59 protein-coding genes and 1 riboswitch (2 of these 60 running past the window's edge) are annotated in these 55,002 nt (G+C 72.7%); of the genes, 38 read left to right on the top strand and 21 right to left on the bottom strand.

The genetic code is table 11. The features are described 5' to 3' along the window. Positions 1–131, bottom strand: the 5' end (the start) of a protein-coding gene (locus tag ACJ5H2_RS17800) for a maleylpyruvate isomerase family mycothiol-dependent enzyme (RefSeq protein WP_408896772.1). The gene continues 505 nt to the left of window position 1, outside the view; only the first 131 of its 636 coding nucleotides appear in the window; the start codon lies at positions 129–131; its stop codon lies beyond the left edge, outside the window. Positions 132–214: 83 nt separating this feature from the next. On the opposite strand from ACJ5H2_RS17800, the gene ACJ5H2_RS17795 reads away from it, so the two are divergent. The 6 genes from ACJ5H2_RS17795 (at position 215) to ACJ5H2_RS17770 (ending at position 4,490) form a co-directional block, all read left to right on the top strand. Next, positions 215–655, top strand: coding sequence for a MarR family winged helix-turn-helix transcriptional regulator (locus ACJ5H2_RS17795; RefSeq protein WP_408896771.1), 441 nt, complete (start codon positions 215–217; stop codon positions 653–655). 227 nt (positions 656–882) lie between these two features. Beyond that, the gene (locus tag ACJ5H2_RS17790) at positions 883–1,533 is read left to right on the top strand and encodes a 50S ribosomal protein L25/general stress protein Ctc (RefSeq protein WP_408896770.1); all 651 of its coding nucleotides are present in this window, start codon (positions 883–885) and stop codon (positions 1,531–1,533) included. A gap of 95 nt (positions 1,534–1,628) precedes the next feature. After that, the gene (gene pth, locus ACJ5H2_RS17785) at positions 1,629–2,231 is read left to right on the top strand and encodes an aminoacyl-tRNA hydrolase (protein WP_408896769.1); all 603 of its coding nucleotides are present in this window, start codon (positions 1,629–1,631) and stop codon (positions 2,229–2,231) included. Positions 2,232–2,406: 175 nt separating this feature from the next. Further along, on the top strand, positions 2,407–3,198 hold the full coding sequence (locus ACJ5H2_RS17780; RefSeq protein WP_408896768.1) for a 3'(2'),5'-bisphosphate nucleotidase CysQ: 792 nt from the start codon (positions 2,407–2,409) through the stop codon (positions 3,196–3,198). A gap of 18 nt (positions 3,199–3,216) precedes the next feature. Then, positions 3,217–4,059, top strand: coding sequence for a hypothetical protein (locus ACJ5H2_RS17775; protein WP_408896767.1), 843 nt, complete (start codon positions 3,217–3,219; stop codon positions 4,057–4,059). Positions 4,060–4,100: 41 nt separating this feature from the next. Further along, on the top strand, positions 4,101–4,490 hold the full coding sequence (locus ACJ5H2_RS17770; RefSeq protein WP_408896766.1) for a VOC family protein: 390 nt from the start codon (positions 4,101–4,103) through the stop codon (positions 4,488–4,490). On the opposite strand, the gene ACJ5H2_RS17765 is transcribed toward ACJ5H2_RS17770, so the two are convergent. From ACJ5H2_RS17765 to ACJ5H2_RS17755, 3 genes are all read right to left on the bottom strand, one after another. Continuing rightward, complete coding sequence (locus ACJ5H2_RS17765) at positions 4,487–5,107, bottom strand: alpha-ketoglutarate-dependent dioxygenase AlkB (RefSeq protein ID WP_408896765.1); 621 nt, start codon at positions 5,105–5,107, stop codon at positions 4,487–4,489. The genes ACJ5H2_RS17770 and ACJ5H2_RS17765 overlap by 4 nt on opposite strands. 81 nt (positions 5,108–5,188) lie before the next feature. Then, positions 5,189–5,695, bottom strand: coding sequence for a hypothetical protein (locus ACJ5H2_RS17760; protein ID WP_408896764.1), 507 nt, complete (start codon positions 5,693–5,695; stop codon positions 5,189–5,191). Positions 5,696–5,771: 76 nt separating this feature from the next. Then, positions 5,772–6,137: a hypothetical protein gene (locus ACJ5H2_RS17755; protein ID WP_408896763.1), complete on the bottom strand. Its 366-nt coding sequence runs from the start codon at positions 6,135–6,137 to the stop codon at positions 5,772–5,774. A gap of 163 nt (positions 6,138–6,300) precedes the next feature. On the opposite strand from ACJ5H2_RS17755, the gene ACJ5H2_RS17750 reads away from it, so the two are divergent. Continuing rightward, positions 6,301–6,960, top strand: coding sequence for an FMN-dependent NADH-azoreductase (locus ACJ5H2_RS17750; RefSeq protein WP_408896762.1), 660 nt, complete (start codon positions 6,301–6,303; stop codon positions 6,958–6,960). Here the strand turns inward: ACJ5H2_RS17750 and ACJ5H2_RS17745 are convergent. The 3 genes from ACJ5H2_RS17745 to ACJ5H2_RS17735 all read right to left on the bottom strand — a co-directional run bounded on the left by ACJ5H2_RS17745 (position 6,957) and on the right by ACJ5H2_RS17735 (position 9,517). Further along, positions 6,957–7,580, bottom strand: a complete 624-nt coding sequence (locus tag ACJ5H2_RS17745; RefSeq protein ID WP_408896761.1) for a hypothetical protein — start codon at positions 7,578–7,580, stop codon at positions 6,957–6,959. The genes ACJ5H2_RS17750 and ACJ5H2_RS17745 overlap by 4 nt on opposite strands. Positions 7,581–7,758: 178 nt before the next feature. Beyond that, a complete protein-coding gene (locus ACJ5H2_RS17740) occupies positions 7,759–8,151 on the bottom strand; it encodes an N-acetyltransferase family protein (RefSeq protein ID WP_408896760.1) in 393 nt (130 codons plus the stop codon). Positions 8,152–8,161: 10 nt separating this feature from the next. Continuing rightward, a complete protein-coding gene (locus ACJ5H2_RS17735; RefSeq protein WP_408896759.1) occupies positions 8,162–9,517 on the bottom strand; it encodes a TrpB-like pyridoxal phosphate-dependent enzyme in 1,356 nt (451 codons plus the stop codon). Positions 9,518–9,680: 163 nt separating this feature from the next. Here ACJ5H2_RS17735 and ACJ5H2_RS17730 point away from each other — a divergent pair, with 163 nt between their 5' ends. The 3 genes from ACJ5H2_RS17730 to ACJ5H2_RS17720 all read left to right on the top strand — a co-directional run bounded on the left by ACJ5H2_RS17730 (position 9,681) and on the right by ACJ5H2_RS17720 (position 13,226). After that, positions 9,681–9,983 (top strand): chorismate mutase, encoded by a 303-nt coding sequence (locus ACJ5H2_RS17730; RefSeq protein ID WP_408896758.1) that lies wholly within the window; start codon positions 9,681–9,683, stop codon positions 9,981–9,983. 260 nt (positions 9,984–10,243) lie between these two features. Then, positions 10,244–12,583, top strand: a complete 2,340-nt coding sequence (lon, locus tag ACJ5H2_RS17725; protein ID WP_408896757.1) for an endopeptidase La — start codon at positions 10,244–10,246, stop codon at positions 12,581–12,583. A gap of 106 nt (positions 12,584–12,689) precedes the next feature. Beyond that, on the top strand, positions 12,690–13,226 hold the full coding sequence (locus ACJ5H2_RS17720; RefSeq protein ID WP_408896756.1) for a Uma2 family endonuclease: 537 nt from the start codon (positions 12,690–12,692) through the stop codon (positions 13,224–13,226). Here the strand turns inward: ACJ5H2_RS17720 and ACJ5H2_RS17715 are convergent. After that, positions 13,209–14,873 (bottom strand): DNA repair helicase XPB, encoded by a 1,665-nt coding sequence (locus tag ACJ5H2_RS17715; protein WP_408896755.1) that lies wholly within the window; start codon positions 14,871–14,873, stop codon positions 13,209–13,211. The two genes, ACJ5H2_RS17720 and ACJ5H2_RS17715, sit on opposite strands and share 18 nt — an antisense overlap. A 135-nt stretch (positions 14,874–15,008) precedes the next feature. Continuing rightward, the gene (locus ACJ5H2_RS17710) at positions 15,009–17,297 is read right to left on the bottom strand and encodes a helicase-associated domain-containing protein (protein ID WP_408896754.1); all 2,289 of its coding nucleotides are present in this window, start codon (positions 17,295–17,297) and stop codon (positions 15,009–15,011) included. A 21-nt stretch (positions 17,298–17,318) separates the two neighbouring features. On the opposite strand from ACJ5H2_RS17710, the gene ACJ5H2_RS17705 reads away from it, so the two are divergent. From ACJ5H2_RS17705 to ACJ5H2_RS17695, 3 genes are read left to right on the top strand one after another with little or no spacing between them, the layout of a single operon-like run. Then, positions 17,319–18,158 carry a PP2C family protein-serine/threonine phosphatase gene (locus tag ACJ5H2_RS17705; protein WP_408896753.1) on the top strand — a complete coding sequence of 280 codons (840 nt, stop codon included), beginning with the start codon at positions 17,319–17,321 and terminating at the stop codon, positions 18,156–18,158. Further along, entirely contained in the window at positions 18,155–19,738 is a 1,584-nt protein-coding gene (locus ACJ5H2_RS17700) for a hypothetical protein (protein ID WP_408896752.1), read from the top strand. Before ACJ5H2_RS17705 ends, ACJ5H2_RS17700 begins: the two co-directional genes overlap by 4 nt. A 43-nt stretch (positions 19,739–19,781) precedes the next feature. Beyond that, positions 19,782–20,903, top strand: a complete 1,122-nt coding sequence (locus ACJ5H2_RS17695) for an RDD family protein (protein ID WP_408896751.1) — start codon at positions 19,782–19,784, stop codon at positions 20,901–20,903. Here the strand turns inward: ACJ5H2_RS17695 and ACJ5H2_RS17690 are convergent. Next, positions 20,864–21,463, bottom strand: a complete 600-nt coding sequence (locus tag ACJ5H2_RS17690; RefSeq protein ID WP_408896750.1) for a GNAT family N-acetyltransferase — start codon at positions 21,461–21,463, stop codon at positions 20,864–20,866. The two genes, ACJ5H2_RS17695 and ACJ5H2_RS17690, sit on opposite strands and share 40 nt — an antisense overlap. 113 nt (positions 21,464–21,576) lie before the next feature. On the opposite strand from ACJ5H2_RS17690, the gene ACJ5H2_RS17685 reads away from it, so the two are divergent. Beyond that, positions 21,577–21,972, top strand: coding sequence for a cold-shock protein (locus tag ACJ5H2_RS17685; protein ID WP_408896749.1), 396 nt, complete (start codon positions 21,577–21,579; stop codon positions 21,970–21,972). Positions 21,973–21,974: 2 nt separating this feature from the next. Here the strand turns inward: ACJ5H2_RS17685 and ACJ5H2_RS17680 are convergent, their stop codons facing one another. Further along, a complete protein-coding gene (locus tag ACJ5H2_RS17680; RefSeq protein WP_408896748.1) occupies positions 21,975–23,435 on the bottom strand; it encodes an MFS transporter in 1,461 nt (486 codons plus the stop codon). 59 nt (positions 23,436–23,494) lie between these two features. On the opposite strand from ACJ5H2_RS17680, the gene ACJ5H2_RS17675 reads away from it, so the two are divergent. Further along, positions 23,495–24,271 carry a DUF3027 domain-containing protein gene (locus ACJ5H2_RS17675; protein ID WP_408896747.1) on the top strand — a complete coding sequence of 259 codons (777 nt, stop codon included), beginning with the start codon at positions 23,495–23,497 and terminating at the stop codon, positions 24,269–24,271. A 12-nt stretch (positions 24,272–24,283) separates the two neighbouring features. Here the strand turns inward: ACJ5H2_RS17675 and ACJ5H2_RS17670 are convergent, their stop codons facing one another. Together ACJ5H2_RS17670 and ACJ5H2_RS17665 are read right to left on the bottom strand one after the other, a co-directional pair. Further along, on the bottom strand, positions 24,284–24,913 hold the full coding sequence (locus ACJ5H2_RS17670) for a class I SAM-dependent methyltransferase (RefSeq protein ID WP_408896746.1): 630 nt from the start codon (positions 24,911–24,913) through the stop codon (positions 24,284–24,286). Further along, positions 24,906–25,193 carry a DUF2530 domain-containing protein gene (locus tag ACJ5H2_RS17665; protein WP_408896745.1) on the bottom strand — a complete coding sequence of 96 codons (288 nt, stop codon included), beginning with the start codon at positions 25,191–25,193 and terminating at the stop codon, positions 24,906–24,908. Before ACJ5H2_RS17665 ends, ACJ5H2_RS17670 begins: the two co-directional genes overlap by 8 nt. 70 nt (positions 25,194–25,263) lie before the next feature. On the opposite strand from ACJ5H2_RS17665, the gene ACJ5H2_RS17660 reads away from it, so the two are divergent. The 12 genes from ACJ5H2_RS17660 to ACJ5H2_RS17605 all read left to right on the top strand — a co-directional run bounded on the left by ACJ5H2_RS17660 (position 25,264) and on the right by ACJ5H2_RS17605 (position 37,196). Further along, positions 25,264–25,713, top strand: coding sequence for a MarR family transcriptional regulator (locus ACJ5H2_RS17660; RefSeq protein WP_408896744.1), 450 nt, complete (start codon positions 25,264–25,266; stop codon positions 25,711–25,713). Positions 25,714–25,777: 64 nt separating this feature from the next. Further along, positions 25,778–27,016: an MFS transporter gene (locus ACJ5H2_RS17655; RefSeq protein WP_408899647.1), complete on the top strand. Its 1,239-nt coding sequence runs from the start codon at positions 25,778–25,780 to the stop codon at positions 27,014–27,016. Beyond that, on the top strand, positions 27,013–28,470 hold the full coding sequence (locus ACJ5H2_RS17650) for an NCS2 family permease (protein ID WP_408896743.1): 1,458 nt from the start codon (positions 27,013–27,015) through the stop codon (positions 28,468–28,470). Before ACJ5H2_RS17655 ends, ACJ5H2_RS17650 begins: the two co-directional genes overlap by 4 nt. 240 nt (positions 28,471–28,710) lie before the next feature. Beyond that, positions 28,711–29,085, top strand: coding sequence for a 30S ribosomal protein S12 (rpsL, locus tag ACJ5H2_RS17645; protein ID WP_203048413.1), 375 nt, complete (start codon positions 28,711–28,713; stop codon positions 29,083–29,085). A gap of 1 nt (position 29,086) precedes the next feature. Continuing rightward, positions 29,087–29,557 carry a 30S ribosomal protein S7 gene (rpsG, locus tag ACJ5H2_RS17640; RefSeq protein WP_028654596.1) on the top strand — a complete coding sequence of 157 codons (471 nt, stop codon included), beginning with the start codon at positions 29,087–29,089 and terminating at the stop codon, positions 29,555–29,557. A gap of 111 nt (positions 29,558–29,668) precedes the next feature. After that, positions 29,669–31,792, top strand: coding sequence for an elongation factor G (fusA, locus tag ACJ5H2_RS17635; RefSeq protein WP_408896742.1), 2,124 nt, complete (start codon positions 29,669–29,671; stop codon positions 31,790–31,792). 108 nt (positions 31,793–31,900) lie between these two features. Next, positions 31,901–33,094 (top strand): elongation factor Tu, encoded by a 1,194-nt coding sequence (gene tuf, locus ACJ5H2_RS17630; protein ID WP_408896741.1) that lies wholly within the window; start codon positions 31,901–31,903, stop codon positions 33,092–33,094. A 145-nt stretch (positions 33,095–33,239) separates the two neighbouring features. Then, complete coding sequence (locus ACJ5H2_RS17625; protein WP_408896740.1) at positions 33,240–33,587, top strand: hypothetical protein; 348 nt, start codon at positions 33,240–33,242, stop codon at positions 33,585–33,587. Then, positions 33,584–34,315, top strand: a complete 732-nt coding sequence (gene trmB, locus ACJ5H2_RS17620; protein ID WP_408896739.1) for a tRNA (guanosine(46)-N7)-methyltransferase TrmB — start codon at positions 33,584–33,586, stop codon at positions 34,313–34,315. The genes ACJ5H2_RS17625 and trmB overlap by 4 nt, the downstream gene beginning before the upstream one ends. 185 nt (positions 34,316–34,500) lie before the next feature. Beyond that, a complete protein-coding gene (locus tag ACJ5H2_RS17615; RefSeq protein ID WP_408896738.1) occupies positions 34,501–35,826 on the top strand; it encodes a PhoH family protein in 1,326 nt (441 codons plus the stop codon). Positions 35,827–36,089: 263 nt separating this feature from the next. Further along, positions 36,090–36,746, top strand: a complete 657-nt coding sequence (locus ACJ5H2_RS17610) for a lytic transglycosylase domain-containing protein (RefSeq protein WP_408896737.1) — start codon at positions 36,090–36,092, stop codon at positions 36,744–36,746. Between the two features lie 138 nt (positions 36,747–36,884). After that, complete coding sequence (locus tag ACJ5H2_RS17605) at positions 36,885–37,196, top strand: GlsB/YeaQ/YmgE family stress response membrane protein (protein WP_408896736.1); 312 nt, start codon at positions 36,885–36,887, stop codon at positions 37,194–37,196. 10 nt (positions 37,197–37,206) lie between these two features. Here the strand turns inward: ACJ5H2_RS17605 and ACJ5H2_RS17600 are convergent, their stop codons facing one another. The 5 genes from ACJ5H2_RS17600 to ACJ5H2_RS17580 form a co-directional block, all read right to left on the bottom strand. Next, on the bottom strand, positions 37,207–38,595 hold the full coding sequence (locus ACJ5H2_RS17600) for a class II fumarate hydratase (protein WP_408896735.1): 1,389 nt from the start codon (positions 38,593–38,595) through the stop codon (positions 37,207–37,209). Positions 38,596–38,662: 67 nt separating this feature from the next. Then, entirely contained in the window at positions 38,663–38,920 is a 258-nt protein-coding gene (locus ACJ5H2_RS17595) for a zf-TFIIB domain-containing protein (RefSeq protein ID WP_408896734.1), read from the bottom strand. A 71-nt stretch (positions 38,921–38,991) separates the two neighbouring features. Further along, positions 38,992–39,357 carry a hypothetical protein gene (locus ACJ5H2_RS17590; protein ID WP_408896733.1) on the bottom strand — a complete coding sequence of 122 codons (366 nt, stop codon included), beginning with the start codon at positions 39,355–39,357 and terminating at the stop codon, positions 38,992–38,994. Between the two features lie 53 nt (positions 39,358–39,410). Further along, entirely contained in the window at positions 39,411–41,099 is a 1,689-nt protein-coding gene (locus ACJ5H2_RS17585; protein ID WP_408896732.1) for a fumarate hydratase, read from the bottom strand. A gap of 99 nt (positions 41,100–41,198) precedes the next feature. Beyond that, on the bottom strand, positions 41,199–42,509 hold the full coding sequence (locus ACJ5H2_RS17580; RefSeq protein ID WP_408896731.1) for a choice-of-anchor P family protein: 1,311 nt from the start codon (positions 42,507–42,509) through the stop codon (positions 41,199–41,201). A 170-nt stretch (positions 42,510–42,679) separates the two neighbouring features. Between ACJ5H2_RS17580 and ACJ5H2_RS17575 the strand changes: the two genes are divergently transcribed. From ACJ5H2_RS17575 to ACJ5H2_RS17535, 9 genes are all read left to right on the top strand, one after another. Continuing rightward, positions 42,680–43,789: an NAD(P)-binding domain-containing protein gene (locus tag ACJ5H2_RS17575; RefSeq protein ID WP_408896730.1), complete on the top strand. Its 1,110-nt coding sequence runs from the start codon at positions 42,680–42,682 to the stop codon at positions 43,787–43,789. Continuing rightward, positions 43,755–43,865: riboswitch (TPP riboswitch) on the top strand. (Overlaps the previous gene by 35 nt.) Then, the gene (gene thiE / locus ACJ5H2_RS17570; RefSeq protein WP_408896729.1) at positions 43,856–44,464 is read left to right on the top strand and encodes a thiamine phosphate synthase; all 609 of its coding nucleotides are present in this window, start codon (positions 43,856–43,858) and stop codon (positions 44,462–44,464) included. Its footprint overlaps the riboswitch before it by 10 nt. Positions 44,465–44,468: 4 nt before the next feature. Next, positions 44,469–45,479 carry an FAD-dependent oxidoreductase gene (locus ACJ5H2_RS17565; RefSeq protein WP_408896728.1) on the top strand — a complete coding sequence of 337 codons (1,011 nt, stop codon included), beginning with the start codon at positions 44,469–44,471 and terminating at the stop codon, positions 45,477–45,479. Beyond that, positions 45,476–45,676: a sulfur carrier protein ThiS gene (gene thiS / locus ACJ5H2_RS17560; RefSeq protein WP_408896727.1), complete on the top strand. Its 201-nt coding sequence runs from the start codon at positions 45,476–45,478 to the stop codon at positions 45,674–45,676. Before ACJ5H2_RS17565 ends, thiS begins: the two co-directional genes overlap by 4 nt. Further along, positions 45,673–46,464 carry a thiazole synthase gene (locus tag ACJ5H2_RS17555; protein ID WP_408896726.1) on the top strand — a complete coding sequence of 264 codons (792 nt, stop codon included), beginning with the start codon at positions 45,673–45,675 and terminating at the stop codon, positions 46,462–46,464. Before thiS ends, ACJ5H2_RS17555 begins: the two co-directional genes overlap by 4 nt. Beyond that, entirely contained in the window at positions 46,461–47,021 is a 561-nt protein-coding gene (locus ACJ5H2_RS17550) for a thiamine phosphate synthase (RefSeq protein WP_408896725.1), read from the top strand. Before ACJ5H2_RS17555 ends, ACJ5H2_RS17550 begins: the two co-directional genes overlap by 4 nt. Beyond that, on the top strand, positions 47,018–47,704 hold the full coding sequence (locus ACJ5H2_RS17545) for a bifunctional hydroxymethylpyrimidine kinase/phosphomethylpyrimidine kinase (protein ID WP_408896724.1): 687 nt from the start codon (positions 47,018–47,020) through the stop codon (positions 47,702–47,704). The genes ACJ5H2_RS17550 and ACJ5H2_RS17545 overlap by 4 nt, the downstream gene beginning before the upstream one ends. Further along, a complete protein-coding gene (gene thiC, locus ACJ5H2_RS17540) occupies positions 47,701–49,392 on the top strand; it encodes a phosphomethylpyrimidine synthase ThiC (protein ID WP_408896723.1) in 1,692 nt (563 codons plus the stop codon). Before ACJ5H2_RS17545 ends, thiC begins: the two co-directional genes overlap by 4 nt. Positions 49,393–49,740: 348 nt before the next feature. Next, positions 49,741–51,036, top strand: a complete 1,296-nt coding sequence (locus tag ACJ5H2_RS17535; RefSeq protein ID WP_408896722.1) for an HNH endonuclease — start codon at positions 49,741–49,743, stop codon at positions 51,034–51,036. A gap of 40 nt (positions 51,037–51,076) precedes the next feature. On the opposite strand, the gene ACJ5H2_RS17530 is transcribed toward ACJ5H2_RS17535, so the two are convergent. Then, positions 51,077–51,556 (bottom strand): DUF6194 family protein, encoded by a 480-nt coding sequence (locus ACJ5H2_RS17530; protein ID WP_408896721.1) that lies wholly within the window; start codon positions 51,554–51,556, stop codon positions 51,077–51,079. Between the two features lie 26 nt (positions 51,557–51,582). On the opposite strand from ACJ5H2_RS17530, the gene ACJ5H2_RS17525 reads away from it, so the two are divergent. Further along, positions 51,583–52,353 carry a MerR family transcriptional regulator gene (locus tag ACJ5H2_RS17525; protein ID WP_408896720.1) on the top strand — a complete coding sequence of 257 codons (771 nt, stop codon included), beginning with the start codon at positions 51,583–51,585 and terminating at the stop codon, positions 52,351–52,353. On the opposite strand, the gene ACJ5H2_RS17520 is transcribed toward ACJ5H2_RS17525, so the two are convergent. After that, on the bottom strand, positions 52,277–52,945 hold the full coding sequence (locus tag ACJ5H2_RS17520) for a YdeI/OmpD-associated family protein (RefSeq protein ID WP_408896719.1): 669 nt from the start codon (positions 52,943–52,945) through the stop codon (positions 52,277–52,279). The two genes, ACJ5H2_RS17525 and ACJ5H2_RS17520, sit on opposite strands and share 77 nt — an antisense overlap. A 53-nt stretch (positions 52,946–52,998) precedes the next feature. Between ACJ5H2_RS17520 and ACJ5H2_RS17515 the strand changes: the two genes are divergently transcribed. Next, positions 52,999–54,024, top strand: a complete 1,026-nt coding sequence (locus ACJ5H2_RS17515; RefSeq protein ID WP_408896718.1) for an asparaginase — start codon at positions 52,999–53,001, stop codon at positions 54,022–54,024. A gap of 8 nt (positions 54,025–54,032) precedes the next feature. On the opposite strand, the gene ACJ5H2_RS17510 is transcribed toward ACJ5H2_RS17515, so the two are convergent. Further along, positions 54,033–55,002, bottom strand: the 3' portion of a protein-coding gene (locus tag ACJ5H2_RS17510; RefSeq protein WP_408896717.1) for a DUF4032 domain-containing protein. Its footprint extends 233 nt past the window's final position; the window shows 970 of its 1,203 coding nt (coding positions 234–1,203); its start codon lies beyond the right edge, outside the window; it ends in the stop codon at positions 54,033–54,035.

Below are 55,002 nucleotides of genomic sequence, written 5' to 3'. Positions count from 1 at the left end.
GCCACGTCGTGCACCGTCCATCCCGGGCACAGGGTGTCGCGTCGCCACTCCTCCTCGTCCAGGTCGGCCAGCAGTGCAGCGAGCGCGGCGCGCTCCGCGTGGATGTGCCGCCACAGGTCCCGCTTGTCCATCGCACACCCCTTTGGTCAGTTAGACTGACTTCAATAGTCAGCCTGCCTGACTACATTCGTCAAGACGTCCCAGAAGGAGAGTCGTGGCCAAGCAGCCCGAGCCACATCCCGCTCTGCTCATGTTCATCGGCGCTCGGTACGCCGAGCAGCGGATCTCCGAGGCCGTCGTGGCCGCCGGCTTCGACGACATCACCCCGGCGATGGCCCGGGTCGCCGCGCGGCTGAGCGAGGACGGGATCCGGGTCACCGAGCTGGCCGAGCAGGCCCGCATCACCAAGCAGAGCGCGAGCGTCCTGGTCGACCAGCTCGAGCGCGCGGCGTACGTCGAGCGCGTGCCGGACCCGGCCGACGCCCGCGCCCGCCTCATCGTGATCGCGCCGCGCGGCCGCGAGGTGCAGCGGGTGGCGCGCCGGGAGGAGCGCGCGATCGAGCGTGCCTGGACCCGCCACCTCGGCGCGGACCGCATGGCGGCGCTCAAGGAGGCCCTGGCCGACCTGCGCGAGATCACCGATCCGTGGCGCTGAGCGGGGCGCGGCTCGCCGCGATCCGCGATTTCGCCCAGGCTCCCGGCCTTGGGTAATCTTCTCCGGTTGCCTCGGCGAGGGAGCTCCCGCTTCTGTGACTCCGTGATCGACTGGGCCGGCTCGTCATACGACGCCGCGCGCCCTGCCGGTCACCGGGTGAGGGAAGCGCGGCGCTTCTGGTCTCCGGGTGCAGCCGCCCACCACCACTGACGATCAGGAGAGCCCCCATGAGCAGCGAGAAGATCCAGGCCGAGGTCCGCACCGAGTTCGGCAAGGGCGCCGCCCGCCGTATCCGTCGCGAGCACAAGATCCCCGCCGTCGTCTACGGCCACGGCAACGAGCCCATCCACCTGACCCTCCCGGGTCACGACACGATGATGGCGATCAAGCACGGCGGCGCGAACGCCGTCCTCGAGCTCGAGTTCGACGGCACCTCGCAGCTGGCCCTCACCAAGCAGGTCCAGGTCGACCCGGTCCGCCGCGTCCTCGAGCACGTCGACTTCGTCGCGGTGAAGCGCGGCGAGAAGGTCACCGTCGACGTCCCGGTCCACATCGTCGGCGACGCCGCCGCCGAGACCCTCGTCGTCACCGAGAACGCCACCGTGCAGGTCGAGGCCGAGGCCACCCACATCCCCGAGCAGTTCGAGGTCAGCATCGAGGGCGCCGAGGCCGGCACCCAGGTCCTGGCGGGTCAGATCGAGCTGCCGTCCGGCATCACGCTGCTCACCGACGCCGAGACCCTCGTGGTCAACGTGACCGCCGCCCAGACCGCCGAGCAGGCCGAGGCCGAGCTCGAGCAGGCCGAGGCCGAGGCCGGCATCGAGAAGGACGAGCCCGAGGCCGCCGACGAGGCCGCCGAGGGTGGCGACAGCGAGTGATCGGACGGCTCAGGTGGTTCCTGGGCCGACTGATCTCCCCGGCGCGGAACCCCGCGCCGGGGAGCCCCGCCGTACCCGACGCCGAGGAGACGCAGGTGGCTGACGCGAGCAGCGCGGACCTCTGGCTCGTCGTCGGGCTCGGCAACCCGGGACCGGCGTACGCCGGGCACCGCCACAACATCGGCTACCTCGTCGTCGACGAGCTGGCCCGCCGGATGGGCAGCGGCTTCCGCGCCCACAAGTCCGGCCGCGCCGAGGTCGTCGAGGGGCGGCTCGGTGCCCCGGGCGCGGCGGCGCCCCGGGTCGTGCTGGCCAAGTCCCGCTCGTACATGAACGAGTCCGGCGGGCCGGTCAAGGCGCTCGCGACCTTCTACAAGGTCCCCGCCGATCGGATCATCGCGATCCACGACGAGCTCGACATCGACTTCGGCACGCTGCGCGTCAAGAAGGGCGGCGGCGACAACGGCCACAACGGCCTCAAGTCGATGCGCTCCTCGCTGGGCACCGGTGACTTCTACCGGGTGCGCGCCGGCATCGGCCGCCCACCCGGGCGCCAGGAGGTCGCCGACTTCGTGCTCTCCAACTACTCGACCACCGAGCGCAAGGAGCTGCCGTTCCAGGTCGACTCCGCCGCCGACGCCGTCGAGTCGCTCATCGTCGACGGCCTCGAGAAGACCCAGCAGCGCCACAACCGTTGAGTCGTCGGTTCCGACCCGTCGACTCGTCAGTTTCGACCCGTTGAGCCGTCAGATCCGACCGCCGAGTGGTACGGCGTGGGGACTCGACGGGTCAGAACCGACGAGTCGACGGGTCAGAACCGACGACTCAACCCGGGTTTGGGGTGCGGTCCGGGGAGATCAGTAGGGTGACGGTGTGACCTTCGAGCCCGGAACCCCCTCTGCCGAGGTCGTCGCGGACGACCATCTCCTCGCTGCCTGGCTGGCCGAGGAGGCCGGTCGCCGCCTGCTGGAGGTGCGCGCCGAGGGCCTCGAGGGCAAGGCGCTCAAGGACGCCGGCGACCGAGCGGCGCACGTGCTGCTGATGGACCTGCTGGCGACCTATCGCCCCGACGACGCGGTGCTGTCGGAGGAGGCGCTGGAGAACGCCGAGGACAAGGACGCGCGCCTGCGCGCCACCCGGGCCTGGATCGTCGACCCGCTCGACGGCACCCGGGAGTTCTCCGAGCCGCCGCGGGACGACTGGGCCGTGCACGTGGCGCTGTGGCAGGACGGCGAGCTGGTCGCGGGAGCGGTCGCCCAGCCCGCGCTCGGCGAGACCTTCAACACCGGCACGCCGCCCGTCGTGCCGCCGCGCACCTCGCAGCGACCGCGGATCGCCGTCTCCCGGACCCGGCCTCCGGCGTTCGTGGAGGCCCTCGCGGCCGAGCTGGACGCCGAGCTGGTCCCGATGGGCTCGGCCGGCGTGAAGATGATGTCCGTCGTCCGCGACGTGGCCGACGCCTACGTCCACGCCGGAGGACAGTACGAGTGGGACTCGGCCGCCCCAGTGGCCGTCGCCCGGGCCGCGGGGCTGTTCACCTCCCGCGTCGACGGCAGCGAGCTGGTCTACAACCAGGCCGACGTCTACCTCCCCGACGTCGTCGTGTGCCGCCCCGAGCTGTCGGAGAAGATCCTGTCCTTCATCGCCGCGAACGGCACCGACTGACGTCCGTGGTCCGACGCGATGGCTGAGGTGGAGCGCGAGGAGCGGAAGCCGCCGATCGACTGGCCGGCGACGGTCGCGGGTGCCGCGGCAGCGGTGACGGTCGCGGTGCTGCTCTCCACGCTCGGCGCTGCCGGCACCCTGATCGGCGCCGCGCTGGGCAGTGTCATCGCCACGGTGAGCACGGCGCTCTACAAGCAGGGCATCGAGTCCAGCCGCCGCCGGATGGCCGAGGTCCAGGCGGCGGCCCTGCAGCGGGTCAACCTCGCCGACCAGAGCGTACGGCGCGCCGCCCGCCGCTCCGACCCGGAGGCGGCTGGGCGCGAGCTGGGCCGCGCGCACCGTCATCTCGAGGCCGCGGGCGAGGACCTCGCCCCGGAGCCGACCGAGGACGGCGAGGGTGACACGGTGACCGCCGCACCCCCCTCCGAGAGCGTCGGTGCCCCGACCCCGGGCCGCTGGCGCGAGCTGCCGTGGAAGCGGATCGCGGTGGTCGCCGCGGCGATCTTCGTCCTCGCCCTCCTGGTGATCAGCGCGGTCGAGCTGATCGCGGGCAAGAGCGTCTCGACGATCACCGGCGGCACCGACGGCGACGACCGGACCTCGCTCACCGGTGTCTTCGGCGACGGCGGCAACGGCACGGACGAACGGCCCGACCGCGACGAGCGGGAGATCCCCGCGGAGGAGACCCCCACTCCGACGCCGACGCCCACCGACGCCGCGACCACGGCCCCGACCGGGAGTGCGGCCCCGAGCGAGACGCCGACGTCGACGGGTACGCCGTCGCCGACCGCGACGGTGACCGTGACCGAGACGGCCAGCCCGAGCGCCCCCACGTCGCCGACCGCCACGGCGTCGCGCTGAACCCGGTTGCCCCGGACGCGGCGTCCGGACAGGGTAGGCCCGTGACGTCGTACATCTCCCACACCACCGTCGACTGCGCCGACGCCTTCGAGCTCTCCGAGTGGTGGAAGCCGGTGCTCGGCTACACCGACCTGCCCGACGACCCGAACGAGCCCGGCCACGAGGAGTGCATGATCGTCGACCCCGAGTCCGGCCACCGCGTGCTCTTCATCGAGGTGCCGGAGCGCAAGTCCGCCAAGAACCGGGTCCACTTCGACCTCCGGCCGCGCACCGGCACCCGGGACGAGGAGGTCGACCGGCTGCTGCGGTACGGCGCGACCCAGGTCGCGGACCATCGCGGGATCCACGGTCCCGGCACCGGCTGGGTCGTGCTCGCCGACCCCGAGGGCAACGAGTTCTGCGTCCTGCGCTCGGAGGGCGAGCTGGGCTAGAAGACGTTCAGGGGCCGGAACTGGACGGAGATCCGCGGCCCGGCGGCGGCGACCTTGGGGACGGCGTGCTCCCAGGTGCGCTGGCACGACCCGCCCATCACCACCAGGTCGCCATGGCCCATCTCGACCGCGAACGCCTCCTCGCGCCGGTCCGGGTCGCGGGGGCGCAGGTGCAGCCGGCGCGGGTCGCCGACCGAGACGATCGCGACCATGGTGTCGTGGGTCGAGCCGCGGCCGATGGTGTCGCCGTGCCACGCGACGCTGTCGCGGCCGTCGCGGTAGTAGCAGCAGCCCGCGGTCCGGAAGGGCTCGCCGAGCTCCTCGGCATAGCGCGCGTTGAGCCGCTCGCGGGCCGCGGTGAGCGCAGGATGGGGGAGCTCCTCGCCGATCATGTAGGTGAAGACGAGGCGCGGTACGTCGACGACGCGGTCGTACATCGCCCGCCGCTCCGCGCGCCAGGGCACGTCGCGGACCAGGGTGGCGAAGACGTCGTCGGCGTCGGGCAGCCAGTCCCGCGCGACGTCCACCCAGGCGCCGGCGCTCAGGGGGCGGCGCTCGGTGACGACCTCGCTCGCGGGGACGGCCTCGAACAGGCTGGTCTGGAAGTCCACCGTCATGGACCGAGGATACCTCGGAATCGAACAGGTGTTCGCATGCGACTGCCGGGGACTTCCGTCCGTCTCGGGCGGTCGGTTCCGTCAGGGTGCGGCGGTGCAGGCCTCGCGCAGTGCGTCACGGGCGCGGATCTGCCCGTCGCCCGTCACGACGCGGTCGGCAGGCAGCGCGCTCAGATCCTCTGCGGCGAACGTGACCTGCTCGGCCTCGACGTCCTCCCGGGAGGAGTGCGCGGACAGGACGTAGCGCGTGGAGCCGGTCAGGTCGTCGAGCCGGAGCGGGCCCGGCGGCGACGCGGCCGACGCGACCGTCAGGGTCACGACGGTCAGCCCACCCGCATCCGTGGCGAGCGGGCCCGACGCGACGACCGGGTTCGGCTCGTCGTCGGGCAGGCCCTCACGGCCCCGGACGAGGGTGACCGTGTCGAGGTCGTGGCCGCACGTCGCGACGACAGCGACCACCGTGCCGTCCGGGTCGGTGCCGACGCCGACGGCGCCGACCACCCGGGCGGTCACGGCGTTGCCGCAGCCGGTCAGGGTCAGGAAGGAGGCGATCAGGGGGACCAGCAGAGGGAGGGGGCGCAGGCGCATGGGGCCATGCTCGCCGGAGCCGGGGCGCCGTACCTGAGTACGGGTGCGGTGATCATGCGGGTCATCAGCGCGCCGGTCAGCCGCCGAGAGCCCCCAGCGGCGCGACGACGGCACCGGACTCCTCGCACACCCAGGTCGGGTCCGGGCCGCCGAGGTCGGGCTCGATGTGGAGACTGTGCACCGGCCCACCCTCGCACCGGGTGCACACCGGCCACAGGCCCTCCTTCGCTCGGCGGCCGAACCGGTCGGCAAGGGCGTCCTGCACGTCCTGGGCGACCAGGCCGGCGATGAACGGCGCGCCCTCGGGCCACTGGCCCAGCCACCACCGGCGCTCGGCGCAGGCGTCCTCCAGCAGGGTCACGGAGTCCGGCGTCCCGAGGGCGCGGGCCTGCAGGTCGGACAGCACCAGCGCCCGGGCTCGGAAGATCACGCTGTCGTCCACGGGTCCATTGTGCGCACGGCCGGTGACCGGCGGCCGTGAGGGCCTCGGCTGGTCAATCCGGGTCATTCCGCGCCGGCCTCGCCGGGCGTAGCGTGTCGAGACGGCGTCTGGCTCTCGGCGCTGATCGCCTGACGCGTCGCCGTCGTCCCACCGGGGGAACACCATGGCCACTCGCCTCCTGCACGTCATCGCCACGCCCCGTGGCCTCGCGTCCACCACCGGGCGCGTCTCCAGTGCCTTGATCGAGGAGCTGCATCAGCATCACGACGACCTCCAGGTCACCACGCTCGACCTCTTCAGCGCCGACCTGCCCGCCGTGGCCGGCGTCAACATCAAGTCGAAGTACGCGCTGATGACGGGACAGCCGCTCGACGATGCGGCCCGCTCGTCGTGGCAGGAGATCGAGGAGACCATCGCGGACTTCCTCGCTGCCGACCTGTACGTCCTGACGGTGCCGATGTGGAACTTCAGCATCCCCTACGCCCTGAAGTACTACATCGACGCGATCGTGCAGCCCGGCTACCTCTTCGCGTACGACGAGAACGGCCGCCCGCAGGGCCTGGTCCACGGCAGGCGGATGGTCTGCGTGACGTCGCGGGGCGGCGACTACTCGCTGCCGCCGATGGCGGCCTTCGACCACATGGAGGGCTACCTCCGAGCGATCTTCGGCTTCGTCGGCATCACCGACCTGCGCTTCGTCCACGTCCAGCCGTGCGACGTGACACCGGAGCTGCGCAACGCCGCGGCGAAGGCCGCCGTCGCCGACGTCCGGGCGTGGGCGGGCAGCTGGGTCCAGGCGGCCGATGAGCCCGCGCCGGTCTAGACCGGCTCCGGTAGGCCGGCCAGCTCGCGCGCGACATTGGCGCGGGCGGCCTGCTCCCACTGCGCGCGCCCGTACGCCGTGCGGAACAGTGCGGAGGTGTCCGTGAGCGCGCGCAGGACCTCGGCGCGTCCGGCGGCGAAGACGTCGTCCTCCAGATGGGCGTACTCCGCGCGCACCGCGGCGACGTACTCGTCGTAGCGCTCCTGGGGTGCGGCCAGGATGGAGAGGTCGGCGTCGGAGAGCGCGCAGCCGTTGGCGTCGGCCGGATCGGGCCGGTGGTGCTCGGTCAGCCGCACCAACCGGGCCACCTCGGCGACGGTGGCGGCGTCGACGTGCTCGGGCAGCGCGTCCTCGGCCCACGTCGCCGAGCGCTCTTCCGCGTCGCGCTCACCGTCGTACACCGCGTCGTGGAACCATGCGGCGAGCACTACGGGGGTCCGGTCGTACGACGCGCCGGCCGCGTCCAGCTCGTCCAGGCGCTGCAGCACCTCGGCGAGGTGCCGGGTGCCGTGGTGCCCCCGGCTCGGCTCCGCGTAGGCCGCCAGCAGCTCGTCGCGCAGGGCGTCGGCGCCGGACAGGGGCCACGGCAGATCGGTCACCTTGGGATGGTCGTCCTCCATCCCGGTATTCAAACCGACGCCCGGGACCGCTGTCACCGGCACCCCCTTCGTGCCCCCTTCGTGCCCCCTTCGTGGCCGCCTCGTCCTGGTCTCCTCAGCGGGTGCGCCGCATCCAGACGCTGTCCGGGCCGCCGAGCGGGTCGGCGCTGCGGTGGGTCTCGACGAAGCCGTGCCGCTCCTAGAACGCCCGCGCCCGGTCGTTGCCGTCGAGGTGCGCCAGCCGGATCTCCCGCGCGGCCGCTCCGGGCCCCTCGACGACAGCCGTGAGGAGCGCGCTGCCGGCGCCGGTGCCCTGTGCCTGCGGCAGCACGTAGAGCTTCCACAGGTCGAGGACCTCGTCGGCGACGGAGTACGTCGCGACGCCGACGACCTGCTCGCCCGCCACCGCGACGAGCGCACGGCCGCCCCTCACGGCTTGCGCGATGTCCGCGGGATCCCACCATGCGGCGAGGCCCCGGCTGACGTAGTCCTCGCCGGCGATGGCGGTGTACGCGGCCGGCCAGGTGACCCGGCCGACGTTCACGATCGCCTCGACGTCGGCCGCCGCCGCGGGACGGACGATGACGGTCATCGGAGGTCCCTCAGACGACGGGGACGTTCGCCAGCGCCGCGCTGAGCTCCTCGTCGGACAGGGGGTCGTCCTCGAGCTCGCCGCCCAGGAAGGAGGCGTACGCGCCGAGCTCGAGCAGGCCGTGCCCGGACAGGCCGACCACGATCACGGGCGAGGCGCCCGTCTCGCTGGCTGCGAGCGCCTCACGCCGCGCCTGGGCGAGCGCATGCGACGACTCGGGAGCCGGCACGATGCCCTGGGTCCGGGCGAACTCGACGGCCGCCTCGAAGCACTCGCTCTGGTGCAGCGCGGCCGCGTCGATGAGGCCCTCGTTGACCGCGTGCGAGACGAGGGGCGCCATGCCGTGGTAGCGCAGGCCGCCCGCATGGATGGGCGAGGGCACGAAGTCGTGGCCGAGCGTGTGCATCTTCATCAGCGGCGTGAGCCCGGCGGTGTCGCCGAAGTCGTAGCGGTACTCGCCGCGGGTGAGGGTCGGGCACGAGCTCGGCTCGACCGCCAGGATCCGCGGGGCCTGGCGACCCGCCAGCTTCTCGCGCAGGAACGGGAAGGCCAGCCCGGCGAAGTTGGAGCCGCCGCCGGCGCAGCCGACGACGAGGTCGGCGCCGGGCTCGCCGGCCTTCGCGAGCTGGCGCAGCGCCTCCTCGCCGATCACCGTCTGGTGGAGCAGCACGTGGTTGAGCACCGACCCGAGCGCGTACTTCGCACCGTCGTCCTGGGCCGCCACCTCGACCGCTTCGGAGATCGCGATGCCCAGGGATCCGGGGTGGTCCTCGGCGAACGCCTTTCCGGACGCGGTGAGCCGGCTCGGCGAGCGGTGCACCGTGCCTCCGAACACCTCGATCAGGGTGCGCCGCTGCGGCTTGGTGTCGTACGACGCCCCGACCTGCCAGACCTCGCACTCGACCCCGAACAGCGCGCTGGCGTACGACAGCGCGGTGCCCCACTGGCCGGCGCCGGTCTCGGTGGTCAGGCGAGTGATGCCGTTGAGCTTGTTGTAGTAGACCTGCGGCACCGCGGTGTTGACCTTGTGCGAGCCGGCGGGGGAGACGCCCTCGTACTTGTAGTAGATCCGGGCGCTCGTGCCGAGCCGCTCCTCCCAGCGCCGCGCCCGGTAGAGCGGGCTCGGGCGGTACTGGCGGTAGACCTCGAGGACCGGCTCGGGGATCTCCACATAGCGCTCGCCGGAGACCTCCTGCGCGATCAGCTCCGGGGGGAAGAGCGGAGCGAGGTCGTCCGGCCCGACCGGCTCGTGCGTCGCCGGGTGCAGCGGCGGCGGCGGGGGCGTCGGGAGGTCGGCGACGAGGTTGTACCAGTGGGTCGGCTGCTCGTCCGGCTCGAGGGTGAACATGACCTGGTCGTCGCTCATGGGGGCGTCCTCTCGCGAAGCACTACTCGGGTGGCTCGGATACTAGGGGAGCCGCGCTCTCGGCCGGACCAGTACGAGCGACACCGTGGTCGGTGACCTCACCACGCCTCGCAGCGCGGACGCCGCCCCCACCCCGGCGATGCCGTAGGGCAGGATTCGGGGTGTGAGTGCAGACGACGCCCGGGCCGAGCTCCACCGACTCCGGTCGAGCATCGACAACCTCGACGCCGCCCTCGTGCACCTGCTGGCGGAGCGCTTCAAGTGCACCGAGACCGTGGGCCGGCTCAAGGCGCGGGCCGGCATGCCGCCCGCGGACCCCGCCCGCGAGGCGGTCCAGATCGCCCGGCTGCGCTCCATGGCGGAGAGCTCCGGCCTCGACCCGCACTTCGCCGAGAAGATCCTCAACGTGATCATCGCCGAGGTCATCCGCAACCACGAGCAGTTCGCCGAGGAGAACGACGACTGAAGCGGGCTGCCCTCCGCGGAAGCCGCCTGGCCCGGGCGCTCGAGCCTGACGCCCGTCCGGCGCGACGAGCCACGCTGCGGCAGCGGATGCTGCGAGCTGCTCTGGAGCGAGGTCTCCTGGTTCGCCGGGAGTCCGGACGCGGCCTGGCAGGAGCTGGAGATCCTCGAGGCCGACGGCCCCCGGCCGTCCTGGGCGTAGTTCCCGCGTTCGCCGCCCGCGAACAGCGGAACAGCGCAAACCCGGAACGCATTGGAAGGTGCATGACGCAACCCATCCAGCTTCCGGTGCTGTTCCTCTCCGACGTGGTGGTGCTTCCCGGGATGGTGGTCCGGGTCGAGCTCGACGAGCCCTCTCGTGCCGCCATCGACGCCGCTCAGCTGGCCGCCCGCGCGTCGGGCGACCAGGCCCAGGTGCTCGTCGCTCCGCGGCTCGAGGACCGCTACGCGTCGTACGGCGTCGTGGCGCGTGTCGAGAAGGTCGGCCGGTTCTCCGGCGGCGAGCCGGCGGCGGTCCTCAAGGCGGGCGGCCGGGCCCGGATCGGCAGCGGCGTCACCGGCCCCGGGGCCGCCCTGTGGGTCGAGGTCGAGCCGGCCGACGGGGGCGTCGTCGACGACGAGGTCCGCTCGCTCGCGGAGGACTACCGCAAGCTGGTGGTCGGGCTGCTCCAGCGCCGCGAGGCCTGGCAGGTGGCGGACCAGGTGAGCCGGATCGACGACCCCGCCGCCTTGGCCGACACGGCCGGCTACGCGCCGTACCTCTCCGACGACCGCAAGCGCCAGCTGCTCGAGACGCCCGCGGTCGGCGACCGGCTGCGCCTGCTCCTGGAGTGGACCCGCGACTTCGTCGCGGAGTCGGAGGTCAGCGACAAGATCGACGCCGACGTGCGCGAGTCCCTGGAGAAGTCGCAGCGCGAGTTCCTGCTGCGCCAGCAGCTCGCCGCCATCCGCAAGGAGCTCGGCGAGGGGGAGGCCGACGGCGGCGACGACTACCGCTCGCGGGTCGAGGCCGCCGACGTCCCCGACGCCGTGCGCGAGGCGCTGCTGCGCGAGGTCGACAAGCTCGAGCGCGCCAGCGACCAGAACCCCGAGGCCGGCTGGATCCGGACCTGGCTCGACACGGTGCTCGACCTGCCGTGGTCGGTGCGGACCGAGGACGACACCGACGTCGTGGGTGCACGCGCCGTGCTGGACGCCGACCACCACGGGCTGGACGAGGTCAAGGACCGGATCACGGAGTACCTCGCGGTCCGCGCGCGTCGGGCCGAGCGCGGTCTCGAGGTCGTCGGCGGCCGCGGCTCGGGCGCCGTCGTCCTGCTGGCCGGCCCTCCAGGCGTGGGCAAGACCTCGCTCGGGGAGTCCGTCGCGCGGGCGCTGGGGCGGACGTTCGTCCGCGTCGCCCTGGGCGGCGTCCGCGACGAGGCCGAGATCCGCGGCCACCGTCGGACGTACGTCGGCGCGCTCCCCGGGCGCATCGTGCGGGCCATCAAGGAGGCCGGGTCGATGAACCCGGTCGTGCTCCTCGACGAGGTCGACAAGGTCGGCAGCGACTACCGCGGCGACCCGGCCGCCGCGCTGCTCGAGGTCCTGGACCCCGCGCAGAACCACACCTTCCGGGACCACTATCTCGAGCTCGACCTCGACCTGTCGGACGTCCTCTTCATCGCCACCGCCAACGACGTGGGCTCCATCCCCGCCGCGCTGCTCGACCGCATGGAGCTGGTCTCCATCGACGGCTACACCGAGGAGGACAAGGTCGCCATCGCCCGGGACTTCCTCGTCCCGCGTCAGCTCGAGCGGGCCGCGCTGAGCGCCGACGAGGTGACGATCAGCGACGACGCGCTGCGCGAGATCGCGGCGAGCTACACCCGCGAGGCCGGCGTCCGGCAGGTCGAGCGACTGCTCGCCAAGGCCTTCCGCAAGGCCACCGCGCGCCTGGCGTCCGGGGAGGCGGAGCGCGTCGACATCGGCGTCGACGAGCTCGTCGGCCTCATCGGGCGGCCCCGGTTCACCCCCGACGTCGCCGAGCGGACCTCGGTCCCGGGTGTGGCCACCGGGCTCGCGGTGACCGGGATGGGCGGGGACGTGCTGTACGTCGAGACCTCGGTGGCAGACGGCGAGGCGGGCCTGACCGTGACGGGGCAGCTGGGCGACGTGATGAAGGAGTCGGCGCGGATCGCGCTCTCCTGGGTGCGCTCCCACGCGGCCGAGCTGGGCATCGCACCCGAGGCCTTCGAGCGGTCCCTCCACGTGCACTTCCCCGCGGGCGCCGTACCCAAGGACGGGCCGTCGGCGGGCGTCACGATGGTCACCGCGCTGGTCTCGCTGCTGACCGGACGCCCGGTGCGCTCGGACATCGCGATGACGGGCGAGGTCACGCTGTCCGGGCGCGTGCTGCCGATCGGCGGCGTCAAGCAGAAGCTGCTCGCGGCGCAACGTGCCGGCGTGGCCGAGGTGTTCATCCCCGAGCGCAACCGGCCCGACCTCGACGACGTGCCGGCCGAGATCCTCGACGCGCTGACCGTCACGCCGGTCGGTGCGGTCACCGAGATCCTGGAGCGGGCTCTCGTGGTGGCGCAGGAGGGCGCGACGGCCGCGGCCTGACGTTCTCCACAGGCTGGAGGTCCGTGCTCGGCGATCCCGCGGAATCCGCGGATGATCGCCGGCATGGACCTTCAGCCATCTCGGGAGGTGAGGCACGATGGTGAGCATGGCCGCGGTGGAGATGTTGACGCGCGAGGACCTCGACGCGATGCCGGACGACGGCAACCGCTACGAGCTCATCGAGGGTGAGATCGTCGTGTCGCCGTCGCCCCGTCCGCGCCACCAGTTCGTGAGCACTGAATTGCTCGTACTGCTGTACGCGGCCTGTCCCGATCACCTCCGGGTCTCGCAGGCGCCGTTCGACGTCGTGCTCGGCGAGCACGACGTCCTGATGCCCGACCTCCTTGTGGTCGACCCGGCGGGCCTCGACGACCGTGGCATGAACGGCCCGCCGGCGCTGGTGGTCGAGATCCTCTCGCCGAGCACCCGCCGTCGCGACCTGGGTCAGAAGAAGCGCATCTACGAGCGCAGCGGCGTCGCCGCCTACTGGGTCGTCGACGTCGAGGACGACGAGATCGCCCTCACCGCATGGGAGCTGAAGGACGGTCGCTTCGAGGCCGCTGCGGCCATCGCCGGCGACGAGGAGTGGACGGCAACCGTCCCGTTCGAGGTCACGGTCGTCCCCTCACAGCTGGTCCGCTGACAGGTCCTCCGCATCGATGATCCGGTACGCGTAGCCCTGCTCGGCCAGGAACCGCTGCCGGTTCTGGGCGAACTCGGCGTCCACGGTGTCGCGGGCGACGATCGTGTAGAAGTGTGCGACCTTCCGCTCCCCGTCGGGCCCGGGCTCACCCGGGCGGAGGAGCCGGCCCAGCCGCTGGGCCTCCTCCTGGCGGGACCCGAAGGACCCCGAGACCTGGATCGCCACCTCGGCCGACGGCAGGTCGATGGAGAAGTTCGCGACCTTCGAAACGACCAGCAGTCCGATCTCGCCGGAGCGGAAGCCCTCGAACAGGCGCTGGCGCTCCTTGACCGGGGTCTGGCCGGTGATCACGGGGGCGTCCAGGGTGGCGGCGAGCTCGTCGAGCTGCTCGAGATACTGACCGATCACCAGCGTCGGCTGCCCCGCGTGACGCGCCACGAGCTCCCGCACGACCGAGACCTTCTCCGGCGTGCAGGCCGCGAGGCGGTAGCGCTCCTCCGGCTCCGCGGTCGCGTAGGTCATCCGCGACGCGTCCGGCAGCGACACCCGGACCTCGATGCAGTCGGCCGGCGCGATCCACCCCTGCGCCTCGATGTCCTTCCACGGGGCGTCGTAGCGCTTCGGGCCGATCAGCGAGAACACGTCGCCCTCGCGGCCGTCCTCGCGCACCAGCGTGGCCGTCAGGCCGATCCGCCGGCGCGCCTGCAGGTCGGCGGTCATCCGGAAGATCGGGGCGGGCAGCAGGTGCACCTCGTCGTACACGATGAGGCCCCAGTCGCGGGCGTCGAAGAGCTCGAGGTGCGGGTAGACGCCCTTCCGCTTGGTCGTGACGACCTGGTACGTCGCGATGGTGACCGGGCGGATCTCCTTGACGGTGCCGGAGTACTCGCCGATCTCGTCCTCCGTCAGGGAGGTACGCCGGACCAGCTCGTCCTTCCACTGTCGGGCGCTCACGGTGTTGGTCACGAGGATCAGCGTGGTCGCCTTGGCGTGCGCCATCGCGGCCGCGCCGACCAGGGTCTTGCCCGCGCCGCAGGGGAGGACGACGACACCGGACCCGCCGTGCCAGAACGACTCGGCCGCGTCGCGCTGGTAGTCGCGCAGCGCCCACCCGTCCTCCGCGAGGTCGATCGCGTGCGCCTCGCCGTCGACGTACCCGGCGTAGTCCTCGGCCGGCCAGCCCAGCTTGAGCAGCGCCTGCTTGAGGTTGCCCCGCTCGGAGGGGTGGACGGCGACGGTGTCGTCGTCGATCCGGGCGCCGAGCATGCCGGCGACCCGCTTGGCCCGCAGCACCTCCTCCAGCACCGGACGGTCGCTGGAGGCGAGGACCAGCCCGTGGACGGGGTGCTTCTCCAGGCGGAGCCGCCCGTAGCGGGCCATCGTCTCGGCGACGTCGACCAGCAGGGCATGGGGGACCGGGTAGCGCGACCACGTCAGCAGCGTGTCGACGACCTGCTCGGCGTCGTGGCCGGCGGCGCGCGCGTTCCACAGTCCCAGCGGGGTCAGCCGGTAGGTGTGGATGTGCTCCGGCGAGCGCTCGAGCTCGGCGAAGGGAGCGATCGCCTTGCGGCACTCCGCGGCCTGCGGGTGGTCGACCTCCAGCAGCAGCGACTTGTCGGACTGCACGATCAGGGGGCCGTCGGTCACCGCACGAGTCTAGTTGGCCGGCGAAGTGTGCGTGGTGGGGCCACGAGGTGTCAGAAGAGGGTGCGGCGCCGCCCCCTCTTCTCACACGTCGCGCCACCACAACGCGCACCTCGCGCCCCCACAACCCACACCTCGTCAGGAGACCGGCAGCACCCTGCTGATCCGATGGACGGCGTAGCGGCGCTCGGCGTCGGGGTCGTCGGCGTCGGCGTCGGCGTCGCGTGCGGTGAGCTGGCCGCCCTCGACGACGAGCGGTCGCACGGTGCGCTCGGAGAGGACCCCCTGGTTGTCGGTGAACGCGATCAGTACGTCGCCGCGCCGCTCGATCGCGTCGCGCAGAGCCGAGAGGACGCCACCGCCGGCGGTCGAGGCGGACGCGGGCCGGTTGCGCGCGGCCTCGTCGCCCTCCCGCAGGGTGCTGACGGCCGCGACCACCTGGGCGGCCTGGCGGGCGGCCGACCGTGCGGAGTCGGCGGACTCCCGGGTGCGGGGGGTGCGGGCGCGCAGTGCCTCCGGCGCGCCCACCCGGACCACGCCGTCGGGCCCCTCGACCACCGGAGCGAGTCCGAGCTCGCGCAGGCGGGGGAGCAGCACGTCGATCGGCAGGCTCGACACGACGACGGTCGGGGCGATCCGCCGCAGCCCGAGGTCGGACGCCTTCGGGTGGTTGACGAGCGTCGCGAGGGCGGCCTCGTCGTCGGAGCGGACGAACGACGACGCGAGTCCCACGCGCAGCCGACCGAAGCCGCGCACCACGTCGTCGATCAGGTAGCTCAGCGGCTGGGGGACGGGCGTCCGGGAGGCGGCCAGCACGAAGGCGTGCAGCTCGGTCGCGGTCCAGCCGGCGTCGAGCGCCCGTCGTACGGAGTCCGGGGTGAAGCGGTAGACCGTCGCCGCCCCGTGCGACTCGACATCGGCCACCTGGTGGAGCCGACGGGCGAGCTCGGGCTCGAGCGGCCCGGGCGCGACGGCCGTGAGGTCGGCCTGGACCAGGACGTGGTCGACCGGAGGAGGGAGAAGGGCCGCCAGCACTGGCGCGGGGTCCTCCCCGACGAGCAGGGGTCGGGCGTACGGCGCCAGCACGTCGGCTCCGGTGATCCCCAGGACCGCCGCCTCGGCGACGGCCCACGCGACCAGGTCGGCGCGGGTGCGCGGCCGGCGGGGACGCTCCCACGCGACCCGGGCGACGAGCGACGGCAGGCCGGTCCCGGCGGCGAGCCCGTGGCCCTCGGGCAGCTCGGCGAGGAGTGTGAGCGCCATCGCCTTGGCCTCCGGCATGCCGGCCGCCGACAGCTCGGGCGTGAGCGCGTTCCACGGCTTCTGGTCCGGTCCGCGCTCGCCCACCAGGGACGGCAGGCGCGGACTGGCGAGCCAGGCCCGGGCGAGGACCGCCCAGCGCTCGGCGACCGGCCGCTCCGACCACGTGTCGTACGCGGTCGTCGGCACCCAGACCGGGTTCCCGTCCGCGTCCGCCCGGGTCGCGGCCAGACCGGCCTCGTGCGCCAGCTCGACCAGGAGGGCCGCCTCGGTCTCCGGCACCTGGAGGTGCGCGGCCGCCGCACGCAGCTCGCGCACCCCGAGGCCGGTGGTCCGCAGGGCGGCCGCCGGCCGGCCACCCCACCAGTCGAGCAGCAGCCCGACCCGTCGTACGACGTCGGTGGCGGCCCCGAGGGCGGCCCCGACCGCCAGCCGGGACGCCCGCTCCTCGGCCGCGACCTCCGGTGCGAGGTCGACCCGCTCGCCGGTCGTGCACCCGCCGCGCGCGACCAGCCCGACCTCGCCGGGAACGACGAGCAGGCCGGGCAGGAGCGAGCCACCGGGCACCAGCAGGCGGTGCGCGACGAGCAGCTCGGCCGGCGTCTCGGCGTCCTCGGGGCGCAGGCCGACCCGGACGGTGCCCGCCTTGGCGGTGCCGCCCTCCGCGATCACGTGGTCGAGCAGCGCGCGGGCGGCGGGCGGCAGGGCGGCGAGCACCGCGGCGATCTCCTCCGGCGGGCGCGGCGCGGCCGAGCGGGGCCGCAGGCCGCTCACGCCCGCGTCGGGTCCCCCGGTCATCGCGTCCGCGACCCCGCTCAGCGCGCGCAGCCCCTCCGGGGAGTCCCAGGCCACCGCCAGGTCCCGCAGGCGCGCCAGCGCGGCGGTCACGTACGACGGGTCCGCCCGCACGATCGCAGCGACTTCGGCATCCGTGGTTTGGCCGGCGACGACGAGGGCATCAAGCACCGAGAGCTCGCCTCGGGTGAGGCCGTCGAGAGCGCGTGCGATCGAGTTCCTCACCGCGGCGCGGGAGGCGAGTTGTCCGAAGTCGTGAGGGGCAGGGGTGGCCAGGTCGGGACGTGCGGTGAGCAGGCGCTGGAGCCGCTCGTCCGGCCACGACCGCAGCTGGTCGGCCAGCGACCGGTGTCCGCTCGGTCCCGCTCCCACGGTGTCAACGCTAGGACATCGATGAACCGGGTCGAGCTGCAGCACGGCGCCGCGACGGACGTCGGCCTGGTGCGGGCGGTCAACGAGGACGCCTTCCTGGTCGACCCGCCGGTCTTCGTGGTCGCCGACGGGATGGGCGGGCACGACCGCGGCGACGTCGCCAGCGCCTGGACGGTCGAGGAGCTCGCCCGTCTCTCCGACCGCGACTACGACCTCACGGACGGCACCTCCGCCGTCGACGCGGCGCTGCGGGCGGCCCAGGAGCGGCTCCTCGCGTACGACGAGGAGCAGCGTGCCGCGGGAGCCGACGACTCCTTCGCGGCGGGGACCACGGTGGTGCTCGCCCTGCTCGTGCAGGCCAGCGAGGGCCCGCACTGGCTGCTCGCCAACGTCGGAGACTCCCGGGTCTACCGCATGGACCAGGGTGCGTTGGAGCAGGTGAGCGTCGACCACAGCCTCGTCCAGGAGCTCGTCGACGCGGGCCGGCTCAGCCCCGACGCCGCGGCCGTGCACCCGAGCCGCCACGTCGTCACGCGCGCCATCGGGGGAGCGGCCATGCCCACCCCGGTCAGCGGCGCCGCCGACTACTACCTCCTGCCGCTCGCCGCCGCGGAGCGCCTGCTGCTCTGCTCCGACGGCGTCAGTGGCATGGTGGACGACGTGACCATCGCCGCGCTGCTGGCGGAGCACGACGACCCGCGTGACGCCGCCGACGCTCTCGTCGCCGCCGCGGTGGCGGCAGGCGGCCACGACAACGCGACCGCCGTCGTGGTCGATGTGGTGGGATTGGCGAACGAAGACCCGTACGACTCGCACGCGCAGCGGCTGAGTCTGGAACAGAAGCTGGGGGCACTCCCATGAGCCAGAGCGCTTGGTCCTATCGCAGTGGTGCGTGGTTCGCGGTCTTCGGACCCGAGGCGGTCATCGTGCTGCCGACGTCGCAGAAGGACCAGGTCGTCGGCCTGTGGGCCATGGTCGACGGCGGCGCGGGCTTCGACGAGATCCTCGACGCTCTCCTCGCCTCCGGCCTCAGCCGGATCCCCGGGTTCGTGCTGGTGAGCACGGGGGAGGGCCCGACCCGCTTCCTGCTGCGCGGCACGGGCGTCGTCGCCACGGCGACCGCGGGCGGCGAGACGGTGACGGTCGACGGTGGGGAGAGCCACACCTGGGTCGAGCGGAGCCTGGACGACGTCACCGCGCTCGGCATCAGCCTGCCCGCCGGTGACGACGAGTCCGAGGCCGGCGAGGTCGACCTGCCGATCCTGACCGGCCTGGTGCGGGTGGGCCGGATCGACCGGCCCGCCGTGACTCCGGCCCCGGCCCCGGCCCCGGCCGAGTCTGCCGAGTCTGCCGAGTCCGCCGGGTCGGCCGAGCCCGAGGCCGACGGCGACGTCGCGGACCTGCCCCCCGTGGTCGGGGGCGCCCACCTGGCCGTCGACGCGCCGTCCGACGAGGCGTCCGACGAGCCGGTCGACGCGCCGTCCGCCGAGGCGGTCGTCGAGGAGCCCGCGGCCGAGGAGCCGACGCCCGTCCAGCCCGGCCCGCTCGACGAGTCCAGCCCGCTCGACGAGCCCGGCCCGCTCGACGAGCCCGGCCCGCTCGACGACGACGCGGTCGCCGTCACCGCGGCGTCGTACCCGGACGACGGCCCGGCCACCGAGGTGATGGACGTGGTCGACGACCCGCTCGGCCAGCCCCTCGAGCAGCCGCTCGACCAGTCCCTGGGTGAGGCGCCCGAGCAGCCGGCGCCCGACGGCTGGGTGACCCCCTGGGACAGCGCCCCGTCCGCCGACGACCTGTCCGCGCCCCCACTCGACCCCGCCCCGTCGGTCTCCGCCCCGTCGGTCTCCGCCCCGTCGGTCCCGGCGCCGCCGGCGTGGGTTCCGCCTCCGCCGCCGGTGCCGGGCGCGCCCGGACCGGACCCCGCGGACGCCCCGCCGCTGCCGATCGGGTCCTGGGAGCCGGTGGGCGGCCCGACGGCGCCGCCCGCGCCCGGCGTCGAGCACGACGGCCTCACCGTCGCCGGAGGCGGACAGCCGCCGTCGCCGGAGGCTCCGCCCGTGCCGGCCGCTCCAGCGGGGACCGCGCAGCCGGTCGCGAAGCTGCTGGTGTCCGACGGCCAGACGGTCGTCGTCGACCGCGCGGTCCTGATCGGGCGTGCACCCGAGGCGCGCCGGTTCACCTCGACCGAGCAGCCGACGCTCGTCACGGTCCCGAGCCGGCTCCACGAGATCTCGTCCACGCACGTGGAGGTCCGCCCCGGCACGGGCGCCGACCTCGGCACGGCGGTCGTGACCGACATGGGTTCCACCAACGGCACCGTCCTCGTCCAGCCGGGCCTCGGCCCCGAGGACCTCAAGCCCGGCATCGCCGTCCCGCTGATCCCGGGCGCGACCATCAACCTCGGCGACGGGATCACCATCCAGGTCACCCGCCCCTGAGCAGTCCTCCTGACCCGCACTGTCGCTACTCGGAGCGCCACGCATGTCACACGATCCCCCGCCGACCGCGGACCCCGCGGCGGACGCCCCCGCGGGCGGACGGCCGGCGGACACGGAGCGTCGTTTCGCCGCGGCCGTCATCGACCGGGCGGTCGGATGGGGTGTCGCGGCCGCGGTGGCCGCGGTGGTCTGGCGGCTCGACGGCGCCGGTGGCGCCCTGGTGGTGCTCACCTTCCTGGGCACCGCGGTGCTGGTGGGTCTCGTGCTCGCCGTGCTGATGGGCACGACCGGCCTGACACCCGGCAAGGCCGCGACCGGCCTGCGCGTCGTACGCCGGGGCACGGGACGCCCGATCGGCGTGCCGGCCGCGCTCGCACGGGCGTCCGTGCTCGGTGTCGCCGGCCTACCGACCGCTTGCCTCGGGCTGGCCACGCTCGCCTGGACGGCGGCGACGGACCCGCAGCGCGAGCGGCGCGGGCTGCACGACCGGATCGGCGACGCCCTGGTGGTCGACGTCCGGCCGCGCGAGGTCGAGCCGGCGCCCGCCGTCCCGGCGGCCCCGCAGATCGTCAACCTCACCGCGATGCGGCTGCTGCCCTCGCCGGTGGCGCGCCCGGCCACGGCGGCACTGCCGGTGGCGGGGTCCGCGGCCCTCGCCGCGCCGCCGGCGGATCCCGCGCCGGCACCCCCAGCACCGCCCGCCCCGCCAGCGCCGCCGGCGCAGGTGACCGTGCAGCCGACCGTGCAGTCGACCGTGCCGTCGACCGTGCCGCCGACCGTGCCCGACGAGGACCTGCGCTGGCGGGTCGCCTTCGACACGGGGGAGGCGTTCGTGGTCGAGGGCCTCGCGCTGGTGGGCCGGCGACCGGAGCCGCGCCCCGGCGAGACGGTGCGCCACGTCGTACCGCTCCGGTCGGCGGACATGTCCCTGTCGAAGACCCATGCGCAGTTCCAGGTCGCGGCCGACGGGGCCCTGGTCGTGATGGACCGCGGGTCCACGAACGGCTCCTATGTCCTTCGCAAGGGGATGTCCCGGTCGCTCTCGCCCGGCCGTCCGAGCACGCTGCTCGCCGGGGACGAGGTGCGCTTCGGCGACCGGACGATGCGGGTCGAGCGGGTGCCCGCTCAGGACGCGGCGGCCCACTCCCTCCGCAGCAGCCCGTAGACCGCGGTGTCGCTCCACGAGCCGTCGCGGTCGGGGTAGTCCTCCCGGGTGTGGGCCTCCAGCCGCATCCCCAGCCGCTCGCACAGCCGCGCCGAAGCGAGGTTGCGGGGGTCGAGCCGCGCCATCAGCCGGTGCAGCGGGTAGTGGGCGAAGGCGAGGTCGACCAGCGCGCGGGCCGCCTCGGTGGCGAACCCGCGGCCGGCATGCTCGGGGGCGAAGACCCAGCCCAGCTCGGCGATCGACGGTGGGTCCGCCGGCCCGTGCCGCTCGGCCAGGCGCAGCATCAGGTCGCCGGCCAGGACGCCGTCGTGCTCCACGGCCAGCGCGAGGATCTCCCCGGGCAGCGACGGCGCCGTGCCGGCCGTGAGCCGCTCCATCCGCCCGGCCAGACCCTCGGCGTCGAGCGGCCCGAACGGCAGGTAGCGCGTCACCTCCGGGTCCGCGCAGTACGCGCCGATCGCCGCGCCGTCCCCCGCGACGACCGTGCGCAGCACCAGGCGGTCGGTGCGGATCGGCAGCGAGGGCGCCGGCAGCACCGGCGGCGTCAATTCGGTTGCCACGCTGGTGAGAATAGGTGCAGGCACCGCACCTTCCGGCCAGCCCCTAGGATGTGCGGCGCGCCCGACCGGGCGCCCCGCGTGCGATGCGACGACGAGAGAGGTGGGGCGGACCCGTGCCGACTGGCAAGGTGAAGTGGTACGACGCGGAGAAGGGCTTCGGCTTCCTCTCCCAGCCCGGCGGCGACGACGTCTACGTCCGCGCCGACGCCCTGCCCGACGGCGTGACCACCCTCAAGGCGGGCACCCGGGTCGAGTTCGGCATCGCCCAGGGCCGGCGCGGCGAGCAGGCCCTGCAGGTGCGGATCCTCGACGCGCCGACGTCGGTGGCGCGCAACCAGCAGCAGGCCAAGCGCAAGAAGCCGGAGGAGATGGTCCCGATCGTCGAGGACCTGATCCGCCTGCTCGACGGAGTCGGCGAGGCCTACCGCCACGGCCGCCACCCGGACCGGCGTACCGCCCAGCCCGTGGCGAAGCTCCTGCGCGCGCTGGCCGACGAGCTCGAGGCCTGAGCTCAGGGTGCGGCGGCGGCCCGTCGCGCCGCATTGCGCCGCGGTGTGCTCCGCAGCACGAACACCGCCCACGCCGTCAGCAGCAGGGCCGCGAACACCAGCCCCACCCCGTTGACCTCGGGATAGGACAGGACGACGCCGAGGAAGCCGCCGAAGACCCAGGCGAGCTGCAGCGTCGTGTCGCCCTTCGCGAAGGCGCTCGCGTGGGCGCGCACCGGCACGTCGCTCTGGATCGTCGAGTCGAGCGACACCTTCGCGAGGTACTGCATCAGCCCGACGGTGAGGCCGAGCGCGACCAGGAGGAGCAGGCTGTAGAACACGGTCGCGAGCAGCAGCGCCACGATGTCCGCGACCAGGGCGACGACCACCATCACGGCGGGGTTGATCTTGCGGGCGAGGGACGCGACCACGATGCCGACCGTGTTGCCGAGCCCGGCCGCTCCGATGACCAGGCCGACGAGGAGTGTCGAGCGCGTCTTGCTCTCCCAGCCGTCGAGCGGCTCGGTCGCCAGCACGAAGGTCATGAACATCGTGAGGAAGCCCGACAGCAGGCGCGGGCCGCAGTTGGCGCGGAGCGCGAACGCCACCCGCGGGGGCAGCCCCTGGCTGCGTCGTACGCCGGACGCGGCGGCGCGCGGGGCGTCGATCGACTCCTCGCCTGCCGAGGAGTCGACCCGGGCTGGCAGCAGGATCGCGGCGATCGTCCCCACGGTGAAGACCACGAAGGCGTAGCGGCACGCCCACTCCGGGCCGATCCAGTACGCCGCGCCCGCCAGCGGGCCCGAGACGCAGGCCCCGACGACTCCGGCCAGGGCGACCCGGCCGTTGGCCTTCACCAGGGTGATCTCCTGGGGGAGCAGGCGGGGCACCGCGGCCGCCTTCGCGACGCCGTACGCCTTCGACGACACGAGCACCCCCAGCGCCGCGACGTAGAACCACGGAGACCCGTCGTCCAGCGTCCCGGCGAGCACCCAGCACAGGAAGGCGCGCAGCGCGAACGTGGCGCCGATCGCCCAGCGGCGCCCGTGGCTGAACCGGTCGAGGAAGGGGCCGATCAGCGGCGCGACGATCCCGAACGGCACCATCGTCAGACCCAGGAAGAGAAGCACTGGACCGCGCTCGCCGCTCGTGGCGCCGGCGAAGAACACGGTGCCGGCGAGCGCGATCGCGAACGCGGAGTCACCGGCCGCGTTGCATGCGTGCAGCTCGATCAGCCGGTTGAGACCCGAGCGCTCGGCGCCCTGCGCGCCGGCGGCCTTGCGCGCCTGGCGGAACGTCGCGCGGCTCGCCCGACCGGTCACGGAGGCGAACCCTCTCAGACCGCGCGCGGTCGCCTTGGCGCCGGTGCCGAGGCTCGAGCCGACGGCGCGCATCGACCCGGTCTCGGTGACCTCCGGGCCCTCGCCGGCCTCGGCGCCCGTCGGGCGGCCCGGCGGGCTCGGGTCGGGGCCTGGGGTGGTCACGCTCCTATCTTGCCTGCCCCGACGTGACGACCCGGCGTCGGATGGGGGATGCTGTGCGCGTGTCCACCCTGGAGCGCAAGCTGACCGACTCCGCCACCGCCGACGCCGTCGACGCGGCGCGCTCGGCGCTGCTCGACGAGGTCGACGCCGCGGACATCGGCGAGCACCTCGGCCACCAGGTCGAGGGGCTCCGGGTCGTCACGCATCTCTTCGCCTGCACCCGCAAGGGCTACGTCGGCTGGCAGTGGGCGGTCACCCTCACCCGGGCATCGCGCCAGCGCAAGGTCACGGTCGTGGAGGTCGTGCTCCTGCCCGGCCCCGACGCCATCGTGGCGCCGGCGTGGGTCCCCTATCGCGAGCGCCTGCAGCCGGGCGACATGTCGCCCGGCGACCTGCTGCCCGTCGCCGACGACGACCCCCGGCTGGTGCCGACGTACTCCTTCGGTGACGACCCGCTCGACACCGACGAGAAGGCGCAGATCCGCCAGGTCGCCAAGGACCTGGGCCTCGGCCGGGTCCGGGTGCTCTCGCCCGAGGGACGCGACAGCGCCGCCGAGCGCTGGTACGACGGCGAGGCCGGGCCGGATGCCCCCATCGCGAAGTCGGCGCCCCACCAGTGCTACTCCTGCGGGTTCCTGGTCCGGCTCAGCGGGCCGCTCTCGCAGCTCTTCGGCGTGTGCGCCAACGGCGACGCGAACGACGACGGCCGCGTGGTCGCCTTCCAGCACGGCTGCGGAGGCCACTCCGAGGTCCGGCTCAGCAAGCGCCAGCAGCCCCAGCCGCCCGCGCCTCCGGTCATCGACACGATCTCGCTCGACGACCTCGAGACCTTCTGAGGCGCCCGCGCCTCACGCGCGGGTGAGGATCGCCACGGAGTACAGGTCGTCCATCGGGCGCAGGTCGTAGCCGCCGAAGCGATGCTGGACGGCGAGTCCGGCGGCGGCGACGTCCGCGGCGAACTCGTCCGCCGGGTAGACCCGGGCCGTCGACGGGCCCTGCTGGAGGTGGAAGCCGACCAGGATCCGGCCGCCGGGGGCGAGCAGCGACCCGAGTCGACGCAGGACGTCGACCTCGGTGCCCTCCGCGACGAAGGTGAGCACGTTGCCGACGCAGACGACCAGGTCGAAGGAGGTCGGGGCGCCGGCCCCCTCGAGCGCCTCCGGCGTCAGCGCGAGGATCTCCAGGGGCAGGACCGGCAGGTCGGGATAGGTACGGCGGGACCGGGCGACCAGCTCCGGGTCGGGCTCGGCCGCGGCGACCCGGTGGCCCTGTGCCTGGAGGTACGCGCCGATCCGCCCCATCCCGGAGCCGGCGTCGAGGATGCGGGCGTGGCGCTCCACCAGGGCGTCGGCCAGGCGGGCCTCGCCGACCACGTCCGCGCCCTGCGAGATCAGCTCGGCGAACCGGTCGGCGTACCCTGAGGTCTTCGCGCCGCCGAGAGCCCACCGCGTCGGCGGCAGGGGAGCGGGCTCACTCATCGGCGGCGCGCTCGGCGCGGACCAGGCGGCGGCGCTTGCAGTACTCCGTGCCCAGCAGGCCGAGCCCCACGCCGGTGAGGCACATCCACAGCAGCCAGGTGCGGCCGTCCTCCTCCAGCCGGCCGTAGAACGGCAGCAGGCCGACGAAGGCGAGGAGGAACAGCGCGGTGCCGACCTGGACGGTCCGCACGCCGTCGACGTCCAGCGGCTCGACCGGAGCGATCAGGTAGGTCCGGTTGCCGAACTCGTGCCGGTCCGGCTGGTCGTCGCGCAGCTCCACGTCCCGATGCTACCGCCGCTCCCCGGCTCGCCGGGAATAGTTAGCGGAGGTAATGACTTATGGTAACGATATGCCGACCCAGGGAAGCCATGTGCGCACCAACGCGGGACTGGCGAGCGAGCTGCGCTTCGCCGTGATGCGGCTGCGCCGCCGCCTCGTGCGGGAGCGTCACCCCGACAACGACCTCAGCGTCTCCTCGATGGCGGTGCTCCACGCTCTCCACCGGCAGGGCGACCTCTCCGTGGGGACGCTCGCCGCCCGTGAGCAGGTGCAGCCGCCGAGCATGACCCGCACGGTGACCGCCCTCGCCGAGGCCGGCCTGGTCGAGCGGTGCGCCCACCCCAGCGACGGCCGCCAGGTCGTCGTCCGGGTCACCGACGAGGGCCGGGCCGTGGTCGCCGCCGACCTCACCCGCCGCGACCGGTGGCTCTCGCGGCGGCTCGAGGAGCTCACCGCCGAGGAGCGCGACGTGCTCCGACGGGCGGCACCGATCCTGCAGCGCCTCGCCGAGTCCGACTGACGGCACCCAGACATCCACCCGCCCGCGAGCCGAAGGAGATCCCACGAGCCCCCGATTCCGTTCCCTGGCCCACCCCAACTACCGCCTGTACTTCGCCGGCAGCCTCGTGTCGAACGTCGGCACGTGGATGCAGCGGGTCGCGCAGGACTGGCTGGTCCTCACCATCCCCGGCAACGGCGGCGCCGCCCTCGGCATCACCACCGGTCTGCAGTTCCTGCCGGTGCTGCTCCTCTCGCCGTACGCCGGCGTGCTGGCCGACCGCATCCCGAAGCGCGTCCTGCTCCAGGTCACCCAGGCGGTGATGGCGCTCGCCTCCTTGGCCCTCGGCCTGATCGCCGCCTTCGGTGCCGCCGAGACCTGGCACGTCTATGTCATCGCCTTCGTCTTCGGCATCGGTGCGGCCTTCGACGGACCCGCCCGCCAGGCGTTCGTCTCCGAGATGGTCGGCGCCGACGACGTCGCGAACGCCGTGAGCCTCAACTCGGCCGCCTTCAACACCGCCCGCCTGGTCGGCCCGGGCCTCGCGGGCGTGCTCATCGGCCTCGGCGGCGGCGGCATGCGTGCCACCGGCTGGGTGATCCTCGCCAACGCCGTGTCCTACGCCGCGGTGATCGCGCAGCTGCGCCGCATGGACCGGGCCGCCCTCCACTCGCCGCGACCCAGCGCCCGCACGCCCGGCATGCTCCGTGAGGGCCTGCGCTACCTGCGCGGCCAGCCGAAGATGCTGATGATCCTCGTCCTGGTCTTCTTCGTCGGCACCTTCGGGATGAACTTCCAGATCACCTCGGCCCTGATGGCGACCGAGGTCTTCGGCAAGGGAGCCGAGGAGTACGGCGTCCTCGGCTCGGTGCTCGCGATCGGCTCCCTGACCGGCGCCCTGCTCGCCGCGGGACGCTCCCGCGTGCGCGTCCGGCTGCTGATGGGTGCGGCCGTCGTCTTCGGCGTGGTCGAGATCGCCGCCGGCCTGGTGCCGACCTATCTCACCTTCGTCCTGCTCTGCCCACTGCTCGGCCTCTCGGTGATCACCGTCCTCAACTCCTGCAACGCACTCCTGCAGACCGAGTCCGATCCCGCCCTGCGCGGGCGGGTCATGGCGATCTACATGACGATCGTGATGGGCGGCACCCCGCTCGGCTCGCCGTTCATCGGCTGGATCGGGGAGCACTTCGGCGCCCGCTGGACCCTCGTCGTCGGCGGCGCCCTGGTGCTGGTCGGCGTCGGCCTCGCCGTGGCGGTGCGCCGGCTCGCGAGTGAGAAGGCCGCTGTCGCTCCGGCGCGGGAGCCTGCCATGCTTCCGCTGTGAACTCGGCCGAACCCGTCGCCCCCGCGAACCCGCTCGACCGCTACTTCCGCATCTCCGAGCGAGGCTCCAGCCTCGGCCAGGAGGTGCGCGGCGGCGTCGTCACCTTCTTCACGATGGCCTACATCGTCGTGCTCAACCCGCTCATCCTCGGCTTCGCCACCGACATCGACGGCAACTTCCTCGGCGGCGGCAGCGAGCCGAACCTGGCCGCGATCGCCGCGGGCACCGCGCTGGTCGCCGGCGTCCTCACGATCCTGATGGGCGTCGTGGCCAACTACCCGCTCGCGCTGGCGACCGGCCTCGGCCTCAACGCGTTCCTGGCGTTCTCGGTGGCCAGCCAGATGACCTGGGCCGACGCGATGGGCCTGGTCGTGATCGAGGGCGTGCTCATCCTGGTGCTCGTCCTCACCGGCTTCCGTACGGCGGTCTTCCGCGCCGTGCCGGCCCAGCTCAAGATCGCGATCTCGGTCGGCATCGGCCTGTTCATCGCCCTCATCGGCTTCGTCGACGCGGGTGTCGTCAAGCGGATCCCCGACGCGGCGCAGACGACCGTGCCCGTCCAGCTCGGCTCCGACGGCAACCTCGACGGCTGGCCGGTCCTGGTCTTCGTCGTCGGGCTGCTGCTCATGCTCGCCCTGTGGGTGCGCAAGGTGCGGGGCGCGATCCTCATCTCGATCGTCGTAATGACCGTCGTCGCCGTGGTCGTCGAGGCGGTCGGAGACCTGGGCAGCGCCGCGGAGAAGTCCGGCGGCTGGGCGCTCACCGTCCCCGCGTGGCCCGACGGCTTCCACGCACCCGACTTCGGCACCCTGGGCGAGTTCAACCTGCTCGGCTCCTGGGACAAGGCCGGCGTGGTGACCGTCCTCCTCCTCGTCTTCTCCCTCCTGCTGGCCGACTTCTTCGACACCATGGGCACCATGACGGCGATCGGGGCCGAGGCCAACCTGCTCGACGAGGAGGGCATGCCCCCGAACGCCGAGCGGATCCTGGTGGTGGACTCGGTCGCCGCGATCGCGGGCGGGGCGGCCGGCGTCTCGTCGAACACCTCCTACATCGAGTCCGCCTCGGGTGTCGGCGAGGGAGCCCGCACCGGCCTGGCCTCGGTGGTCACCGGCGTGCTCTTCCTGGCGACGATCTTCCTGTCCCCGCTCGTCGCGATGATCCCGTCCGAGGCGGCCGTCCCCGCCCTCGTCCTGGTCGGCTTCCTGATGATGCAGCAGATCACCGGCATCGCCTGGGACGACCTCGAGATCGCGATCCCGGCGTTCCTGACCATCGTGCTGATGCCGTTCACCTACTCGATCACGGTGGGCATCGGCGCCGGCTTCGTCTCCTTCGCCTTCCTCAAGATCGTGCGGGGGAGGGCCCGCGACCTGCACCCGCTGCTGTGGGTCGTGGCCGGGCTGTTCGTGGTGTACTTCGCCATCGACCCGGTCACCCGCTGGCTCACCTGAGCCGGCGGTCCTCCCGGCCCCGGCACGAGGCGGGGTCGGCATTTTGACCCGCCTTCGGGGCGGCCGGTAATCTCGAACTTCGTGTCTGGGGCTACCCGGCACGTCGAGCATGCCCTCGCAGCACCCGCCCCTCGCGGGCGCGCTCCGGCGGGGGAGCGCTCCGGCACTCCGCAGCAACGCTTCACCCCGAGCCCGGCACCGTGCTGGGCCGTGAGAACGAAACCGAAAGGGAACCACCAGGTGCCCACCATTCAGCAGTTGGTCCGCAAGGGCCGCCAGGACAAGGTGTCGAAGACCAAGACGCCTGCCCTGAAGGGATCGCCCCAGCGGCGCGGTGTGTGCACCCGCGTCTACACCACCACCCCCAAGAAGCCGAACTCCGCCCTCCGGAAGGTCGCCCGCGTGCGCCTCTCCAGCGGCGTCGAGGTCACCGCCTACATCCCGGGTGAGGGTCACAACCTCCAGGAGCACTCGATCGTGCTCGTCCGCGGCGGTCGCGTGAAGGACCTGCCCGGTGTTCGCTACAAGGTCATCCGCGGCGCGCTGGACACCCAGGCCGTGAAGAACCGTAAGCAGGCGCGCAGCCGCTACGGTGCCAAGAAGGAGAAGAGCTGACATGCCGCGCAAGGGCCCCGCGCCGAAGCGCCCCATCGACGTCGACCCGGTCTACGGCTCGCAGCTGGTGAGCCAGCTGGTCTCGAAGGTGCTCCAGGACGGCAAGAAGCAGGTTGCTCAGCGGATCGTCTACGCCGCGCTCGAGGGCACCCGCGAGAAGACCGGCACCGACCCGGTCATCACCCTCAAGCGCGCGCTCGACAACGTGCGCCCCGCGCTCGAGGTCAAGTCCCGCCGCGTCGGTGGCGCGACGTACCAGGTCCCGGTCGAGGTCAAGGGCAACCGCGGCACCACGCTGTCGCTGCGCTGGCTGGTCGGCTACGCCCAGGAGCGTCGCGAGAAGACCATGGCCGAGCGCCTCCAGAACGAGATCCTCGACGCCGCCAACGGCCTTGGTGCCGCGGTGAAGAAGCGCGAGGACACCCACAAGATGGCCGAGTCCAACAAGGCCTTCGCTCACTACCGCTGGTGACGTGCTGAGGTGCGCTGGGACAACCGCTCCCGGTTGCGACGGCGCACCTCACCGGACCTCGCTCCGGTCGCTCTCCAGCTCCATCCCCTTACCTAAGGAACGCTGACTCACGTGGCAGTCGACATCACGACGGACCTGAACGTCGTCCGGAACATCGGCATCATGGCGCACATCGACGCCGGCAAGACCACCACCACCGAGCGCATCCTGTTCTACACCGGCATCACCTACAAGATCGGTGAGGTCCACGATGGCGGCGCCACGATGGACTGGATGGAGCAGGAGCAGGAGCGCGGCATCACGATCACGTCGGCCGCGACGACCTGCTGGTGGAAGAAGCACCAGATCAACATCATCGACACCCCCGGGCACGTCGACTTCACCGTCGAGGTCGAGCGCTCGCTGCGCGTCCTCGACGGCGCCGTCGCGGTCTTCGACGGTGTCGCCGGCGTGGAGCCCCAGTCGCAGACGGTGTGGCGCCAGGCCAACAAGTACGCCGTCCCGCGGATGTGCTTCGTCAACAAGCTCGACCGCACCGGCGCGGACTTCTACCGCGTCGTCGACTCGATCGTGCAGAAGCTCAACTCGACCCCGCTGATCCTGCAGATCCCGATCGGCGCCGAGGGCGACTTCATCGGCGTCGTCGACCTGGTCGAGATGAACGCCAAGGTGTGGCGCGGCGAGACCCAGCAGGGCGAGGACTACGTCGTCGAGGAGATCCCCGCCGACCTCGCCGACAAGGCCGCGGAGTACCGCGAGAAGCTCGTCGAGACCCTCGCCGAGGCCGACGACGACATCATGGAGGTCTACCTCGAGGACGGCGACACGTTCGACGTGCCGACCCTCAAGGCCGCCATCCGTCGCGCGACCCTGGCCGACAAGGTCAACCCGATCCTCACCGGCACCGCGTTCAAGAACAAGGGCGTCCAGCCCCTGCTCGACGCGATCGTCGACTACCTCCCCTCCCCGCTCGACGTCGACGCCATCGTCGGCCACAAGCCGGGCGCCGAGGAGACCGAGGAGAACGAGGTCGTCCGCCGTCCGTCGGTCGAGGAGCCCCTGTCCGCGCTGGCGTTCAAGATCGCCGCCGACCCGCACCTGGGCAAGCTCACCTTCGTCCGCGTCTACTCGGGCAAGCTCGAGGCCGGTGCGACCGTGCTCAACTCGAGCAACGGCCGCAAGGAGCGGATCGGCAAGGTCTACCAGATGCACGCCAACAAGCGTGAGGAGATCGCGTCGGTCGGCGCCGGCCAGATCGTCGCCGTCATGGGCCTCAAGGACACCCGGACCGGTCACACCCTCTCCGACTCGGCCAAGCCGGTCGTGCTGGAGTCGATGACCTTCCCGGCCCCGGTCATCTCGGTCGCCATCGAGCCCAAGACCAAGAGCGACCAGGAGAAGCTCGGCGTCGCGATCCAGCGTCTCGCCGAGGAGGACCCCACCTTCGTCGTCAAGACCGACGAGGAGACCGGCCAGACCATCATCTCGGGCATGGGCGAGCTCCACCTGGAGATCCTCGTCGACCGGATGAAGCGCGAGTTCAAGGTCGAGGCGACCGTGGGCAAGCCGCAGGTCGCGTACCGCGAGACCATCCGCGGCACCGTCTCGAACCACAGCTACACGCACAAGAAGCAGACCGGTGGCTCGGGTCAGTTCGCGAAGGTCGTCATCTCGATCGAGCCGAACATCGACCCCGAGACCGGCCTCGGTGCGGGCTACGAGTTCGCGAACAACGTCACCGGTGGTCGCGTCCCGCGCGAGTACATCCCCTCGGTCGACAACGGTGCCCAGGAGGCCATGGAGTTCGGCGTGCTCGCCGGCTACCCGATGGTCGACGTGAAGGTCTCGCTCGAGGACGGCGCCTACCACGACGTCGACTCGTCCGAGCTCGCGTTCAAGATCGCCGGCATCCAGGCGTTCAAGGAGGCCGCGCGCCAGGCGCGCCCGGTCCTGCTCGAGCCCATGTTCGCCGTCGAGGTGACCACCCCCGAGGACTTCCTCGGCACGGTCATCGGTGACATCAACAGCCGTCGCGGTCAGATCCGCGCGCAGGAGGAGCGTCACGGCGACATCGTCGTCAGCGCCCTCGTGCCGCTGTCCGAGATGTTCGGGTACGTTGGCGACCTGAGGTCCAAGACCTCCGGTCAGGCGTCGTACTCGATGGAGTTCGACTCGTACGCCGAGGTTCCCACGAACATCGCCGACGAGATCATCAAGAAGGCGCGCGGCGAGTGATCGTCCGGGGGCGGCTTCGCCCCCGGGTTACCCCGCAAGGGGTACCGCAGGCCCTCGGCACCACCCCATTAGTACGAGTCAGGTAACAACACACCAGGAGGAGCCCCAGTGGCTAAGGCGAAGTTCGAGCGGACCAAGCCGCACGTCAACATCGGTACGATCGGTCACATCGACCACGGCAAGACCACGCTGACCGCGGCCATCTCGAAGGTCCTGCACGACGCGTACCCCGACCTCAACGAGGCCTCGCCGTTCGACCAGATCGACAAGGCTCCCGAGGAGCGTCAGCGCGGCATCACGATCTCGATCGCGCACATCGAGTACCAGACCGAGGCGCGCCACTACGCGCACGTCGACTGCCCCGGTCACGCGGACTACATCAAGAACATGATCACCGGTGCGGCCCAGATGGACGGCGCGATCCTCGTGGTCGCCGCCACCGACGGCCCGATGCCGCAGACCCGCGAGCACGTGCTGCTCGCGCGCCAGGTCGGCGTGCCCGCCCTGGTCGTCGCGCTCAACAAGTGCGACATGGTCGACGACGAGGAGCTCATCGAGCTCGTCGAGATGGAGGTGCGCGAGCTCCTCTCCGAGTACGAGTACCCGGGCGACGACGTCCCGGTCGTGCGCGTGGCCGCCTTCCCGGCGCTGAACGGCGACGAGAAGTGGGGCAAGTCGGTCCTCGAGCTCATGAGCGCCGTGGACGAGTACATCCCGCAGCCCGAGCGTGAGGTCGACAAGCCCTTCCTCATGCCCGTCGAGGACGTCTTCACGATCACCGGTCGTGGCACCGTCATCACCGGTCGTATCGAGCGCGGCATCGTCAAGGTCAACGAGGAGGTCGAGATCATCGGCATCCGCGAGGGCTCGCAGAAGACGACCGTCACCGGCGTCGAGATGTTCCGCAAGCTGCTCGACGAGGGCCAGGCCGGTGAGAACGTCGGTCTGCTCCTGCGCGGCACTAAGCGCGAGGACGTCGAGCGCGGCATGGTCGTGGTGAAGCCGGGGACCACCACCCCGCACACCAACTTCGAGGCCAGCGTCTACATCCTCTCGAAGGAGGAGGGCGGCCGTCACACGCCGTTCTTCAACAACTACCGTCCGCAGTTCTACTTCCGGACCACCGACGTGACCGGCGTCGTGACCCTTCCCGAGGGCACCGAGATGGTCATGCCGGGCGACAACACCGACATGTCGGTCGAGCTGATCCAGCCGATCGCCATGGACGAGGGTCTGAAGTTCGCGATCCGCGAGGGTGGCCGCACCGTCGGCGCCGGCCGGGTCACGAAGATCACCAAGTGATCTGACCTGCTTCGACAGAGCGCCCCGCTGCCTCGGCAGCGGGGCGCTCTGGCTTTTCGGGCCGAGCGCGCCGCCCTGCCGCCGGAAGGGCGCCGCGTGCTCCCGTGCTTTCTCCCGGCGCGCGCCCCCGTGGGAGAATCGGCGGGTGAGCGAGCAGCCCGGGACCAATCCCTACGACCCGCGCCCCTACCCGGTCTACGGCCAGGGCGGGCAGTACTTCGGTCCCCCGCCCGACCACCCGCAGGCCACGATGGTGCTGATCCTCGGCATCCTCGGCCTCGCGCTGTGCCAGGTGCTCGCGCCGTTCGCGTGGGTGATGGGCGGGCGGGTCCGCAAGGAGATCGCCGCGTCCAACGGAGCGGTCGGCGGCGGCCAGATGGCGACCATCGGCTGGGTGCTCGGCATCGTCGGCTCGTGCCTGTTGCTGCTCGGCCTGCTCGCCTTCGTCGCCTACATCGTCGTCATCGTGATCGTCGTCGGGGCCTCTGCATGAGCCATGGCGTCACCCCGGCGCGTCCTCACCACAAGCTCACCGAGGACGGGCGGCGGCTGCGCGAGGTGCTGACCTACGCCCGCCGCGGCAGCCGGTTCAGCCCCAAGCAGCAGGCGGCCTGGGACCGGTACGCCGAGCGCTGGGTGATCCCCGACGACGCGCTCGACGCCCCGGACTTCTCCTGGTCCCGCTGGTTCGGCCGGGAGGCGCCCCTGGTCGTGGAGATCGGCGGGGGCGTCGGCGAGGCCACGGCCGCCCTCGCGGCGCGCCGCCCCGAGGTCAACGTGCTGGCGCTGGAGGTGTGGCGCCCGGGCGTCGCCGAGGGGCTGGGTCGCGTGGGCGAGGCCGGCGCCACCAACGTCCGGTTCTGCAGCGTCGACGCGGTGTGGACCCTCGAGCACCTCGTGGCGCCCGACGCGATCAGTGAGCTGTGGACCTTCTTCCCCGACCCGTGGCACAAGACCCGCCACCACAAGCGGCGCCTGGTGAACCAGGAGTACGCCGCGCTCATCGCCTCCCGTCTCGCGCCGGGCGCGCTGTGGCGGCTGGCGACCGACTGGGCCGACTACGCCGAGCAGATGGTCGAGGTGCTCGACGCGGAGCCGCTTCTCGAGGGTGGCGTCGTCGAGCGCTGGGCGGAGCGGCCGGTGACGAAGTTCGAGCGCAAGGGGCTGGCGAAGGAGCGGACCATCACCGACCTGGCCTACCGGCGCGTCACCGGACATTAACCTCGCCGCCCCGGCGTGGCGCCCGAGATCGTCTCGCGGGCGGCGTACTTTCCGAGTCAGTGGCAGGTGGGGAAGCCGGCCACATCGGGAGGCCGGACGTGAGGATCCACGAACGCGCAACCCGGTCCGTCTACCAGGGATAGGGCCGGGTGGCCCTAGGGGCGCGCGGTCCGGTGAGGTGAGTCGTGGCGAACACGAAGGCACAGACCAGCGCGCAGCGCCGTACGTACGTCCTTGACACCAGTGTCCTGCTGGCCGACCCGGGCGCCCTGCGCCGGTTCGCCGAGCACGAGGTGGTGCTGCCGGTGGTCGTGATCACCGAGCTCGAGGCCAAGCGGCACCACCCCGAGCTGGGCTACTTCGCCCGCAGCGCGCTGCGGATGCTGGACGAGATGAGGGTGAGCCACGGCCGGCTCGACACGCCCGTCCCCGTGGGCGACGAGGGCGGCACCGTCCGGGTCGAGCTCAACCACACCGACGCCTCCTCGCTGCCGTCCGGCTTCCGCCTCGGCGACAACGACACGCGCATCCTCGCGGTGGCGCGCAACCTGGCCGACGAGGGCCACGACGTCTCCCTGGTCTCCAAGGACCTGCCGATGCGGATCAAGGCCTCGGCGGTGGGCCTCACGGCCGAGGAGTACCGCGGCGAGACGATCAGCGACTCCGACACCGGCTACTCCGGGATGGCGGAGATGGAGGTGACCGCCGCCGACGTCGACGAGCTGTACGACGACGGCACCCTCGACCTCGCCGCCGCCCGCGAGCTGCCGTGCCACACCGGCCTCGTGCTGCTCTCCGAGCGCGGCACGGCCCTGGGCCGCGTCGGCCCCGACAAGCAGGTCCACCTCGTCCGCGGCGACCGGGAGGCCTTCGGCATCCACGGCCGCAGCGCCGAGCAGCGGGTCGCCCTCGACCTCCTCCTCGACCCCGAGGTCGGCATCGTCTCGCTCGGCGGCCGCGCGGGCACCGGCAAGTCGGCGCTCGCGCTGTGTGCCGGCCTGGAGGCGGTCATGGAGCGCCAGCAGCACAAGAAGGTCGTCGTCTTCCGGCCCCTGTTCGCCGTGGGCGGCCAGGAGCTCGGCTACCTGCCGGGCTCGGAGTCGGAGAAGATGTCGCCCTGGGCGCAGGCCGTCTTCGACACGCTCGGCGCGCTGACCTCGCGCGAGGTCGTCGAGGAGATCCTCGCCCGCGGGATGCTGGAGGTGCTGCCGCTGACGCACATCCGCGGCCGCTCCCTGCACGACTCGTTCGTGATCGTCGACGAGGCCCAGTCCCTGGAGCGCAACGTCCTGCTGACCGTGCTCTCCCGGATCGGGGCCAACTCCAAGGTCGTGCTCACCCACGACGTCGCCCAGCGCGACAACCTGCGCGTCGGGCGTCATGACGGCGTGGTCGCGGTGGTGGAGAAGCTCAAGGGACACCCGCTCTTCGCCCACGTCACGCTCACCCGCTCGGAGCGCTCGCCGATCGCGGCCCTGGTGACCGAGATGCTGGAGAACGTCGTCATCTGAGGTTTCGCGGCAGGGTGCCGGGGAAGACCACCTGTCGTGCGGCCTACGGCCCGGTCCCGGGGCGGGCCGTAGGCGCGGGACGGGTGTGACTCCTGGGACCCACGGGGCGACGGGCCCGGAACCGGCCGGTGGAAATGTGCGGTTCGGTTTGCGTGGGCCCTCCCGGTCAGGCAGGGTGGTCGCTGGCCACCGGGGGGATGACAGGGACGTCGGGCCCGATCATCCGGTGGCCGTCCCCTGTCGTCGAGCCCGAATCCGAGCACTTGTCGAACAAAGCGAAGCAGGCGCCCAAGCACCGCGGTGCGCCGAAGCACGCCCACATCGCACAGGCGCCGCGCACGGCCGCGCGCAACGTCCTCGTGCTGTCCTCCGTCGCCGTGGCCGTCACGGGCGTCTCCGTGGCCGCGGGCGTGGCGGGCCAGCAGTCCCCGCCGGCGGCGGCCGCGGATTTCGATGCCCTCGCCAACGTCGGAGCCAGCACGCTGCCCACCGAGTCGACCGAGCGGCGCGAGCCGGTGCTTTCTCGCGACGACCTGCGTCCGGAGGCCGTGCCCGCCAAGTCCGCCGACCTCGCCGGCTCCCGCACGGCCGCGATCAGTGACAGCCGCGAGCTCTCCGACTCCGACCCGCGCGACATCGCCCGCGCCCTGCTGGGCGAGTTCGGCTTCTCCTCCAGCCAGTTCGGCTGCCTCGACTCGCTGTGGACCCGCGAGTCGAACTGGCGGGTCAACGCCGACAACCCCACGTCGAGCGCCTACGGCATCCCGCAGGCCCTGCCCGGCTCCAAGATGTCCTCCGCCGGCTCCGACTGGGCGACCAACCCCGCCACGCAGATCCGCTGGGGCCTGGGCTACATCAAGGACCGCTACGGAAGCCCCTGCGGCGCCTGGGGCCACTCCGAGTCCCACGGCTGGTACTGACCGAGCCCCCTACTTCTCACGCCTCGCGGCACGCCGGGGTGGTGTCGAGGGGGCGGTTGCGGAGCGGGGCCGCCGTCCGGGTGCATGATGAGGGCAGAGACGGGACTCGGGTGTCCCGTGTGACGTGAGGAGCCCGCCATGCTGTGGACCATCATCGTGACGATCGTGGGCGGCGCCATCATCGGTGTGATCGGCAAGGCCGTGGCACCGGGCGACCGGACCAAGTTCCCCTTCTGGCTCACCGTGCTGTGCGGCATCGTGGGCATGCTCGTCGGCAGCCTGCTGTACTGGGTGCTCGTCGGCAACAACAACGGCCCCTTCGACAACCACGAGGCCACCTGGGACAACGCGACCAACGGCATCGACTGGTGGCGTCACGTGTGGCAGATCGCAGTCGCGGCCGTCGCCGTGATCCTCGCCGCCGCGCTGACCGGGCGCCGGCGGGCCTGAGCCGCCCGGATCAGGGCCGGGTCATCGAGGCCAGGTCCAGCGCGGCGTCGAGCTCCTCGAGGGTCAGCTCGCCGCGGTCGACGTAGCCCAGCGCCAGCACGGTCTCCCGGATCGTGCTGCCGCTGGCCAACGCCTGCTTGGCGACCTTCGCGGCCGCCTCGTAGCCGATGTGCTTGTTGAGCGGCGTGACCACGGAGGGTGACGAGGCGGCGTAGCGCAGCATCCGCTCGGCGTCGGCCGTGATCCCGTCGACGCAGCGCTCGGCGAGGGTGGTGCTCGCCCGGGCGAGCAGGCGGACCGACTCGAGGACGTTGCGAGCCAGCACCGGCATGGCGACGTTCAGCTCGAAGCTGCCGCTCGCGCCCGCGGCCGTCACGGCGGCGTCGTTGCCGATGACCTGCATGCAGACCATCAGGGTCGCCTCGGGCAGGACGGGGTTCACCTTGCCCGGCATGATCGAGGAGCCCGGCTGGAGGTCGGGCAGATGGATCTCGGCCAGCCCCGTGGTCGGCCCGGAGCCCATCCAGCGCAGGTCGTTGCAGATCTTCGTCAGCCCGACCGCGATGGTCCGCAGTACGCCGCTCAGCTCGACCAGCGAGTCGCGGGTGCCCTGCGCCTCGAAGTGGTTGCGGGCCTCGGTGAACGGCTGCCCGGTCGCCGCGCCGAGCGCCTCGATGGCGGCCGCGGCGAAGCCGGGCGGCGTGTTGATGCCGGTGCCGACAGCCGTGCCGCCCAGCGGCAGCTCGCGCACCCGGGGGAGGACCGCCTCGAGCCGCTCGACGCCGTAGCGCACGGTCGCGGCGTAGCCGCCGAACTCCTGGCCGAGCGTCACGGGCGTGGCGTCCATCAGGTGGGTGCGGCCCGACTTCACCAGGTCCGCGAACTCCTCCGCCTTGGCCTCCAGCGACGCGGCGAGGCGCTCCAGCCCGGGCACCAGGTCGGCGGCGACCGCGACGGCGGCGGCGACGTGGATCGCCGTCGGGAAGGTGTCATTGCTCGACTGGCTGGCGTTGACGTGGTCGTTGGGGTGCACCGTCACGCCCTCACGCGCGCACAGCGAGGCGATCACCTCGTTGGCGTTCATGTTCGAGCTGGTGCCCGAGCCGGTCTGGAAGACGTCGATCGGGAACTGGTCGTCGTGCCGGCCTTCGGCGACCGCCTGCGCGGCCGTCGCGATGGCCGAGGCGAGCTCCGGGGCGAGCACGCCGAGCGCGCCGTTGGCCGTCGCGGCGGCGGCCTTCACGTGCCCCAGCGCATGGACGAGCGCCGGCTCGATCGGCGTACCGCTGATCGGGAAGTTCTCCACCGCGCGCTGGGTCTGCGCGCGCCAGAGGGCGTCGGCGGGGACGAGGACCTCGCCCATGGAGTCGTGCTCGGTGCGGAAGCGGTCGGAAGTCACGCGTACGACGCTACTCGGGCGCCGAGAGCGACGCACGGGCTGCGGCCGGAGGGTGGGCGCGGACGGGTCAGTCGAAGAGCTCGCTGAGCCAGGACTCCCGCTTCCGCTTCTTGTAGTACTTGTCGTCGTAGCGGCGGCGGTCGTCGTACTGCTGCGGCGCCCGGTAGCCGTCGTACGTGGGCTGCTGGGGCTGCGGCGGCTGCGCGGCCGCCGGTGGGGGCATCCCGACCGACCGGTCGATGATCTTGTCGAGCTCGCCGCGGTCGAGCCACACCCCCCGGCACTGGGGGCAGTAGTCGATCTCGATGCCGTTCCGCTCGCTCATCACCAGCGTGGACTCGTCAACAGGGCAACGCATAACCCGTCCAACGGACCGGGCCTCGAGGTGGTTCCCGCTCAGTCCTCCCACGGAGGCGTGTCGCCCATCTTGCGGTAGTACTTTGCGAGGTGGCTCTTCACCCGGTCGACGTCCTTGTCCGGCAGGTCGACCCCGCCGCGGGCACCCTGCATCACGTTGCCGGCGGCCATCACGCCTCGGGGCACGGCGACCAGGCGGTCGTCGACGACGTCGGCCACGAGGAGCTTGTACGCCGTGAAGTTGTCCTTCTGGTCCGCGTCGTACCAGACGTGGGCGTCGCGGTACCTCTCGTTCGGCTCGTCCTCCGCGCCGGCCCAGCGACGCACGCGCCTCTCGGCGGCGTCGCCGTCCCACGCGCGATCGCGGTCGGCCAGGGGGAGGTCCTGGAATGCGGTCACAGCCATGCACCGGGCCGTACCCGGCCGGGGCCGCGGCAGTCAGGCCGACCCGAGAGGCGTCACTCCGCGGAGCGGACCCGGATGCCGGTGATCGGCACGGTGACCGCGCCCCCGGGGTCGGTGAAGAAGTCGTTGCCCTTGTCGTCGACCACGATGAACGCCGGGAAGTCCTCGACCTCGATCCTCCAGACCGCCTCCATGCCGAGCTCCGGGTACTCGATGACCTCCTGGCTCTTGATGCAGTCCTGCGCCAGGCGCGCAGCGGGGCCGCCGATCGAGCCGAGGTAGAAGCCGCCGTACTCCTGGCACGCCTCGGTGACCTGCTTGCTGCGGTTGCCCTTGGCCAGCATCACCATCGATCCGCCCGCGGCCTGGAAGGACTTCACGTAGGAGTCCATCCGGCCAGCGGTCGTCGGCCCGAACGAGCCGGAGGCCATGCCCTCGGGCGTCTTGGCCGGACCGGCGTAGTAGACGGGGTGGTCCTTGAGATAGGCGGGCATCTCCTCGCCGGCGTCGAGCCGCTCCTGGATCTTCGCGTGCGCGATGTCGCGCGCCACCACCAGGGGCCCGGTGAGGGAGAGCCTCGTCTTGACCGGGTACGACGACAGCTGGGCGAGGATCTCGCTCATCGGCCGGTTGAGGTCCACCTTGACGACCTCGCCGCCCGCGATGTCCTCGGCCACGCCGGCGTCGGGCATGTACTGCGCGGGATCCATCTCCAGCTGCTCGAGGAAGACGCCCTCCCGCGTGATCTTGCCGAGCGCCTGGCGGTCGGCCGAGCAGGAGACCGCGATGGCGACCGGGCACGAGGCGCCGTGGCGGGGCAGACGCACCACTCGCACGTCGTGGCAGAAGTACTTGCCGCCGAACTGGGCGCCGATGCCGAAGGACTGGGTCAGCTTGAAGACCTCCTCCTCCAGCGCGAGGTCGCGGAAGCCGTGGGCGCTCATCGAGCCCTCGGTGGGCAGGTTGTCCAGGTAGTGCGCGCTGGCGTACTTGGCGGTCTTGAGGGCGTACTCCGCGCTCGTGCCGCCGATCACGACCGCCAGGTGGTACGGCGGGCAGGCGGCCGTGCCCAGGGAGCGGATCTTCTCGTCCAGGAACTCCAGCATCCGCTTCGGGTTGAGGATCGCCTTGGTCTCCTGGAACAGGAACGACTTGTTGGCCGAGCCGCCGCCCTTGGCCATGAAGAGGAACTTGTACTCCGGTCCCTTCTCACCCTGGGCGGTCGAGTAGAGCTCGATCTGCGCCGGCAGGTTGGAGCCGGTGTTCTTCTCCTCGTAGGTCGTCAGCGGCGCGAGCTGGCTGTAGCGCAGGTTCAGCCTCGTGTACGCGTCGTAGACGCCGCGGCTGATCCACTCGGCGTCGTCGGCGCCGGTGAGCACGCCCTCGGACTTCTTGCCCATCACGATGGCGGTGCCGGTGTCCTGGCACATCGGCAGAACGCCGCCGGCGGAGATGTTGACGTTCTTGAGCAGGTCGAGCGCGACGAAGCGGTCGTTGCCCGAGGCCTCCGGGTCGTCGATGATCTTGCGCAGCTGCGCGAGGTGGGCGGGGCGCAGGTAGTGGCTGATGTCGTGCATCGCCTCGGCCGTGAGCCGCTGGATCGCCTCGGGGGAGACCTCGAGGAAGGTCCGGCCGTCCGGACCCTCGACGGTCTTCACGCCCTCCGTCGTGATCAACCGGTAGGGCGTGTCGTCCGCGCCGGTGGGGAGGAGGTCGGAGTAACGGAACTCAGCTTCAGCCACGAGCACACAGGGTATCCCGCCCCGTGCGCGCTCCCGGAACGGCCCAGGGGCCGGGCCGCTCGTGGCGACCCGGCCCCTGGCTCGGTGGTGCGTGAGGGATCAGCCGGCGGGCGGGGCGATGGCGGTGTAGGCCACACCCAGCTCGATGACCGCGCCGACCGGGAGCCCGGCCTGGGCGGTGTCCAGGGTGATCCGCACTGCCGTGATGGCATTCTGGAAGGCGCCCGCGGTGCTGGTCTGCTGCAGGTTGAGCGCCACCTGGCCGAGCCCGGCGATGTTGAGGATGGTGTTGGGGGCGACGTCGATCGGGATCGTCTTGCCCGCGATGACGAGGTTGACCAGCTCCATCTTCATGTTGCCGGTGTACTGGCCGTCCTGCAGCTTGCCGGCCGCCGTCACCTTCACCGCGGTCGCCCGCACGATGCCGCCCAGCAGGTTGATGCCCGCCGTCCGGTTGGTGTTGGTGATCTCCCCGTTGCCGAAGGCGTCCTTCTTCGACGTGGTGGTCGAGGTGATCGCGCCGGTCGTGAGGATGCCCGGCACGCGGACGCCCAGCGTCGAGTTGGTCAGGGTGCGGCCGTTGCTGCCGCCGACCGGGGTGCCCACGCGAGCGGTCGGGTCGCTGACGATCGTGATGTCGTCACCGACGTGCGCCTGGACCCGCGAGCCGTAGGCCGTGCCGCCGAAGGAGGCGCCGGAGGACGGCGCGACCTCGGAGAGGTACTGGTTGACCGGGTTGACGAGCAGGGTGACGCCCGCCGAGTAGCCGCCGAGCGGCTGGAGCAGGGTGACGCCGACGGCCCAGCCCATGGTGCCGATCAGGTCGCCCTCCTCCTGGTCGTACTTGCCGTGCAGCGTGTAGTTGAGCGTGACGCTGGCGACGCCGGGGATGGTGACGGCGTAGTTCTTCGGGATGTTCAGCGGCAGCTTGACGCCGGCGATCTTGATGTTCGCCAGGCGGCTGTTGGCGGTGTAGGAGCCGTTGCCGTCGGCGCGACCGGTGGTGGTCACCGTGGTCTCGAGGGCGTCGGCGGTGATCAGGCCGCCTAGCAGGTTCACGTTCGCGACGCGCGCCCACGACTTCAGCGTGGTCTGCGGCTGGCCGAAGACCTGCTGCACGACGGCGTCGGTCTGGGTCTCGACGGCGCCCAGCTGGGCGAGGTTCAAGACGTTGACGGCAGCGGTGCTGTTCTTGGAGGTGCTCGACTTGGCACCACCGGTGACACCCGACTGCGCCGTGAGGTCCGACTGGACCACGCCGTCGAGGACCTTGACGTAGGTCGCGCCGGTGCTGGCGGCGTACGACCAGTAGACCGGGTCAGCAGCCTGGGCGGCAGGTGCCGGAACGGCGACAAGGCCCGCGCCCATCAGGGCGAAGGCGACAAAGGAGACGAACTTCCGCACGTTCACGGGACCCCATTCCCATCCGTGTGTTGAGTGTTGTGTTGTCCCCCCAAGCAAACCACTCCCGGGCACGGCGAGCGACCCGAGAGAGACGGTTCTGTGAGGATTTAACGAAGAATCACTCACAATGTCACGCCGAGGGGCATAGCGGGGCCGAAATCACCGTTCTCCCCGGTGTGCACGTGTACGACGCGGTGGTGATCGGAGCCGGCCAGGCCGGCCTCTCGGCGTCCTTCCACCTGAGCCGTCTCGGCATCGACCACGTCGTGCTCGACGCCAACGAGCGCCCCGGCGGCGCCTGGCAGCACCGCTGGGACTCGCTCTCCATGCGCGACGTCCACGGCGTCGCCGACCTGCCCGACGGACCTGCCCCCGGAGCCTCGTCCGAGCGGGCGAACGTCGCGGTGCCGGCCTGGTTCGGGCGGTACGAGGCCGACCACCGGCTGCCCGTCGTCCGCCCGGTGCGGGTGGACCGGGTCACCGACGACGGGGACCTGCTCGTCGTGCACGCAGGGGAGCGCAGCTGGACCACCCGCACCCTCGTCAACGCGACCGGCACCTGGACCCGGCCCTTCGTCCCCGCCTACCCCGGAGCGGACACCTTCCGCGGCGAGCAGCTGCACACCGCCGACTACCCCGGACCGGAGCACTTCGACGGCAAGCGCGTCGTCGTCGTCGGGGGCGGTGCCTCGGCGGTGCAGTTCCTCGGCGAGCTCGCGCCGCGCACCGACGTGGTCTGGGTGACCCGGCGCCCGCCGGTGTGGCGCGACGACTTCGACGAGAACGTCGGCCGGCACGCGATCGGGCTGGTGCAGGAGCGCGTCCGGGCGGGCCTGCCGCCGGCCAGCGTCGTCAGCGTCACCGGTCTCGCCCTGCGCCCCCAGGAGCAGGAGGCGGCCCGGCTCGGGGTCTACGAGCGGCGCCGCGTGATGTTCGACCGGATCGAGCCCGACGGTGTGCGTTGGGCGGACGGGTCCTTCGAGCGTGCCGACGTGATCTTGTGGGCCACCGGGTTCCGGCCCGCCGTCACCCACCTCGCCCCGCTCCACCTGCGCAGCGAGCGGGGCGGCATCGCCCTGCTGCAGAGCGGCGCGGACGTGCAGACCGCCACGACCGCCGTCCGCGACCCGCGGGTGCAGCTGGTCGGCTACGGGCCGTCGGCGAGCACGATCGGCGGCAACCGCGCGGGCCGGGCGGCAGCACTGGCGGTCCGGCGGTTCCTCTCTTCGCACCGGGCTGCTAACGTCGCCGACGACCACCCACGGGAGTCCGCGGCAGCGGGCTGAGAGGGAGCTGGAGCCGCTCCGACCGTCACACCTGATCCGGATCATGCCGGCGAAGGAACGGAACCGATGACCCCAGTGCCCCCTTTCCCACGGCTGTTCTGCCTCGTCTCGGAGCGCGACGACCTCACCCTCCTGCCCGCCCTCGCCGACGCCGGTGTCGACGGCTTCCAGGTGCGCGCGAAGTCCGTGACGACGCGCGCGCTCGTCGCGCTCACCCGCTCCGTGCTCACCGCGGTGCGCCCGCACGGCGCGCGGGTGCTGGTCGACGACCGCCTCGACGTCGCCCTCGCGGCCGGCGCCGACGGCGTCCACCTGGGCGCCGACGACCTCCCCGTCGCCGACGCGCGCCGGTTGGCGGCCGGGCTGATGATCGGCGCGACCTGCCGCACCCGCGCCGAGGTCGAGGCCGCCGCGGCCGCGGGGGCCGACTACGCCGGGTTCGGACCCGTCTTCGCCTCCGCCTCCAAGGCCGACCTGCCCGCACCCCTCGGCGTCGCCGCCGTCGCCGAGGCCGTCGGCGTGCTGCCGCTCGTCGCGATCGGCGGCCTCTCGGCCGCCACCGCCGGCGAGGTCCGCGCCGCCGGCGCCGACGCGGTCGCCGTGATCGGTGCGATCTGGCGAGATCCCGACCCCGTGGGGGCAGCGAAGGAGCTGGTGACCCGGCTCGGCGGCTGAGACGATGCGGATCGACGTGCTCGGCGCCGGGATCGTCGGGCTGACGGTCGCCGAGGAGCTGGGCCGGCGCGGCCACGACGTGGCGGTCGTGGACCCGCGGCCCGCCACCGGAGCGTCGTACGCAGCAGCGGGGATGCTCAGCCCCGCCGCGGAGGTCTGGCACGGCGAGGAGGAGATCCTCCGGCTCGGCCTCGCCTCGATGGACCTCTGGCCGGATCTGGCCGGACGGCTCGGCGTGGACCTGCGGCGCACCGGCACCCTGCTCGTCGGGTACGACGTCGGCGACCTGCAGCAGGTCGAGCGCCAGGTCGCGCTGCTGCAGCGCCACGGCCATCCCGCGGACCTGCTGGGCCGGGCGGGCGTGCGCTCGGCCGAGCCGGCGCTCGCCCGGGTCGCCGGTGGGGCACTACTGCCCGAGGAGGCGAGCGTCGACCCGCGGGCGGTGTGCGACGCCCTGCTCGACCGCGTGGTCCTCCGCGGCGAGCGCCGCCCGGACGCCGAGTGCACCGTGGTCGCCACGGGTGCCTCGCTGCCTGCGCCCTGGTCGGGCCTGGTGGCCGGCGTGCGCGGAGAGATCCTGCGCCTGCGCTCCGACGACCCGCCGCGTCGTACCGTCCGCGGCTGGGTGGCCGGCGAGCCCGTCTACCTGGTGCCCCGCGGCGACGACCGGGTCGTGCTCGGCGCGACGTCGGAGGCCCACGACGGGCCCCCCGTCGTGACCGCGGGAGGCGTGCTGCGGCTGCTGTCGGCGGCCCGGGCGCTGTGGCCGGCGCTGGACCGGGCCGAGCTCGTCGAGGGCACCGCCCGCGACCGTCCGGGCACGCCCGACGGCCTGCCGCTCGTCGGACCGAGCGGGGTCGACGGCGTGGTCCTCGCCGCCGGCCACTACCGCCACGGCGTCCTGCTCGCGCCGCTCACGGCGCGCCTGGTCGCCGACCACCTCGAGACCGGCGCCGTCACGGCAGCCGTGGATCCGCGCCGGTTCGCCGGTGCCCGTACCGAAGGAGCGCGATGACGATCACCTGCAACGGAGAGGCCGTCGCCCTCGAGGCGACGGTCGCGGACCTCCTCCGCACCCGCCTGGGGAACGCGCGGCCGCACGGCGTCGCGGTCGCGGTCAACGCGGAGGTGGTGCCCCGCGGCGAGTGGGCTGCTCACAGGCTCGCCGACGGGGACGTCGTGGAGGTCGTGACGGCGGTGCAGGGGGGATGAGCGCCACCTCGACCGTGGCCGCCGACGGCGGGCTCACCGTCGCGGGGGAGACGCTCTCGTCGCGGCTCCTCCTCGGGACCGGCGGCCTGCCGCGGACCTCGCTGGTGGCGCCCGTGCTGGAGGCGGCGCGACCCGCGCTGGTCACTGTGTCGATGCGGCGGACCTCGTCCCTGGCCGACGGCGGCCTGCTGGCCGCGCTGCGGGGAGCCGGGGTGCGGCTCCTGCCCAACACGGCCGGCTGCCTGTCGGCGCGGGAGGCCGTCCTCACCGCCGAGCTGGCCCGCGAGGCGCTCGGCACGGACTGGGTCAAGCTCGAGGTGATCGGCGACGAGCGCTCGCTGCTGCCGGACGTCGTGGAGCTCCTCGATGCCGCCGAGCAGCTGGTCCGGCGGGGCTTCGTCGTGCTGCCGTACACCACCGACGACCCGGTCCTCGCCCGCCGCCTCGTCGACGCCGGCTGTGCCGCCGTGATGCCGCTGGGCTCGCCGATCGGCTCGGGACTCGGCGTCCTCAACCCGCACGCGATCGCCGCCGTGCGCGCGGCGGTCGACGTGCCCGTCGTCCTCGACGCCGGTGTCGGCACGGCGAGCGACGCCGCGCTGGCGATGGAGCTCGGGTGCGACGCGGTCCTCGCCGCCACGGCGGTCACCCGGGCCGACGACCCGGTGGCGATGGCCGCCGCGCTGCGGCTCGCGGTCGAGGCGGGCCGCCTGGCCTGGTCCGCCGGCCGGGTCCCGCGGCGCGCGGAGGCACGCGCCTCGAGCCCCGTCGCGGGGAGGATCTCGTGAGCCGCCGCCTCGTGGTGCTGACCGACCGCACACAGGTCCCCGACGGGCGCTCCCTGCGCGACGTGCTGGCCGCCGCCGCCGACGGGGGCCTGCGAACGGTGCTGCTGCGGGAGGTCGACCTGCCCGACGACGAGCGTGCCGAGGTCGCCGACCACGCCCGGTCCTGCGGGCTCGAGGTCGTCGCGGCCCACCGCCCGGTCGCCGGATGCGCCGGGCTGCACCTGCCCGCCCGGTCGTCGCTGCCGGAGGCCGCGACGCGGTGGGGCCGCTCCTGCCACGACCGCGCCGACCTGCTGCGGGCGGCGGCCGACGGTGCCTGGTGGGCCACCCTGTCGCCGTACGCGACGACCCCGAGCAAGCCCGGACACGGACCGCCCCTGCCAGCAGCTGCCTTCGCGTCCGCCCCACTGCCGGTCTTCGCCCTCGGCGGGATCACTCCGGAGAACGCCGCGGGGGCGCGCGCCGCCGGCGCCTGGGGCGTCGCCGTGATGGGCGCGGTGATGCGCGCCGACGACCCGGCTGCGGTCGTCGCCGCCCTCCTGCGGGAGGCCGGATGAACCCGCCGGTCGTCGTCACCGTCGCCGGCACCGACTCGGGCGGTGCGGCCGGGATCGCCGCCGACCTCACCACCTTCGCCGCCCTGGGCGTGCACGGCGCATGTGTCGTGACGGCCGTGACCGCCCAGGACACGACCGGAGTGCACGCCATCCATCCGGTGCCGTACGACGTCGTGGCCGCGCAGCTCGACGCGGTCCTCGACGACCTCGACCCGGTGGTCGTCAAGACCGGCATGCTGGCCACGCCCGAGGTCGTCCGGCTGGTGGCGCGACGGTGCGCCGACCGGGTCCTGGTCGTCGACCCCGTCCTCGTCGCGACCTCCGGCGCCACGCTCGCCTCGGCCGAGGTGGTCGCGGCCTACCGCGAGCACCTGCTGCCCGTCGCCACCGTGGCGACGCCCAACGAGTCCGAGTTCGAGGCGCTCGGACGGCCGGACGGTCCCGGCGTGATCGTCACCCGCGGAGGCCCCATCGCGACCACCAACGACCACGGCACCGGCTGCACCCACAGCAGCGCCCTCGCTGCCCAGCTCGCCCACGGCGCCGACCTCCCGACCGCCGCCGCCCGCGCCGCGGCGTACGTCGCCCGCCAGCTGACCCTCGGCCGCGACTGGACCCTCGGCCGCGGCCGAGGCCCGGTCGCCCACGTCCACGCCACCCCCACCCAAGGAGAGACCGCATGACCGTGCACCCCGCCCACACCCGCATCCTCAAGAGCGACGAGAGCGGCGAGCTCGCCGTGCCGTTCACGCGCGTCGCGCTCACCAACGGCGAGACCTTCGACCGGTACTGCACCGAGGGCCCGGGCTCGGACCCCGAGGTCGGGCTCCCGCCCCTGCGGGCCGCCTGGATCCAGGGCCGCGGCGACGTGGCGGCGTACGACGGACGCGAGCCGCAGCTGCTCGACAACGGCCGCTCGGCCGTGCGCCGCGGCGCGGCGCGCGGGGAGTGGCGGGGGGCGCGGCGCGCACCGCTGCGCGCCACCGGTGGCGCGGTCACCCAGATGGCCTACGCCCGGGCCGGTCGGGTGACCGAGGAGATGCGCTATGTCGCCGTACGGGAGGGCTGTGACGTCGAGCTGGTCCGCAGCGAGGTCGCCGCCGGCCGCGCGATCATCCCGGCCAACGTGAACCATCCGGAGGCCGAGCCCATGATCATCGGCCGGCGCTTCCTGGTGAAGGTCAATGCCAACATCGGCAACTCCGCCGTCACCTCGTCGATCGCCGAGGAGGTCGACAAGCTGACCCACGCCATCACGTGGGGAGCCGACACGGTGATGGACCTCTCTACCGGCGAGGACATCCACACCACCCGCGAGTGGATCATCCGCAACAGCCCGGTGCCCATCGGCACCGTGCCGATCTACCAGGCGCTCGAGAAGGTCAACGGCGAGGCGGACAAGCTCACCTGGGAGATCTTCCGGGACACCGTGGTCGAGCAGTGCGAGCAGGGCGTCGACTACATGACCATCCACGCCGGCGTCCTGCTCCGCTACGTGCCGCTGACCGCGAACCGGGTCACCGGCATCGTCAGCCGTGGTGGCTCGATCATGGCCGGCTGGTGCCTGGCCCACCACGAGGAGAACTTCCTGTACACCCACTTCGACGAGCTCTGCGAGATCTTCCGCCAGTACGACGTCTCGTTCTCCCTCGGCGACGGGCTGCGCCCCGGTGCCACCGCGGACGCGAACGACGAGGCCCAGCTCTCCGAGCTGCGCACCCTGGCCGAGCTGACGCAGCGGGCATGGGCCTACGACGTGCAGGTCATGGTCGAGGGCCCGGGCCACGTCCCGCTCCACCTCGTCGAGGAGAACGTCCGGCTCCAGCAGGAGTGGTGCCACGGTGCGCCCTTCTACACGCTGGGGCCGCTCGCGACCGACATCGCTCCCGGCTACGACCACATCACCTCCGCGATCGGCGCGGCCACCATCGCGATGCACGGCACCGCGATGCTCTGCTACGTCACGCCCAAGGAGCACCTCGGGCTTCCCAACCGGGACGACGTGAAGACCGGCGTCATCACCTACAAGCTGGCCGCCCACTCCGCCGACCTCGCGAAGGGCCACCCGGGCGCCCGGGACTGGGACGACGCGCTGTCCCGGGCGCGCTTCGAGTTCCGGTGGCGCGACCAGTTCGCGCTCTCGCTCGACCCCGTGACCGCCGAGGCCTTCCACGACGAGACGCTGCCCGCCGAGAACGCCAAGACCGCGCACTTCTGCTCGATGTGCGGACCCAAGTTCTGCTCGATGCGGATCAGCCAGGACGTGCGCGAGCGGTTCGCGGAGAAGTCCGCGGAGTTCATCGAGCTGGGCGCGTCGGTGTACGTCGAACCCGCTGCCCCCGCTGCCCCCGCTGCCCCCGTGCTGCCCTGAGGTGGGGGTTGAGTCGTCGGTTCTGACCCGTCGAGTCGTCGGTTCTGACCCGGTGAGTGGTCGGTTCTGGCCCGCGGGGTTGGTGTCGTGTCCCTTCCGGGTTTGCTGGGTGCCAGGTCTCTCTTTTCGATTGACGTGGTTGCGCGCCGCTGTGGTTGCGGTGGTTGGCTGGACGCCCCGTTCGGGTTTGAGATTGTGCCCGTCTGACCCCTGTGGTTGCGCTCGTGTCGGTCCACTTTCGTCACGTCATGTTGCAGTGGTTGTCCACACCTGCCGGACGGGTTTCGCCTGTCCACAGGCGGGTTTTCTCCCGTTCGTTGTGTCGTACGTCGGTGGGAGAATCCAGTCATGGATCTCGGGACCACGCCTCGTTCGACAGCAGCTGTGCTGTCCGAGCTGCGTGCGGGTGTCCAGGACCGTGAAGCCCTGGTTGTCCGGGAGTGGGTCGGGATCGTGGAGTGGGCCAGTGCCCATGTGGTTGCCGGTCCGGAGGGTGCGGCGACGATCACGGAGGGCTATCTCGACACCGGGGTCCCGATCGCCGGCGAGGGTGCACCGTTGGTGTCCGAGTTCGGGCTCATGGAGTTGGTCGCGGTGCTCGGCCGCAGCCCGGATGGTGGGCGGGCGTACGTCGGCCGCGTGATCGAGTGCGCCTGGCGACTGCCCCACGTGTACGACGCGGTGGTCGCCGGCCGGCTCGCGCCGTGGCGCGCGGAGCGGATCGCCGAACGGACGCATTCCTTGAATGCTGAGGCGGCCGGGTTCGTGGACCGTCAGCTGTTCGACGCCACCGGTGTCGGCTGGGCCCAGCTCGACCGGCTGATCAGCGAAGCCGTGCTGCGCTTCGACCCCGCCACCGCCGAAGCCGAACGGGCCAAGGCCGCCGACGCTCGACGGTTCGACATCGACCCTAACGTCGACGACCACGGCCTCGTCGCCGTGTCCGGGCTGCTTGACGCTGCGGACGGGCACGACCTCAACCTCGCGGTCGCGCGGCGTGCCGAGGTCCTCGGCCGGTTGGGTGACGAGTCCTCGTTGGATGTGCGTAGGTCGAAGGCCGCTGCCGAACTGGCTCGCGCCGACCTCGCCCTGGATCTGCTCATCCCCGACCCCGACACCGGCGAAACCGGGACCGTGGTGCCGGGGCGTCGGGTGGAGCTCAACGTCCACATCACCGACGCGACGTTGCGGGGCGAGAACCCGGTCGGTCGGTGGGAGCAGGGCAACGGCCCCATCAGCAGCGAGCAGATCCGGGAATGGCTCCGAACCCACGACACGACCATCACCGTCCGGCCGGTCATCGACCTGACCGACCACGTCCCGGTCACGAGCTACGAGGTCCCCGACCGCCACAAGCGAGCCGTCGCCCTCAGGGATCACACCTGCCGCTTCCCCCACTGCACCCGCCCCGCGACCCGCTGCGACATCGACCACGCGACCCCCCACGCCCAGGGCGGAGTGACCTGCCCGTGCAACGAGGTCCCCCTCTGCCGACGCCATCACCGCGCCAAGACCCACTCGGCCTGGCGCTACGACACCCCGACCCCGGGCACCTATGTCTGGACCAGCCCCCACGGCCATGCCTTCCGCGTCGACCACCGCGGCACCCACCCCCTCCACACCGCGCCCCCGCCCGACGAGTAGCCACCCCGCCCCACACCCCGCAGGACCCCCACCCGCGGGGTCACAGGCGCGTCCGCCGATCCCGCCGCCGCTGGGCAGCCTCGTGCGCCTCGCGGACCAGGCGCAGCGCCGTCTCCAGGGTCTCCGGACCGGGGGTGACGATCGCGACCCAGCCCTGGGCCCGGTAGACGGGGTGGGCGAGGACGGTGTCGGGGGCGGCGAAGTCGACGTGCGCGTGGGTGGCCGCGCCCGGCTCCTCGCCGAGCAGCTCGACGAACCGTCTCTTCCCGACGTGGACGTTCAGCCGCCAACGGCCGGGCGGGTCGAGCCGGCTGGCGGCGTCGTCGGGGTAGTCCTTGGTCACGATGGTGGCGAACGGCTGCTCGGCTCCGGGCAGCTCGCCGTCGGGTGCGTCGTAGAAGAAGTGGTCGCCCCAGGCGATCTCGGGGAGCTCGCTGCCCGGGGCGGGGGCGAGCTCCAGCACGCCCGGGAGGGACCGGATCGTCGTGAGGACCTGCTCCATACTGGTGTCCGTTGCCATGGTTCGAGTGTGAGGTTCAAGTGCTAGTGGAGGGTTCGACTGCGGACGTCGCCGCCGCGAGCGGATACTCGCCGCAGCAGGTGCGCAACCTGGAAGCGCTCGGCGTGATCGCACCGGCGGCGCGGACGCCCAGCGGCCACCGCCGGTTCTCGGCCGAGCACGTCCGCGACCTCGTCGCCTATCGCGACCTCGCCTCGGCTGTCGGACCCGTCGTCGCCCGCCGGGTGATGCGCGACGTGCGGACGCTCCCGACGCAGGAGGCGACGGCGCTGGTCGGCTCGCTCCACACCGGACTCGTGGGCGAGCGGACGCAGGCGCTCGCCGCTCGCTCCGCACTGCTCGCGATCAGCGGCGAGGCCGACACCGACGCGCCGGCGGCCGACCCCGACGCCATGACGATCACCGAGCTCTCCGACGCTCTCGGCGTCCGGGCCTCGACCCTGCGGTTCTGGGAGCAGGAGGGCCTGGTCGCCGCCGAGCGGGTCGTGACGCGGGCGGGCACCGCGCGACGCTATCCCCTGGCGGCGATCCGCGAGGCCAGGATCGTGGTGGCCCTGCGCGCCGCCGGCTATCGGGTCCCCGAGGTGCGGATCGCGATCGCCGCCCTCCGCGAGCTCGGCGACACGGCTGGGTCGCTGGAGGCTCTCGACGCCCGGCTGGCCACCATCGCCCAGCGGATGCTCGTGCTGCTGCGGGCGGGCTCCGTCCTCGCGGAGCTGGTCAGCGCGCCGCGGCCGCCGCGGCGGCGGCCCGTTCGACCCACTTCGGGATCTCGCCGTAGCGCTGGCTCGGGATGAGCCGACCGGCCGCCGAGTCCTCCACCAGCTGGGCCATCCGCCGGTCGCGGGTGGCCTCCTGCTTGGCGGTGACGACCCAGTTGACGCAGATCTTGCGGTAGGTCGGGGTCGCCTCCTTCCAGAACGCCGTGGCGGCGGGGGAGGCGGCGAGCTGGGCGGCGTACGCGTCGGGCAGGGCGAGCTGGCCGTCGACCTCGTGGGTGTACGGCGCCGGCTCGCGGCGTCGCTGCTCCCAGATCGCCAGCCCGGCGGGCTGCATCCTGCCCTCGGCACGCAGCCTCTCGACGAGGTCGAGGTTGACCTTGCTCCAGTTGCTGGTCCTCTTGCGGGGCGTCCAGCGCTGGCGAGTGGCGTCGTCGTCGATGCGCTGGGCGACCGAGTCGATCCAGCCCCAGCACAGCGCGACGGGCACCGCCCGCTCCCAGGTGAGCCCGCGGTCGGGGACGTGCTTCTTGTACAGCCCCATCCACAGCTCGGTCTCGGTCGCGTGATGGGCGGCGAGCCAGGCGTCGAACTCCGCCTCGTCGGCGAAGAAGCGCGCCGGTCGCTCGGCGGAGCCGCCCATCCGGCCGGGCATCGAATCCTGCGACATGGCGCCAGCCTGCCACCGAGCGCCGACAGCCGGCCATCCGCGAGGATGACGCCATGACCGGCAGTCCCACCGTCGCGATCGGTGCCCTCGGCGGCACCATCGCCTCCACCTCCAGCGCGGACGACGGCAGCGAGATCGTCCCGACCCTCACCGCCGACCGGCTGGCCGCGGCTGTGCCGGGTCTCGCCGAGATCGCGACCGTCCGCGCCGAGACGCTGGCCCAGCTGCCGAGCCCGTCGCTCGACGAGCCGACCATCCTGCGCACCCTCGCCTGGGCGCGCGCGGCGGTCGACGCCGGCGCGGAGGGCGTCGTCGTCACCCAGGGGACCGACACGCTCGAGGAGTCGGCGTACCTGCTCGATCTCTTCTGGGACCGCCCGGAGCCGCTCGTGGTGACGGGGGCGATGCGCTCGGCGCAGGCCGTCGGCGCCGACGGTCCGGCGAACCTGCTCACGGCGGTCCGCTGCGCGACCGCACCCGCCTCCCGCGACCGGGGCGTCCTCGTCGCCTTCGACGACGAGATCCACCACGCTCGATGGGTCGCCAAGACCGACTCGGCGTCGACCGGTGCCTTCCGGTCGCCGGTCTTCGGGCCCATCGGCCGCTGCGTCGAGGCCGAGGTCGTGTACGGCGTCCCGCCGGCGCGGGTGTCGCCGCTGCGGCTGCCCTCGGCCCAGGCGGTCGGCGACCCGCGGATCCCTCTCGTGGCGACCTACCTCGGCGACGACGGCTACGTGCTGGACGCGATCCGCGTCGGCGCAGGACAGAGCGCGGGAGTGGATGGCGTCGTCGTGGCGGGCTTCGGTGCCGGCCACGTGTCCGCCCGGGCCGCGGAGGCGGTCGGCCGCCTGGCGCGCGAGGTCCCGGTGGTGTTCGCGTCCCGCACGGGCTCCGGTCCCACGGGACGGGCGATCTACGGCTATCCCGGGTCCGAGATCGACCTGGTCGCGCGCGGTGCGGTCGGCGCCGGCTGGCTGCCGCCGGTGAAGGCGCGCCTGCTGCTGTGGGCGCTGGCGCTAGGGGGTCCCGTCACCCGCGCCGACGTGGCCGCCGAGTTCGAGCGCCGCGGGCGGCCCTGACGCCCGTGTCAGCCGATCCCCGACGGCGTGTCCGGGGGCCGGTGCGGCAGCACGTTCGCGACGTAGTCCCGCGCGGACTCGAAGATGTCGACCTCGTGCCCGGCCGCGGCGGAGAGCGCCCACCGGTGCTCCATCACCTCGTGGAAGTACTCCGGTGCCGAGATCGCCCGGCGCAGCGCGGGGGGAATGAGGTCGACGATCGGCGTGTACACGGTGGCCAGCCACCGCCGCGCCACCACCTCGCGGTCCTCGTCGTCGTACCCACCGTGCGCGGTGAACGCGGCGAGGTCGTTGAGCAGCTTGCGAGCCTGGCTGTCCTCCGCGACCAGGCCGGTGAGCTCGCGCAGCTCGCGCCGGTGGTGGCCGGCCTCGACGACCTTGGGCTGGATCCGGACCCGGTCGGAGTCGGTCTGCACGTCGAGCTCGTCGACGTCGAAGCCGAGCTCGTTGAGGCGCGCGATCCGCTGCTCGACGCGGTACCACTCGTCGTTGCCGAACTCCTCGACGGCCGTCAGCTCGTCCCAGAGGGCGTGATAGCGCTCGGCGAGCTGGTCGACGATCGCGAACGCGTCGACCTCGATGTCGGTGTCGCCGCTGGCCTGCAGGTCCATCAGCTCGGCGAAGATGTTCTCCACCCCCACGGTGACGTCCTGCTCCCGCATCGCGTCGGAGACCTTCTCGCGCAGCTCGCCCGTCTCTGCGTCGACGAGGAAGGCCGCGAAGCCTCCGGCGCTGCGGCGGAACAGTGCGTTCGAGAGCGAGACGTCGCCCCAGAAGAAGCCGGCGAGGTGCAGCCGGACCAGGAGCACCACCAGCGCGTCCACGAGTGCCGGGACCTGCTCGGCGCGCAGGCCGTGCTGGAAGACCGTGCGATAGGACAGCGAGTAGTGCAGGTGCTCGGTCAGCAGCGCCGCCGGCAGCGGCTCGCCGCCGGCGCCGGTGCGGCCCGTCACCACGCCCCGCGGTACGACGGCCGGC

Source organism: Nocardioides pymetrozini, assembly GCF_046058985.1.
Classification (GTDB): domain Bacteria; phylum Actinomycetota; class Actinomycetes; order Propionibacteriales; family Nocardioidaceae; genus Nocardioides.
This window is presented reverse-complemented; position numbering and strand designations above follow the sequence as displayed.

Coding starts and splice junctions, on each gene's coding strand:
- ACJ5H2_RS17790 (WP_408896770.1), top strand. CDS start 883: ATGAGCAGCGAGAAGATCCAGGCCGAGGTCCGCACCGAGTTCGGCAAG.
- ACJ5H2_RS17775 (WP_408896767.1), top strand. CDS start 3,217: ATGGCTGAGGTGGAGCGCGAGGAGCGGAAGCCGCCGATCGACTGGCCG.
- ACJ5H2_RS17765 (WP_408896765.1), bottom strand. CDS start 5,107: ATGACGGTGGACTTCCAGACCAGCCTGTTCGAGGCCGTCCCCGCGAGC.
- ACJ5H2_RS17760 (WP_408896764.1), bottom strand. CDS start 5,695: ATGCGCCTGCGCCCCCTCCCTCTGCTGGTCCCCCTGATCGCCTCCTTC.
- ACJ5H2_RS17750 (WP_408896762.1), top strand. CDS start 6,301: ATGGCCACTCGCCTCCTGCACGTCATCGCCACGCCCCGTGGCCTCGCG.
- ACJ5H2_RS17745 (WP_408896761.1), bottom strand. CDS start 7,580: ATGGAGGACGACCATCCCAAGGTGACCGATCTGCCGTGGCCCCTGTCC.
- ACJ5H2_RS17740 (WP_408896760.1), bottom strand. CDS start 8,151: ATGACCGTCATCGTCCGTCCCGCGGCGGCGGCCGACGTCGAGGCGATC.
- ACJ5H2_RS17735 (WP_408896759.1), bottom strand. CDS start 9,517: ATGAGCGACGACCAGGTCATGTTCACCCTCGAGCCGGACGAGCAGCCG.
- lon (WP_408896757.1), top strand. CDS start 10,244: ATGACGCAACCCATCCAGCTTCCGGTGCTGTTCCTCTCCGACGTGGTG.
- ACJ5H2_RS17720 (WP_408896756.1), top strand. CDS start 12,690: ATGGCCGCGGTGGAGATGTTGACGCGCGAGGACCTCGACGCGATGCCG.
- ACJ5H2_RS17705 (WP_408896753.1), top strand. CDS start 17,319: ATGAACCGGGTCGAGCTGCAGCACGGCGCCGCGACGGACGTCGGCCTG.
- ACJ5H2_RS17700 (WP_408896752.1), top strand. CDS start 18,155: ATGAGCCAGAGCGCTTGGTCCTATCGCAGTGGTGCGTGGTTCGCGGTC.
- ACJ5H2_RS17695 (WP_408896751.1), top strand. CDS start 19,782: ATGTCACACGATCCCCCGCCGACCGCGGACCCCGCGGCGGACGCCCCC.
- ACJ5H2_RS17670 (WP_408896746.1), bottom strand. CDS start 24,913: ATGAGTGAGCCCGCTCCCCTGCCGCCGACGCGGTGGGCTCTCGGCGGC.
- ACJ5H2_RS17660 (WP_408896744.1), top strand. CDS start 25,264: ATGCCGACCCAGGGAAGCCATGTGCGCACCAACGCGGGACTGGCGAGC.
- rpsG (WP_028654596.1), top strand. CDS start 29,087: ATGCCGCGCAAGGGCCCCGCGCCGAAGCGCCCCATCGACGTCGACCCG.
- trmB (WP_408896739.1), top strand. CDS start 33,584: ATGAGCCATGGCGTCACCCCGGCGCGTCCTCACCACAAGCTCACCGAG.
- ACJ5H2_RS17605 (WP_408896736.1), top strand. CDS start 36,885: ATGCTGTGGACCATCATCGTGACGATCGTGGGCGGCGCCATCATCGGT.
- ACJ5H2_RS17595 (WP_408896734.1), bottom strand. CDS start 38,920: ATGAGCGAGCGGAACGGCATCGAGATCGACTACTGCCCCCAGTGCCGG.
- ACJ5H2_RS17590 (WP_408896733.1), bottom strand. CDS start 39,357: ATGGCTGTGACCGCATTCCAGGACCTCCCCCTGGCCGACCGCGATCGC.
- thiE (WP_408896729.1), top strand. CDS start 43,856: ATGACCCCAGTGCCCCCTTTCCCACGGCTGTTCTGCCTCGTCTCGGAG.
- ACJ5H2_RS17565 (WP_408896728.1), top strand. CDS start 44,469: ATGCGGATCGACGTGCTCGGCGCCGGGATCGTCGGGCTGACGGTCGCC.
- thiS (WP_408896727.1), top strand. CDS start 45,476: ATGACGATCACCTGCAACGGAGAGGCCGTCGCCCTCGAGGCGACGGTC.
- ACJ5H2_RS17555 (WP_408896726.1), top strand. CDS start 45,673: ATGAGCGCCACCTCGACCGTGGCCGCCGACGGCGGGCTCACCGTCGCG.
- ACJ5H2_RS17545 (WP_408896724.1), top strand. CDS start 47,018: ATGAACCCGCCGGTCGTCGTCACCGTCGCCGGCACCGACTCGGGCGGT.
- thiC (WP_408896723.1), top strand. CDS start 47,701: ATGACCGTGCACCCCGCCCACACCCGCATCCTCAAGAGCGACGAGAGC.
- ACJ5H2_RS17535 (WP_408896722.1), top strand. CDS start 49,741: ATGGATCTCGGGACCACGCCTCGTTCGACAGCAGCTGTGCTGTCCGAG.
- ACJ5H2_RS17530 (WP_408896721.1), bottom strand. CDS start 51,556: ATGGCAACGGACACCAGTATGGAGCAGGTCCTCACGACGATCCGGTCC.
- ACJ5H2_RS17520 (WP_408896719.1), bottom strand. CDS start 52,945: ATGTCGCAGGATTCGATGCCCGGCCGGATGGGCGGCTCCGCCGAGCGA.
- ACJ5H2_RS17515 (WP_408896718.1), top strand. CDS start 52,999: ATGACCGGCAGTCCCACCGTCGCGATCGGTGCCCTCGGCGGCACCATC.